The following is a 54,325-nucleotide window of genomic DNA, read 5'->3' as shown; positions in this document are numbered from 1 at the left end:
GGGCGTCACCGAGGAGCAGTTGACGCAGGCCCGCCGCCATCTGTCGACGGCGGCGGCCCAGATCGGAGCGCTGCTGCGGAAGGAGACCGACGGCGCGGGGTAGGGAGCGGCACGGAGCCCGGGGCACTCCCCGGGCTCCGCCGTACCTCCCGCCGCTCCGAGCCCTCCGGCCCCTTCCGCCCCGTCAACCCTCGTTGACAAGCATGCTGCCGAGGCCGGTTCGGCCGTGCGGCGTCCGGGTGACCGTGACAGTGACGCGCACCCCCTCACGGGCCCGGATCCGCACCTCTCCCCCGTGCCTGCGGACCTGGGCCCGGCCGCCCACCGCGACCCGCCAGTTCCCGGCGGTCGGCGGCAGGGAGACCTCCGTGGTGCCGCGGCGGCCCGCCGTGTAGGAGAGCCGGTAGACGCCGGTGGCGGCGTCGTACGTGTCGGAGTGGACGGTTCCGGCGACGGCGGGCGCGTACGGCGTGGCGGTTCGCTCCTTGTTCGCCGCGAAGGCGCCGTTCTTGTCGAGTGCGCAGTACCCACCGCCGTAGCACCACACATAGCCGGCCCAGCCCGAGGTGTAGCGGCTCAGGGAGGCCATCGCGTCCCGGTAGAAGCGGCCCATCCGAGGAAGCGTGTTGTTCAGCGGGCCCCATTCGCCGACGACGACCGGGATGTGCCGCTGCTCCGGGTACGCGGTGACGGCCGCCTCGTACGACTCGATCCAGCCCGCCGACGGGTCGTAGTCGGCGCCCGCCTCCATCGCCGTGTTGTAGAAGTGCGGCGCGTAGACCGTCCGGTGGTCCCTGACCGCCCCCAGTCCGGTGGGGACACCCTCGCCGACGGCGGGGGTGGGTTCGACGAACAGCCAGTTGGCCCGGTCCACCGAGCGGACCGCGCGGGCGATCCGGTTGTACATCGGGGTGAGCTGCCGGGACTCGATGCGACGGGCGGCCGTCGCCAGGTCCTCCCCCTCCTCGATCTCCCCCATCGGCTCGTTGATCAGGTCGTAGCCGAGGACGGCCGGGTGGTGCGCGTAACGGGCGGCGACGACCTTCCACATCCGCGCCTGGGCCCGCTGGAGATCGGGGTCCTCGTAGAGATGGGTGAAGGCCCGCTGCACGGCGGGCTCGAAGTACTCGGCGAACCAGTCGTCGGGGTGCGGGGTGAAGGGCAGACCATCGGTACGGGTCGCCCAGGCCGGGATGCCGCGGTGGCCGAACGCCGGGCCGAAGACGTCCTGGTGGGCGTCGAGCACCACTTGGACGCGGTACTTCCGCGCCCAGCCCAGCACCCGGTCGATCCGGCGCAGATACGCGACGCTGTACTGGCCCCGGCGGGGCTCCAGGTCGTCCCAGAAGATGAGCAGCCGGGCGAATCCGAAGCCCTTGGCGCGCAGATCCCGGAAGTGCTTCTCGGTGATGGCGTCCAGCGCCTGGTCACCGTGGTTCGCCTTGTCCTCGACGTTCCAGCCGCGCAGCGTGAGGGTGCGGCCCTCGTCGTCGGTGAGGCGGGGGATGCCGGTCCGGTCGGGTGGCAGGGGACGCGCGCCGGCGGCGGGGGCGAGCGCCCCCGCCGCGAGCACGAGCGAGGTGACGACCGAGGTGAGTACGCTGCCCATCCGCATCCGCGTCCGCTTTCGCATGGCGCAGATGAGAACAGCTCACCCCACACACCTCAAGAGCAGGTGAGCACAATCTTTCCGAACTGGCCGCCCGCTTGCAGCCGTTCGAAGCCCTCGCGGGCCCGGTCCAGGGGCAGCACCTCGTCGATGACGGGCCGCACGCCGGTGGTCGCGCAGAACGCCAGCAGGTCCTCCAGCTCGTCCTTCGACCCCATGGTCGAGCCGACGACCTTCAGCTCCAGGAAGAAGATCCGGGTCAGCTCGGCGTGCGAGGGCCGGTCGCCGCTGGTCGCACCCGAGATGACGAGCGTGCCGCCGGGCCGCAGCGACTTCACCGAGTGGGACCAAGTGGCGGCGCCGACCGTCTCGATGACCGCGTCGACACGCTCCGGCAGCCGTGCGCCGGGCTCGTACGCCTCGATCGCGCCGAGTTCGACGGCGCGCTTGCGCTTGGCCTCGTCGCGGCTGGTGGCGTGGACCCGCAGCCCGGCCGCCCGGCCGAGCACGATCGCGGCGGTGGCGACGCCGCCGCCCGCACCCTGGACGAGGACGGAATCGCCGGGACGCACCCCCGCGTTGGTGAAGAGCATCCGGTACGCGGTGAGCCAGGCGGTCGGCAGACAGGCGGCCTGCTCGAAGCTGAGTTCCTTCGGCTTGGGCAGTACGTTCCAGCTGGGGACGGTGACCTGCTCGGCGAAGGTGCCCTGGTAGCGCTCGGTGAGGATCGACCGGGGTTCCTTCGGGCCGACGCCGTGCCCCGTCTGCCCGATGACGGAGTGCAGGACGACCTCGTTGCCGTCCTCGTCGATCCCGGCGGCGTCACAGCCGAGGATCATCGGCAGCTTGTCCTCGGCGAGACCGACGCCGCGCAGGGACCAGAGGTCGTGATGGTTGAGGGAGGCGGCCCGGACGTTGACGGTGGTCCAGCCCGGTCGTGCCCCGGGAGCGGGGCGCTCGCCCAGCTCAAGGCCGTTGAGGGGCTGGTCGCGGTCGATGCGGGATGCGTAGGCGGCGAACATGGCCTCGACGATAGGCCGGGGCGCGGGCCGGCGTAACCGGCCACGGGTGTGACGCACACCGCGCGCGGGAGCCGCCGGGTGTTCCCCCGCACCGGGCAGCAACGGGCCGCTGCGGCGGCGGGGGGCGGGGGCCGGGTACGGCCGCCGGTTGTGGGAAGGAGCGGGGCGGGGCGGGGCGTACCCCGCACCCCGCACCCCGCCCCCGGACCTCAGCGCCGGGCCACGCCCTCCGCGCGGGCCGCCGCGGCCACGGCGGCTGTCACGGCCGGTGCCACCCGCTCGTCGAACGGCGACGGAATCACGTAGTCCGCCGCGACCTCGTCGCCCACGACGTCCGCCAGTGCGTTCGCCGCGGCGATCTTCATGCCCTCGGTGATCCGGGAGGCCCGGACCTGGAGGGCGCCCGCGAAGATGCCGGGGAAGGCGAGCACGTTGTTGATCTGGTTCGGGAAGTCCGAACGCCCCGTCGCCACGACGGACGCGTACTTGTGCGCGATGTCGGGGTGGACCTCGGGGTTCGGGTTGGCCATGGCGAAGACGAACGCGCCCGGCGCCATCGACGCCACGGCCGCCTCGGGCACCGTGCCGCCGGAGACGCCGATGAAGACGTCCGCACCGGCCAGCGCGCTCTCCAGCGTCCCGGAGATCCCGGCCCGGTTGGTGAGCTCGGCCAGCTCGCGCTTGACGTCGGTCAGGTCTTCGCGGTCCCGGCTGACGACGCCCTTGCGGTCGGCCACGGCGACATCGCCGAGCCCCGCCTCCAGCAGGAACTTGGCGATGGCCACTCCGGCCGCACCGGCGCCGGAGATGACGGCGCGCAGTTCGCCGAGGTTCCGGCCGGACAGCTTCGCGGCGTTGCGCAGGGCCGCGAGCGTCACGACCGCGGTGCCGTGCTGGTCGTCGTGGAAGACCGGGATGTCGAGCCGCTCCTGCAGCCTGCGCTCGATCTCGAAGCAGCGCGGCGCCGAGATGTCCTCCAGGTTCACCCCGCCGAAGGAGGGCGCGAGGCGGACGACCGTCTCGACGATCTCGTCCGCGTCGGTGGTCGCGAGCGCGATCGGCACCGCGTCGACACCGCCGAACTGCTTGAAGAGAATCGCCTTGCCCTCCATCACCGGGAGGGAGGCCTCGGGGCCGATGTCTCCGAGACCGAGCACCGCGGTGCCGTCCGTCACGACGGCGACGACCTGCGATTTCCAGGTGTAGTCGTGGACCAGCTCGGGATTCTCGGCGATGGCGCTGCACACCTTGGCGACGCCGGGTGTGTACGCGAGGGACAGGTCGTCCTTGTCGCGGACGGGAACGGTGGCCTGCACGGCCATCTTGCCGCCGCGGTGCAGCGCGAAGGCCGGATCGAACGGCTCGTCGGTGGCGCTGTCGGTGGTGCTGTCGCTGCGAGGATTGACGATCTCCGCTGCCATGGTGTTGACCCCTTAAGTCTTCATCGTTTGAGGGTGGCCACTCCTGGTTGAGGAGGGGTGGGCGGGCACCGCGTACGTGCCCCGCGTCGGCGGTTGGCCCGCCCCGGCAGGGAGAGATACATACGCGCGGACGCGCCGCACACGCGTCCTGAGCCCCGGATGAGGGGTGTAAAGGTCTTTTTTACCCGACGGACCACGTGACCGACGAGTCCATCTCGACGCGGTGATGTGACTCATAGTCGAATATCTGGACAAGTCGGCCTACCGGCGAAATGACGTCCACCAGTCGAGACACGCCGCAGATCCTGCGGCATGAAGATGAAATCCCCACAGATGGTCCGACCTTGGTGTACCGGCCGCTTGAGGTTCGGAATCGCCCGTTACCCGATTTTGACATGACTGGCCCACTGTTTGGGCAAATCCGAATGGCAAGATGCCGTAATCGCACAGGGCGGCGACACCCGATGACGCGTGTCATTCACCGCCCGGCAACACAGCCCTCACCTGCCGGAGGAACCTGATCATGACCGCAAGCACCACCCGTCGTACGACCGCGAAGTCCCGGATTGCAGCGGTCTGCGCCATCGCGGTCGCCGGCACCTTGCTGCTGACCGCCTGCGGTGACCAGACCGACAAGGGCTCCAAGAGCCCCGACGCGACAAAGGCCCCGCTCGCCGACCTGCTGCCGAAGGCGATCCGGGACAAGGGCACCATCAAGGTCGGATCGGACATCGCCTATCCGCCGGTCGAGTTCAAGGACAAGTCCGGCAAGACGGTCGGCATCGACCCCGACCTGGGAGCGGCGCTCGGCAAGCAGCTCGGAGTGACCTTCGAATTCGAGAACGGCACCTTCGACACACTGCTCACCGGTCTGCGTTCCAAGCGCTACGACCTCGCCATGTCCTCCATGACGGACACCAAGGACCGCCAGAACGGTGTCGACTCGGCCACCAAGAAGAAGGTCGGCGAGGGGGTCGACTTCGTCGACTACTTCACCGCCGGTGTCTCGATCTACACGAAGAAGGGCGACGACCGGGGCATCAAGACCTGGGCGGACCTCTGCGGCAAGAAGATCGTGGTCCAGCGCGGCACGGTCTCGCACGACCTCGCCAAGTCCGAGTCGAAGAAGTGTACGGGCGGCAAGACGATCGCCATGGAGGCGTTCGACAACGACCTGGAGGCCCAGACCCGGCTGCGCGGCGGCGGCGCCGACGCCGGCTCCTCCGACTTCCCGGTGGCCGCGTACGCGGTGAAGACCTCGGGCGGCGGCAACGACTTCCAGATCGTCGGCGAGCAGGTCGAGGCCGCCCCGTACGGCATCGCCGTGGCCAAGGGCAACGACCAGCTGACCAAGGCCGTCCAGGCGGCACTGGACGCGATCATCAAGAACGGCGAGTACGGAAAGATCGTCGCCAAGTGGGGCGTGGAGGCGGGCGCGGTCACCGAGGCCAAGCTCAACGGCGGATCCTGACCGGCGTCCAGAGCTGAAAGGCATCAGCTGTGACTGAAATCGAGAAGGCGGACCCGGCGGCCACCCCGCCGGCTCCCCCCGTACCCGCGGCAGGACCGCAGACGATCAAGGCCATACCCGTCCGGCACTACGGCCGGTACGTCACCGCGGTCGTCGCGGTGGGCCTGCTCGCCCTGCTGGTCTCCGCGTTCGCCCGCGGCAGGGTCAACTGGGGCGCCATCCCGGACTACTTCTTCGACGACCAGATCCTCACGGGCGTCAAGAACACCGTGATCATCACCGTGCTGGCGATGGTCCTCGGCGTGGTCCTGGGCATCGTCCTCGCGGTGATGCGGCTCTCCAAGAACCCGGTGACCTCCGCCATCGCGTGGTTCTACATCTGGTTCTTCCGCGGCACCCCCGTCTACGTACAGCTCCTGGTCTGGTTCAACCTCGGCATCGTCTTCGAGTACATCAACCTCGGGCCGATCTACAAGGACGAGTGGTCGTCCTTCATGACGCCCTTCCTGTGCGCGTTGCTCGGCCTCGGCCTCAACGAGGCCGCGTACATGGCGGAGATCTGCCGCGCCGGCCTCCAGTCGGTCGACGAGGGGCAGACCGAGGCGGCACACGCGCTGGGCATGAGTCACGCCAGGACGCTGCGCCGGATCGTCGTCCCGCAGGCGATGCGCGTCATCGTGCCGCCGACGGGCAACGAGGTCATCAACATGCTCAAGACCTCGTCCCTGGCGGTGGCCGCCCAGTACACCGAGCTGCTGAGGGCCACCCAGAACGTCTCGCAGACCTCGGGCGCCACGGTGGAGATGCTGTTCCTGGCAGCGGCCTGGTACATCATCCTGACCTCGGTGCTGAGCATCGGCCAGTACTACCTGGAGCGGTACTACGCACGCGGTTCGAGCCGCAGCCTGCCACCGACCCCGATGCAGAAGGTCCGGGCGCAGCTGACGTCCCTGGGCCGCCCGAAGGGAGGCATGGCATGACCGCCGCCATGGTGAAGGCCGAGGGCGTCCACAAGTCCTTCGGCGCCGCGCACATCCTCAAGGGCATCGACCTGGAGGTCGCCCCGCGCGAGGTCTTCTGTCTGATCGGCCCGTCCGGTTCCGGCAAGTCGACCTTCCTGCGGTGCATCAACCACCTGGAGCAGATCAACGCCGGACGGCTCTACGTCGACGGCGATCTGGTGGGCTACCGCCAGAAGGGCACCAAGCTCTACGAGCTCAAGGACAGCGAGGTCGCCCTGAAGCGCCGGGACATCGGCATGGTCTTCCAGCGCTTCAACCTCTTCCCCCACATGACGGCGATCGAGAACGTCATGGAGGCACCGGTCCAGGTCAAGGGCGAGTCCAAGGCCGTCGCGCGGGCGCGGGCCGAGCGGCTGCTGGACCGGGTGGGCCTGGCCGACAAGGCGAAGAACTACCCCTCACAGCTCTCCGGCGGCCAGCAGCAGCGGGTGGCCATCGCCCGCGCCCTGGCCATGGAGCCGAAGCTGATGCTCTTCGACGAGCCGACGTCGGCGCTCGACCCGGAGCTGGTGGGCGACGTGCTGGACGTCATGCGCGGGCTCGCGGAGGACGGCATGACGATGGTCGTCGTGACCCATGAGATGGGCTTCGCCCGTGAGGTCGGCGACGCGCTGGTCTTCATGGACGACGGTGTGGTGGTCGAGTCGGGCCACCCGCGCGATGTGCTGACCAATCCTCAGCACGACCGGACGAAGTCCTTCCTGTCGAAGGTCCTCTAGCGCCGCGACCGGAACGCGCGAGGAAGGCGGTACGGACCCGGTCCGTACCGCCTTCCTCGTGTGCGTCACCCCTTCTTCGGCAGCAGCTCCTGGCTGAGCAGCAGGCTCCGCAGCTGGGCACGGGTCAGTGGCGGATTCTTGAGCAGCGGCCCCTGCGCCCGGTCGCTCGTGAACCCGGTGCTGTCCCGTACGGCCAGCACTCCGCCGTCCTTCAGGGTGAGACGCCCCACGAATTCAGGTCCCCACTTGGGCGTGCCCGAGTAGTTCATGGGGTCTTTCCAGGTCGTCAGCACGCGTCCGCCCGGGAGTTCCTCGCGTACGCAGTCGTCCGGACGCGGCTCCCCGTTGACCGGCCGGCACAGTTCGGCGGCCGGGTCCTGCCCGCCGAACTTCCTGCCGGCCTGCCGGCCGTCCAGGAAGCCGATGACGAGGTAGCCGACGCCGCCGTCCCGTCGTACGGAGTACTGCCCGTCCAGCGGTCCGTCCAGGTGGTCCCTGGCCTGCTCGGGGGTGGCGCCCTTGATGATGACGGCCAGCGAGACCCGTTCGACCTTCCCCACGCCCTCGGGGAGCAGCTCGGCCAGCCGCTGCGTCCGGCCGTCGCTGCCCGTGAGCTCGGCCGGGGCCGCCACCGGGGCGTTCTGTTCGTTCTCGCCCGAGGCCAGTCCCGGTACGGCCGCCGCTCCCGCCGCGACCACGGCGAGTGCCGCGACCGAGACGGTGAGCCGGCGCCGCAGACGTACCCGGGCGGCCCCGGCGTACACCGCCTGGGTGGAGATGACCGGCCGCCCCGCTTCCTCGGCGACCCGCCCCAGCAGCTCACGCACGTCGTTCATACGAATTCCTCCGCCATCTCGGCGCGCAGCGCCGCCAACCCCCGAGCCGCATGGCTCTTGACCGTGTTCTCCCGCATACCGAGCAGTCCGGCCGTGGCCTCGACGCTCAGGTCTTCCCAGTAGCGCAGCACCAGTACGGCCCGCTGCTTGTCCGTGAGCCGGGCGAGGGCCGCCCGCACCGCGAGGCCGGTGTCCGTGTCGGGCGCGTCGCCCGCGCGGTCGGGCAGTTCGCCGTACGCGTGTTCGCGCCGCCAGAACCGGCGGCGGGTCGCGATGAAGGTGTTGACCAGGGTCTTGCGCGCGTACGCCTCGATGTTGTCGAGACGCCCGTGCCGCCGCCCGCCCAGCACCACTTTGACCAGCGTGGCCTGGACCAGGTCCTCGGCCTCGTGCCGGTCTCCGCACAGCAGGTACGCGCTGCGGAACAGTGCGGTCCGCCTGCCCTCGACGAAGGCGTGCAGCGCGGCATCGTCATCGATCCGCATCGTCGGCGCCCCTCTCCGGGTCCGCGGGTGCGGACCGTCTCACCCTTCCAGTGCGGCGGGACGTACGGCGGGTTGCATCAGAGCGGAGAAAAAGAAGGGGTGGTACGGGTCCCGGCCCGTACCACCCCTTCCCGTGCGTGCTGCCGCTACTTCACGGCGAGCACCAGGGAGTCCGACGGGGAGGCCCAGACGGTCCGCGCCTCGCCGAACCCGGCCACGCGCAGGGTGTCGGCGTGCCAGCGCACGGACGGCATGTCGCCGTCCGCGTGCTCGCCGTAGATCCTGTACCGCTCGGCGGTCGGCCCGGCGAGGACGGGGTCCTTGGCCGCGAGAGCCCACCAGTCCGCCCAGTCGAGTGCGCCTTCGGCCTTCGCCCGGTCCATGGCCGCGTGCCGGTGGGCACGTTCGGCCGCATTGATCCTGGGCGTCTGCGTGTCGATCATATGGTCGGCGTTCATGAACACCCCGCCGTCCCTGACGAGCCCGCCGATCCGCCGGTAGAGCGCGGCGAGGGGTTCGGTGTGCAGCCAGTGCAGGGCCGTGGCGGTGAGGACGGCGTCGTACGAGTCGTACGGCAACTTCCCTGCCCAGTCGGGGTCCTTGAGGTCGGCGGTGACGAAGGTGACGCGCTCGTCGCCGTCGAAGTACCCGCGAGCGATGGCGAGCAGGGCCGGGTCGAGGTCGACGCCCGTGCTGGTGGCCTCCGGGAACCGCTTGAGGAGCCGGTCCGTAATACTTCCCGTACCGCATGCGAGATCGAGCACTCTCGGCCGGGGCCCCACCACGGCCTCGACCATGTCCAGCATCACCCGGAACCGTTCTTCGCGGTCGGGCATGTACCACTCCTGCTGGCGGTCCCAGCTCTCCTGCCAGGCCGCCCAGTCAGTACCTGTTGTCGTCTCCGTCACGAGGAACCTCCATGTAATACCCTGGTACCGAGAAAGCCCATTACATCGCTCGCTGCATCGACTCTAGACCGACGCCGTAAGGACTACAAGTGGAACTGGCCTATTACTCGGACTATGCCGTGCGTCTGGTCAACACCGAGGAGCCCGCCCGCAACAAGGACTCCCTCACCTCCGTCGAGGCGGTCCGCGAGCTGTTCGGGGTCAACCGGCAGGCAGCCCGGCGGGCGACGGACGCCGATGTGACCCGCTTCCGGTCCGTACGGGCGCGGCTGCGCGCGGTCTTCGAAGCGGCCGACGGCGGTGACGAGACGCTCGCCGTCGACCTGCTCAATTCGCTACTGCTGGAGTTCCCCGTCAGCCCGCAGATCTCCGGGCACGACCTGCGCGACGAGGACGGCAAGCCGGACTGGCACATGCACCTGGCCGACCACCCGTCGAACGCGACGGCCGGGTATGCCGCCATCGCCGCGATGGGCCTGGCGTTCCATCTCACCTCCTACGGTGTGGACCGGCTCGGCCTGTGCGAGGCGGCGCCCTGCCGCAACGCCTACCTCGACACCTCGACCAACCGCTCCCGCCGCTACTGCTCGGACCGCTGCGCGACCCGCGCCAACGTGGCCGCCTACCGGGCCCGCAAACGCCTGGAGACCGAACGCGCCGCCGACACCGGCCGCAGCGCGGAGACCGCCCAGATCAGCACGGACCAGACCGACCGCTGATCCTTCTTCAACGGCCGGTAGCGCGCCCGGACCCTGGCCAGCACGAACTCGTCGGGCACCGTCCCGTAATCCGTGCTGTCGCCGCCCGCGAAGGTGTTGTCGGCCAGCACCCACCAGCCGCCCCGTCGGCGCTCGGCGGCCCGTTTCACGACCAGCAGGTCCTGCTGGAACGGATGGCGCAGAATCACCACGTCCCCGGGGCGCACCGGCGCCCCGTACTGCACGAGCAGCCAGTCCCCGTGATGCAGCGTGGGCACCATCGACGGCCCGGTCACCTCCACCACCTGGAACGGCACACGCCCGGCCAGCCCTCGTGCGGGCTGCTCCCGCGTCAGCTCCGGCACCTCCGGCACCTCCCGCATCTCTCCGGCACCTTCCCGGTCCATCCAGTACACCGTCCGGTACAGCGTTCCGTACATTCGGCCACTGGGCCCAATCCCACCCTGGACTTTTGGCCTAAGCCCATGGGGGCACCCACGAAAACCCGTCTCTCACGGAGTAATGTCCCACCTGAGAAGACGATCACGAGGAAGGACAGCTCAATGCTTTCCCGCCTGTTTGCCCCCAAGGTGAAGGTCAGCGCCCACTGCGACCTGCCCTGCGGCGTGTACGACCCGGCCCAGGCCCGCATCGAGGCGGAGTCGGTCAAGGCCGTCCAGGAGAAGTACCAGGCCAACGAGGACCCGCACTTCCGGGCCCGCGCGGTGGTCATCAAGGAGCAGCGCGCCGAGCTCGCCAAGCACCACGTCTCGGTGCTGTGGAGCGACTACTTCAAGCCCCCGCACTTCGAGAAGTACCCGGAGCTGCACCAGCTGGTCAACGACGCCCTGAAGGCGCTGTCGGCGGCGAAGGCCTCCACGGACCCGGCCACGGGCCAGAAGGCGCTGGACTACATCGCCCAGATCGACAAGATCTTCTGGGAGACCAAGAAGGCTTGATCCTGGCTCGGGCCGCCCGACCTTCACTTTCGTGGGTCGAATCGCCTACCTGACCGCACCCGGTCCGCAGGCCGCCGAACACGGCGTCCATGACGGACCGGGTGCGGTCTTCTGCGTACGGGCACGGGTGGGCGCGGATCCGCGGCGCGATGACGGCGGACGCATGGCCGAGGACAAGCTGGACCTGCTTGACGCTCGCGCCGCCGGCGATGAGCGCGGAGGCGTAGAAGTGCCGCAGGTCGTGGGTCACCATGTGCGGCGGCTGGACGGGCTTGCGGCCCTCGTGCTTGGCCGCCTCGTTCTCCTCCGCCTGGAGCGCCCTGCGGGCGCAGTTCCACTCTGTCTTCCAACGGCGGTAGTTGAGCGGCTCGCCCTCCTCCATCGTGAACAGCCACTCCTTGGAGGGGCGTGCGGCGAGGTGCGCGAGGAGGGCGTCGGTGACGACCTCTCCGACCGGCACCGTGCGCCGGGACTTCGCGGTCTTCGGCGGGCCGATCTTCCCCGACTGGAGCCGCTGCCGCTCGACGCGGATGATGCCGGCCTTGAAGTCGACGTCCGACACCTTGAGGCCGAGCAACTCGCCTATTCGCAAGCCTGACCCGGCGAGCGTGACGATCGCCGCGCGGATGTACGGCGGCATCACCCGGCCCATGGCCTCGACCTGGGCGACCGTGGGCGGGGTAACCTCCTCGTCCGACGTGGGCGGGAGGGTGATCCGGCGGCACGGACTGGAGGCGATGACCTTGTCCTCCACGGCCGCGGTCATCACGCGCACGAGGACGTCGTAGACGTTGCGCACGCTGCCGGGGCCGAGCAGTTCGGACAGGTTTTTGAACAGCACCTGGATGTCGTTGCGGCGTATCGCCGCCATCGCGCGGGATCCGAGCGCCGGGACGAGGTGCAGCCGCAGCGCGTTGTCGGTGATGCGCTCACCCGCCTCGCTGGCGATGAGGGACTCCTCCCACTTCTTCGCGTACTTCTCGAACGTGATCCGTCCGGCACGCGGATCGACGTACTGGCCGGTCACGATGCTGGCCGTGACCTCGTCGAGCCAACGCTGGGCGTCGAGCTTCCGCTCGAAGTGGCGGGCGCGCTCCTTGCCGTCGAGGTCGCGGTAGCGGGCCCGCCATTTGCCGTTGGGGCGCTTCTGGATGTTGGCCAAGTGGCCTCTCCTTCGTGTCGGTTGTCAGTAGTGACCGCCGTCCTCGATGTCGCTGCTGAGCGTGCGAGCGTCCCGCTCGTCGCCCATGAGGCGGAGGCACTGCTCGTGGATCGCCCGCGAGCTGTCGGGGTGGGCCTTGATGTGGTCGGCGATGGCGACCACGGCGTGGTGTAGACGGTCGCGCGTATCTCGGGCCTCGTAGAACGCTTCGACGGCCTCTTGGACAAGCCGCCGGCTGTCGATGTCGAGCCCTTCCAGGGGCGGGGACATCAGCTCTTCGAGGGGGAGCTCGAAGACGCGGCTGAAGGCGAGGGCCTCGTCGAGATTGATGCGCCGGCGAGGCGTGCCGTTCTCGATACGCCAGACCGCTGTCTGGTTCATCTTGATGCCGGCTCTGGTCACCCGCTCGGCCAGCTCGGTCGTGCTCCACCCTCTGACCTCGCGCTCCAGGGCCACGCGCGCGGCCACGTTCCCTTCGCTGTAGAGCAGCGGCACCTCGCCGCCTTCGGGCCTGTCGCCTGCCATCGAACCTCCATCATGACCGTCACTATCCAAATTGAAACATGGGCTTCCCGATTTGGCTAACCGCCGATCCCGGGGTACAACTTTATGCAGATCGAATCGCCACTTAGCCGAATGGGAATGCATGCGATACCTGACCACCGCCGAGGTCGCCGAGCGCTACCGCACGGCCGAGAGCACCGTCCGCTACTGGCGCCAGATCAAGAAGGGGCCGCGCGGCATCAAGGTCGGCAAGAGGGTGCTGTACCCCGAGGCCGAGTTGCTGCGCTACGAGCGCACGCTGATCGACGGCCGAGACGAGTGGGGCCTGGTCTCATGAGCCGCCGGCAGCCCCGGACACAGCAACGGCCCCCGGCGCGCCAACGCCGAGGGCCGGAGATTCCCCTGCCTGTCGCCCATCCCTGAACGAACGAACCGGTGAGGGGCGGGACCTTGCCCGTCCCGTCCCTCACCTGAGAGGAACGTCGATGGAGGACTCTAGGTCCCCCGCCACCTCGAACGCATCCGAGGTTGTCTGGCCCACCCCCGCGGTCCCCGGCCAAGGCATCCCTTGGCGCAACGGGGACCGAACGGAGTCACGGTCCCCTGCGACGGGTGTTCCGGTCCGGGACCGAAACTCCCCCAGCACGGAACATGTGCAGGTCAGCGCTTTGGGGACCGGTCCCGCCGGAGCGGAAGCCGAGCACCGGGCAGAGCCTTCCGGTCCGCTGGTCCCCGAACCCGGTCCCCGAATCCCGGACGAGCACGCCGTAGTCCCGGCCGGTGGTGAGGGCCACGGTCCCGACGCATCTGCGGGGACCGTGGTCCCCGACGGCGGATCGGGGACCGGGGACCGCGCCGGTGCCAGCGACGAGACGGCCGATGAAGGAGCCCCGCTGCTGGATGACCTACGTGCGGCGATCGGCCGGTACGTGATGCTTCCGAGCGACGAGGCATTGACCGCAGTCACCCTCTGGGTGGCGGCCTCCCACATACAGCCCGCGCTGCAGCACGCGCCACGGCTGGCGGTGGTGGGGCCGACCAAGGGGTGCGGCAAGTCCCGCGTCCTGGACGTGCTCCACGAGACCGTGCACCAGCCGATGATGACGGTGAACACCTCGCCCGCGGTGGTCTTCCGCGTCATCGGCAAGAACCCGCCGACGCTCCTGGTGGACGAGGCCGACACCATCTTCGGCCCAAAGGCCGGCGACAAGGAGGACCTGCGCGGCCTGCTGAACGCCGGGCACCAACGCAACCGCCCCGCCTGGCGGATCTCCGGCCCGGAGCACAAGCCGACGGCGTTTCCCACCTTCGCCATGGCGGCGCTCGCCGGGATCGGCGACCTGCCAGACACGATCATGGACCGGGCGGTCGTGCTCCGCATGCAGAAGCGCAAGCCGGGCGAGCGCATCGCCCCGTTCCGCTCGCGGTACTCCGTTCCGGAACTGAACACGCTGCGCGACCGGCTGACCGCCTGGCTGGCCCCGCTGCGGAGCACCGCAGAGGGCTTGGTTCCGAACATGCCGGTCGAGGACCGGGCCGCGGACACCTGGGAGCCCCTGGTAATCGTCGCCGACCTGGCCGGCGGGCACTGGCCCTCGCGGGTCCGTACCGCCTGCCTGGCGATGACGCGCAACGAGGTGGTCCAGGACGAGCAGACGACGCTGAAGACGCGGCTGCTGCGAGACGTCCGCCGCGTGTTCGAGCAGGAGGGCCATAGGGAGGCGCTGCGCAGCCAGGACCTGCTCGCCGCCCTCCTCCAGGATGCGGAGGCGCCGTGGGCCGAGTACGGGACGAAGGGCCTGAACGCCTACCACCTGGCCAATCTGCTGCGCGACTTCGGCATCAGCCCGGCCAACCACCGTTTCGAGAACGGCAGGCAGGCCAAGGCGTACGCCCGTAACCAGTTCCTCGACGCCTGGGCCCGCTACTGCCCCGACCCTGCCCAACCGGCCCCCGCAGCAGAGGAGACCGTGCCTGCACGTCGAGCCCAGGGCAAGCCGCCCACCTCTCCGTCCGGGACGCTGCCCATCGGCCCGCCTGCCGGGCCTGCAGGCCCCAGGCCCACTCGCTGACACCAGCTCCGTATCAATCCGTCGCATCCGTCCCCGCGCAGGTCAGCGCGGGGACGGAGTTCCTTGCCGATACGGATCACTCCGTACCTGCGACCGTCTCCGTACCTGTCCTGACCAGCTACGGGACGGATGCAACGGACGTGACGAAGCCCCACCCCACACGACCACCGGAGCACCACCATGCCCGAATCGAGCACCGACAACGCCCCCACCCGCCGCCGCAAGGGATTCTTCGGCCTGACCCGCCGATCAGCAGCAAGCTGGAGCGAACGAGCCTCTGACGAGGCTTCGTCCGCGCTTGCCCCCGTCCCAGGGGTGGCGGAGGAGGAAGCCGAGCGCCAGGGGGCGCCCGAGCCGGAGGAGGGTGTAGCCGAGACCAGCTGCCCGCCCGCAGCCGACTCCATCGCCCCACGCACTCAGCCGCCGGCCGATGTCCAACCGCCCGTCGAGCAGCCCTCCTGGCGAGATCTCGACGCCCCAGCCCTGCCCGCACTGATGAACCGCAAGCGCACCTTGGAGAAGCGCGACCAGGAGAAGACCATCCGCTTCACGCGGACTGCGGTCGGTGTGATCAGCGCCGCCGCTCACCAGCGCGGTCAGAAGTTCGCCGGATTCGTCGGTGACGCCGCCCTCGCCGTCGCCCTGGGCAAGGCAGGGCTGGTCGGCAGCCCGGAGGACGATCCCCTCCGCCCACTGATCGAGGCCGTCGAGGCACACACTGTCGCGCTGAACCGCATCGGCAGCAACCTCAATCAAATCACCGCAGCCATCCACCGAGGAACCGTGCCCGAGCGCGCCGAGGCGGTGCTGGACCGCATCGAGCAAGTCGCCGAGAACAGCTACCGACTGATCGACCAGCTCCTGACGGAAGGCACCGCGCATGGTTCCTGACGTCTCCACCGGCTCCGACACCCGCGGACTGATCGTCTACCTCTTCGGCCCCGGCCGCCGCGACGAACACACCGACCCTCACATCGTCGCCGCCTGGGACATGGCCGGCGCCCCTGACCCCGGCCGCGACCCGGCAGCCACCTACTCCCAGCTCGCCAAGAGCCTCGACACCCACGTCGACCTGCGCACCCGCGAGCTGGGCGGCAAGAAGCCACCTCAGCACGTCTGGCACTGCCCGGTCCGCACCGCGCCCGGCGACCGCGACCTCACCGACGCCGAGTGGGCCGAGGTCGCCCGCCGCATCGTTCACGCCACAGGCATCGCCCCCGAAGGCGACGAGAAGGCATGCCGGTGGATCGCGGTACGCCACGCCGATGACCACATCCACATCATGGCCACCACCGTCCGCGCCGACGGGCGCCGCCCACGCACGCACCGCGACGGACAGCGGGCACAAGCGGAGTGCCGCAAGATCGAGGCCGAGTTCGGCCTGCGCCGCCTGAAGTCCGGCGACCTCACCGCGCCCCGCACCCCCACCGGCGCCGAACGTGCCAAGGCGGAGCGACAGGGCCAGACGGTCACGGCACGGCACTGGCTGCGAGAGCAGGCGTACGCGGTCGCCGCTGCCGTACGCAACGAAGCCGACTACTTCACCGTGCTGCAGTCCCTCGGCATCAAGGTCAAGACGCGACTCGGCCCCGAGACCGGCGACGTCATCGGCTACAGCCTCGCCGCACCCGGCGACACCAACGCGGCCGGCGAACCCGTCTGGTACGGCGGCTCCAAACTCGCCCCCGACCTCTCCATCAACCGCCTACGCGAACGCCTCCCCGACCAGGAGATGGCAGACCGCCCCCGGTACGTGGCGGACCCCAGCGCCCCATGGCGGCACACCACCACCGCCATACACACGGCGCACACCCTCCTCGACTCCGGTGACGATGCCGCCGCCCAGGGCTACCTGGCCGCCTTCGGCGACGCCCTGTACAACATCGCCAGCGCCACGACCGGCCCACACCGGGCGGAACTACGAGCGGCAGCAATGGCGTTCAACCGCGCCCGCCGCTCCGCCACGCGTGCCGACCACCAGGCCGCCACTGCCCTGCGCAAGGCCGCCAAGGAACTCGCCTACGCCTCCAACGAGCCGGGCGGGCTCGCCATCGCCCTGCTCTTCGCCACCGTGCATCTGGCCCGCGCCGCCGCCAAGTGGCACGAACAACGCGGCCACGAACAGCAGGCCGCTGCGGCCGAAGAAGCCCTCCGCCACCTCCAGGCGGGATACCAGCAGGCCGCCCCACCCGTCCTGGCGGACCTCGCCCGCCGCGCTCCATGCGCCACAACCGCCAAGCGCTTCGAGCAGGACCTTCGCGCGGCCCTCCCCCATCACGCCGACCGCGTCCTCGCCGACCCTGCGTGGGCCGCCCTGACAACGACCCTCGCCCGCGCCGAGACCGCCGGCCACAATCCCCGGCGCCTCCTCGCCGAGGTCGGAACGCAGCGAGAGCTCGACGGTGCCGAGCGTCCAGCCGAGGTCCTCAACTAGCGCATCACCGCTCAACCGAACCGGCGGGCTCAAGCGGCTCGCAGGCAAAGCACCGTCAGCGGCACATCGTCCATGTCCACCACGCCACACCCACCGGCCACACCAGTGGCCATGAGGCCCGGAGAGCGCAGTCGGCACCGCTGACGCACCAGTCAGATGCCCTCGCCACGCGTCGTGACGGGGGCATCAGGTCAGGTTCAACGGCAAAGCTTCATGATGGTGTCGTCGAAGTCGGGAAACTCTTGTGCGGCCTGCGCGATGATCGCTGCTGCCGACGCTCGACAGTCCGGAGCGAATTGCTCCGCGAGCGCCGCCATGTCGCGATTGACCTGGGGGGCCCAATCGGGCTCGGGCTCGTACGAGGTGGCTGCTTCCCACGGGCCGAAGCCACCAGCCAGTAGCCACAGGAAGGCACCCAGGTCGCGAGCGACGACGCCTGTCTCTCCTTCGGAGCCCAGAAAGACAACGGGCTGCTCTACCAGTTCCCGACCTGGACGAACCAGCCAGAACGCCGCGTTCCCGCCGGTGCCATCCTGGCCAAATACGCGGAAATCGTCGCCGTTCAGCTCGCCGTTGCCTGTCCACGCGCGGAACCACTCGGTGGTCTCATCGGCAGTCAGGAAGGACACGTAGGGTTCGAAGTCGACACCGTCCTCGCCAACGCACGCGAGCCGGACCGCCATGGCAGCGGCGAGCGCGGTGGGGAACTGGCGATCTCCGTTCGCGAGCATGCGAACAGAGTAGCGATCGATTTGAGCTTGGCAGCACCGCCTCCGGCTGCCAGAGCTTCCCCTCCCTGGGCGTCACTTCCTCGCGTTCTTTGCCATCGCCACACCCCTCATCGATATCGCCGTCGCAGCAGATGAGCTGGACGGACCGCGCCCAGATGCTGACCATGCCGGCGTTGTCAGCGGCAGCCCATAGGGTGCGCCCAACATCTCGAAGGAGGAACTGCCGTGGGGTTCTCGGGCCACCTCGTCTTTGCTCGCAGTAACTGCCCTCTGCTGGACGCTCCCGTGTTCGACAGACTCGACGAAGAAGTCAAGGCCACCGTGCACACATGGGAGTCACGGCCGGGCGGCTGGCAGACGCTCCAGTTCGATTACGGGACATGGGATGACGCGGACCTGCCCGCCCTGACCGAGTGGAGCAGGGCACCGGCCTGCGTCGCCGACGTCTCCGACAGTTCCCTCGCCCTCGTGACCGGGCTGGACACCATCGGACAGCGCTGGCAGGCATGGCTCAACCTGGACATCGCCGCCAGGCTCCTGGTCAACGAGCCCGAAGACCTCGATGATCAACTCCTTTGGCTGGACACGCCAGAGTTCCACGACGCCGTCAGACATAAGCGCGCCGAGCTCGAAGCGGATATCCCCACCGACGCCGCGGGCGCCGTTGCCTGGGCCGCAACCGCCGGCATCCCGGTCACGCCACAGACGGCCAGAATCGAAGAACTGCTGCGCTCACACAAGACCTTCGCAGAAGACCTCTTCGGCACGCTACTCGACCAGCTGGGCTTCCCCCCGGCCGTTCAGCCCTCACCTGGGCCATAAAAGCGACGCCCAAGCACACTGAGCGTACTCAGCCGCGCGACCAGGCGCGCTGCCATCCCGTTCAGAAACTGAACGGCGCCCATGCAGGCAGGGCCCACAGCCACTCTGATGCCCTCGCTGCTCGTGGCAGCGAGGGCATCAGTCGTCAGGCGGCGCGGGCTGCGGGCAACTGCGAGACCCACGTCGTGAGCTCAGTCAGGTGCTCGGGCTGCAGCCCGTCGTGTGGGTCGGGCTGAACGAGGAGGGTCGCCGTTCCGCGGGCGGTGCGCTCCGCCGCCCAGGCGTGGTCGAGGCCGGTGAAGTCGTCGTCGATCCAGACGGCGGGGGCGTCGCCGAGCCAGGCGTCGACGTGGTCGCGTTTCCACAGGTAGCCGTTGGGGTGGCTGGTGGGGATCTGGGGGCGCGGCAGATCGATGTACGGCAGGGTCGGAAGGCCGAGGAGCGGGCCGATGAGGGTGGTGGCGTCCTGCCGCCAGCTGGTGCACCAGACCGGGGTGACCAGGCCGGTATGGATCACGTCCATGAGCAGGCGGCCGTGGTCGGGGTGGAGCCAGACGGTAACGGGGTTATCGGCGCTGCGACCGGTGGGGACGACGTCGTGGCAAGCGTGCGTGGACGGGGCCGAGCCGTGCTCGTCGGGGAAGGGTATGAAGACGCCGTCGATGTCGAGAAGCAGGTAGGGCGGGCACATCGGTCCTCCAGAGGCCGGATGAACGCGGCTGTCAGAGCTTGCGGGCGAGGATCAGCAGGGTGGTGGGCCAGTGGCCCATGCGGGGGTCGTGGAACTCCTGGGCCGAGGTGAGCCAGAAACCCGCCTGGCTGAGGTGCTGCTCCCACCGGTCCGTGGAGAACTCCCAGCGGGCGATGGGTAGGCGGGTGCGATCGGGAAGAGTGACGTGGTCGCGACGAGGCCGGTCGTCGCCCGAGGGGCTTCGGCCGCCACGCTGCGGGTGCGGGACGGAGAAGGCGAGCACCCGGCCGGGCGTGAGGCGCTGGGCAATGGCCGGGAGTTGGAGCTCGGGGGCAACGAGGCCGACGGCGCCGAAGACGGAGTAGACCGCGTCGAACTGCTCGTCGGAGGCGTGCAGGTAGTGCAGGGCGTGACCGGCGACGAAGGTGAGGTTGTTCAGCCGTCCGTAGTGGGAGCGGGCGCGGCGGACCTGCAGGCCGACCAGGTCGACGCCGGTGACGTGGGCGCCGTGGCGGGTGGCGAGGTGGGCGGCGTTGTGGCCGGGGCCGCAGCCGAGTTCCAGGAGTCGCTTGCCGCGCAGGTCGGGGCCGAGGATCTCGGCTCCGGGACCTTGGCCGGGTCTCGTGGTCCATTCCATCCGGGCGGGTACGGAGAGGGGTTCGGCGAGTCCAGCGGCGGTGCGCTGGAGTGCGTGGGCGTGCCATGGGGATGCCTGGGCGAGCACGTCAGATCTCCAGGAGGTGGAGGACGTCGGTGAGGTGGCGGCGGACGGCCTTGATGTAGGCGGGGTCGGTGGCCGGGTCGTTGATCCATCGGATGGACTGCTCCATGAACCACTCGACGGCCCACATGCGGTGCCAGCCCAGGGCCCAGTTCTCGGCGGTGAGCGCGCCGCGCGGGGCGAGGGCGTCGGGGGTGCCGCCGGCGGTGACGTACTGCTCAAGGAAGACGCGCAGGCGCACGGGGTGCGGGGGCTCGATGGTGCCGTGCCAGCTGGCGAGGTCGAGCAGGCCGGGACCGGTGAAGGCGCGGGCGAAGTCGAGCAGTCGCCATCCGCGCTCGCCGATGTGGAGGCTGGTGGGGTGGAACTCGGAGTGCACCCAGCCGAAGGGCGCCAGCGTCGCTCCGGCCGAACGGGCCTCGGCGGCCTGGGCGATCCGGTCGAGCGCATCCTCGACGTCGTCGGCGTCCTGCCACCGGTCGGCCTTACGCAGCCGTTCGAGATGCTCAAGCGCCCGGGCCGGGAGCGTCCGCAGCCGCTCGCGGTCCAGGACGGGCAAGGGCGGGGCCGTGCGGGTGCCGTGCAGGATCACGGCCGCGGCGACGCCGTCGAGGTCGTCGGCCTCGCGTACGGAGGGTCCGAGGTCTTCCATGAGCATGCCGAGCCAGCCGTCCAGGACGGCGGAGGCGTGGACCTGGGGGACGGGGACGCCGAGGGTGTGGGCCAGGCGGAGGGCCTGGTCCTCGCAGTCGAAGGGCTTCTTGGCGTACTTGAAGATGGCCGTGGAGCCGTCGGGGAAGGTCACGCGCTCGACTCCGGACATGGACCACACGCGTACCTCCTCCCGTACGGCGGTGGTCTGGCCGGTCGCGGTGAGCAGGTTGTCGAGGAGTTCGGCGCTGGGGTTCGTGGTCACGTGGGGCTCCGGGGGATGGTGGCGTCCGGGGCGGGCGAGGGATGCCGGCCCGCCCCGGAGCCTGATCGGGTGGGTTACGCGGCGGGGTTCACGCGGTGGGCGTAGACCTGCTCGATCCAGCCCGCCTTGAACGCGGCGAGGTCGTCGCGGAAGTTCGCCATCGAGGCACCGTAGGGCGCGACCACGCCGCCGGACTGGTCCGGCACGGACTGGCAGCCGTGCACGAGCCGGCCGCCTAGCGCGGCGTGGGCCTTGATGGACTCGATCCGGCGGTGCTCGTTGAACCAGCCGCCGTGGTACACCTCGTCAAGCGTCCCGCCCATCTCGTCGTCCAAGTCGAAGACGACGGAGGTGGCGGCGGGGAAGAACCAGCACGGACCGACGTTGGAGATGTGCCCGTCCAGCTCGACCTTGTTCAGCGCCATCAGGGTGGCCGCCTCGCGCAGCATCCGCAGGTGCTCCGCGGTGATCTGCGGGAGGCCGAGTCCGTCGAGGTGCTCGTCGCGGAAGAGGTACGCGTATACCTCGTAGGCGGTGGCCAGTACGCGGGTGGCATCCGAGGTGGACTCGCCGTGCTGCTTGATGAAGTCGAGCGCGAGCTGCTCGACCGCGCTCTCGGTCGTCTCGTCCACGTTCAGGAGCTGGGACTTGACCAGCTCCCAGTCGGCGACGAGCCACGTGCTCGACTCGAAGCGGAAGAAGTACTCGGCCGGGTCGATCGTGATGCGTCGGCCGTCGACCTGGATGCCGGGCAGGCGGCTCCAGCGCGGGTCGAACGCCTCGGGCAGCTCGACCGTGATGGCCGTGGTGTCGATGGTGGTCACCGTGTCTCCGTCTCTGATCGGCCGGGTCCGGGCACAGGAATGCCCGAGCCTGGTGTGGGTGTACGGAACTTCGGGGTGCCGCCCGGACCAAGGGGGAGCCTGGATCACGGTCGCGCCGTTCCGGGCGGCTGCTGATAAGTGAACCGGTGGTCACGCTCAGTGGGTACGGTGGAGGGCAGTTGAAGCGGTATACGCGGTTTACAGCTCCGGAGTGGAGGCGATCGTGGCGGCGCAGAGAGACCCCAATTCCCGTCTGCGCGAAGTCATCGCGGCGGCCGGCTGCACCTACGAGGGCCTCGCCAGAGACGTGCGGCGCATCGCCGTCGAGAACGGCGAGATCCTCCAGACCAACAAGTCGGCCATCTCGCACTGGGTGAACGGCACCCGCGCCCCGTCGGGCCGGGTAGGCCAGTACCTCGCCGAAGCTCTGTCCCGCCGAGCGGGGCGCACGGTCACCCAGACCGAGATCGGCCTCCAGGCCGGTGATGACGAAGAGCCGGCGGAATCCGACCCCGTCCTCGCGGTCACCGACCTGGGCCGGGCCGACGTCGAGCGCCGCCGCTTCCTCGCCATCGCAGCCTTCACCACCGCCGGCGTCGCCATGCCCCTCGGCTACAACCACGAAGCCACCGCCCGCATGCTCCGCGCCCGCACGGGCACGTCCCAGGTCGGCACGGAGGACGTGGACGTCGTACGGCAGATCACGGCAGCCTTCAGCGCGGCCGACGAGCGCCTCGGCGGCGGGCACGGCCTGACCACGGTCACCGCGTACCTCGCTGACACCGCCGCTCCCATGCTGCGCGGACGCTTCCCCAGCGAAGCCTTACGCCGGGCCGCCTTCGGCGCCGTCGCCGAACTTGCCTACCTCGCAGGATGGAAACACCACGACCTCGGCCAGGAAGGCGCCGCCCAGCGCTACTACCAGGTCGGCTACAAGCTCGCCTGCGAAGCCGACCCCCACGGCCACGCCGCCTGGATGATGCGCGCCCTCGCCCACCAGGCCCTGAGCCTCAAGCAGCCTCACCACTGCGTCGACCTCGTCGAAGGCGCCCTCCGCACAGGTCTCGGCCACGTCGACGGTCAGACCGAGGCCCTCCTCCACATCACCCACGCCCGCGCCTACGCAGCCACTGACGAGAACCCCTCGGCCGCACGCGCCCTGCTCGCCGCCGAGGACGCCCTCCTACGGGACGACGGCCCCCAGCCGAGCTATTCCCGTGTGAGCGGCCCGGCCGCCGGCACCGTGGCCAGCCACACCGCCCGCACCCTGACCGACCTCGCCGACCACGTCGGCACCGAACAGCAGCACCGGGACGCCCTCACCCGCTGGGACCCCGCGAAGTACAAGCGGGTCCACGCTCTCACCCACGCAGACCTCGGCGACAGCCTCGCCGCCCAGACCCGTGCTGACGAGGCCGTCGCCGCCTGGACCCAGGCCCTGGTCCTCATGGAGGGCATGACCTCCGACCGCACCCGCAAGGCGATCACCTCGATCCGCTCCACGCTCGCGGTTTACCAGCGCCGCCGCGTTCCCGGCGCCGCGGATCTCGCGCGCCGCGCCCGCGAGGCCCTCGCCTAACATGCCCAACAACCCGCCCGACGAAGGGAACACCGTGGCCCAGCAGACCGACGACCAGCCCAAGGCCCTCAAGCCGGCGCTTGAATCGATGACCCTGCTGGTCGCGGCCGTCATCGTCCACGACAAGGCCACCAACCGCGTCGTCCTCCTCCAACGCAGCGAGAAAGCCAAGTTCGCCCAGGGAATGTGGGACCTCCCTGTCGGCAAGAGCGAACCGGGCGAACCCATCACCGAGACCGCAGTCCGCGAGCTCTACGAGGAGACCGGCCTCACGGTGAAGCCGGAGGCTCTCCAGGTCGCCCACATCATCCACGGAGCCTGGGGCGTCGAGTCCCCCAATGGCTTCCTCACGGTCGTCTTCGCCACCCACGAATGGACCGGCGAACCCGAAAACCGCGAACCCCGCAAGCACTCCGAGGTCCGCTGGGTGGACGCCGATGCACTACCCGAAAATTTCGTCGACACCACTTCAAGCGCCCTTCATCGATACCTCACGGGAGGCCCGGAGGTCTCCCTCGACGGCTGGCATTAGCCTCGATCGTGCATGAGGGCCCGTCAGCTTGCTCGCGAAACCTTTGTGGTGAGTGTTGACGGGGGTTTACGGAGTCTGGGCAGGCTGACGGGCCGGTTGTCGCGTCGGGTTCCACGGATCCGGTGGGCTGGTGCTGCTCGCAGAGCAAGCCGGATTCGAAGATCCACCTGATCACCGACCGCAACGGACTGCCCCTGTCGCTGGGCATCTCCGGCGCCAACACGCACGACAGCCTCGGCCTGCAGTCGCTCGTGCGCGGGATCCCGCCTATCCGTTCCCGCCGCGGACCGCGCCGCCGGCGCCCGGCCAAGCTCCACGCAGACAAGGGCTACGAATACGACCACCTGCGGAAATGGCTTCGCGAGCGTCGCATCCGCCACCGCATCGCCCGCAAAGGCATCGAGTCCTCCACGCGGCTCGGCCGACACCGCTGGGCCGTCGAGAGCACGGTCTCCTGGCTGGCCGGATGCCGACGCCTGCACCGCCGCTACGAGCGCACGGCCGAGCACTTCCTGGGCTTCGTCGGCATAGCCGCAGCCCTCATCATCTACCGCCGACTCACCAACTGACACAACGTCACAGGCACGCCACGACGAACTCGGTGAAACGTCCGGTGTCTGCGAAGTAGTTCCTCTGTCCGACCGCGATGCTCCTGCTGCCCGTGCCCTGCGGGACGGCGCCCCGCCAGCCTCGAACTCCCGCTCAGGGAGTGGGTCCGCACCACGACCGAGAGGTATACCGGTGCCGCCGAGCGGGCCGCCGTCCGGATCGACGTCGCTCTGTACACCGAGGAGAGCGGGCACGAGGACGTCGCCACCGGCGAGCGCATCGCCTACTGGACTCCGACCGAGAAGCTGCTGGATGTTACTGACGCACTGCTCGACCTGGTGCCCACCCGCGGATGGCAGAACACTCCGCTGACCGCAGGACTCCCGGCGTGGCAGGCTGCCCTCATCACGGCGAACTCCCTGCCCGACACGCAGTACCGCGTCCCGCTGCAGCGGCTCCTCGACGACGCTCGGTCTCTCTACACGATCCGGGCTGACGGGCGGGCCCTGGTGCGGCGCGTCGACTCGGCGGTGGCGGCGGTCACCGGCGAGGCCGCCAAGGCAGCGGACCAACCCGAGCGCGGTTCGGCCACCCGTCACCTACGGCAGGCCCTCGACGCCGTGTACGCCCTGCAGCCCGATCCGCTGAAGGCGTACAGCGAGGCAATCAAGGCGGTCGAGTCAGCCGCGCACGCCACCCTGCAGCCGAAGCACGCCAAGGCGACGCTAGGCACGATGCTCGGGGAGTTCCGCCAGGTGCAGGCAAAGCTCAGCGTGCCGATCATCGGGACGTCCGGGACAGAGGGCCTGGCGGTAGTGGAGAGCATGATGGACCTGCTGTGGACGGGACAGACTAGCCGTCACGGCAACCTGCAAGAGACCCGGGACGAGACCGTGCAGGAGGCGGTCATGGCGGTGCATATCGCCTCGACCCTGGTCCAGCTGTTCGCGTCGGGAGCCATACAGCGCTCCTGACCGTGGCGGTCTCAGCCGCCGAAGGAAGCCGCTGCATCCGGTGCAAGGTGGCCGAGGAGACAATGCATCGGACGACGTACTGGACCTCCGCAAGCCGGTGTACGAGCACTACGAGGTACCTCAACGACTCACACCCGGTGGCTCCACGCTCGCGCGGTCCCGCGCCAGTCCGCACACAGTCCGCAGGACACCCGATCAAGACCGTCGCACCCCATCGCCAGCCATCAACAAAAGGCCAGGTCAGCGACCCACAGGGAACAACCCCGCAGGTCACCGACCCGCCCCATTACTAGGAGACCAAGAAGGCCTGATCCTGGCTCGGGCCGCCCGACCTTCACTTTCGTGGGTCGAATCGCCTACCCGACCGCACCCGGTCCGCAGGCCGCCGAACACGGCGTCCATGACGGACCGGGTGCGGTCTTCTGCGTACGGGCACGGGTGGGCGCGGATCCGCGGCGCGATGACGGCGGACGCATGGCCGAGGACGAGCCGGATCCGCTTGATGTGCGCACACCGGTGAGAAACGCACTGGCCGACTCGGACCCTCGCGGACCAACATGGCACGCATGAGCGACACACCCGCACGCTGGAGCCCGGCAACCATCTACCCCGACATGTGGGTCGACCCGGACGACGACCCCCGCAACAGCGAAGGACCCAGTCCGGACGGCGAGTTGGCGACACTGCAGGACTTCCTGACGAACTACCGCATGACCCTGCGGATGAAGTGCCAGGGCCTGGACGCGGAGCAACTGGCCCGTCGGTCGGTTCCGCCGTCGACGATGTCGCTGCTCGGCCTGGTTCGGCACCTCGCCGAGGTGGAACGGGACTGGCGCAACTGGATCAGCAACGGTGATCCGCTGCCGAAGCTGTACGGCAAGCGCGACGCGGACTTCGAGGGCGCCGTCGCAGAGCAGGCCGAGGTCGACACCGCGTACTTGGACCTGGAGCGCGAGCAGGCCGCGACCGATGCCGCGCTGGCCGAGCACCCGGATCTGGGTGAGCGTCTGGGGACGGACCGAATTGCGGTGCGGGAGCTGATGGTTCACAGGATCGACGAGTATGCCCGTCACTGCGGGCACGCCGACCTGCTGCGCGAGTGCGTCGACGGCAGAGTGGGCCAGTGAGGTTCTCTCGGCGAGGACCGTTTCCGAGGCTTGCCGAGGACGAGGGCGGTGCTCCTGCACCTGCTCCGTGACGACGCGACCGGACTGCCCAGCGGCTGGTAGAAGGAGCCGACCTTCGTGGACGGCGGCGTGCTCACCAGCCGAATCGGCTGACGCCGCTGGGGCGTTCGGCATGCAGACGGGCGTGGTGCGTGCCTGGCAGTCGTCGACCGGGTGGAGTTTCGTATTCAGGCCGCCGCGGGAGCGACCAAGGGCCTGATCGTCCCGCTCCGAACTCCGGGAGCCTTCTTGTCCCGGCATCGGCGTCGGGCCGTCCGGACCGACCGCACAGGATCGGCCGAACGGCTGCGGGGCCGACGGGATTCGAACCCGCGGACGGGGAGGGCAGGTCCGCCCGAACCCCCTCAGTCGGCATGCGGAGGACCTCCCGCACGCCGATTGCAATGGGCCGCTCTGCCACGGCTCCCGCAACCTGCGGGACTGCGCGGTCCCGTTCCCAGAAGCGTAGGGTCAACTCCCTCCGGAGCGAGCCGTTTGTCCGCGGCGAGGGCCGGGCGACCGCCCCGGCCTTCACCGTCACCAGAGGTCTGCCGCCCCTCGTCCGATCCGGGGGGCGATCGTTCCGGTCCGTTTGCCTGCTGCGATGCTGTCCGTCGCCGTCCATGCGGCCGCCGATCGTCGCGTTCGTCGCCGGTCACTCTCGCCGCACCCACCGGGACCATATGGAGCCGGACGGGGCCGATTCCCCTCTTCGTACGTGGAGGACGGGTTCGATCCCGGCCCGGACCGGACGCGCACCGATCCGTGGCTGTCGGCCGTCGACCGGGGTGTCACCGATACCCCAAATGTGACCGATGAGTTTCCGGGGCGGGATCAGTCGGTATGGGTGGACATGCGCGCAGCAGGGACAGACATGCGCTCACGACAGGAGACAGCGATGACCACCGAGGGCTTCACCACATGCCTGTGGTTCGACGGACAGGCAGAGGAGGCGGCGGAGTACTACCTCTCGGTCTTCAAGAACTCCCGCCTCGGCAGGATCGGCCGCTACACCGAAGCGGGCCCCGGGCCCGCCGGGTCGGCGATGGCGGTCGAGTTCGAGATCAACGGCCAGAAGTTCGTGGGGCTGAACGGCGGACCGCAGTTCACCTTCAACGAGTCCATCTCGTTCCAGATCCATTGCGCGGACCAGGACGAGGTGGACTACTACTGGAGCAGTCTCACCGACGGGGGCGAAGAGGGGCCCTGCGGCTGGCTGAAGGACAGGTACGGCGTCTCCTGGCAGGTCGTCCCCGAGGCGCTGATCGATCTGATCGGCGACCGGGACGCGGCGAAGGCCGCCCGCACCACCGCGGCGATGATGACGATGAAGAAGCTGAACATCGCCGCGCTGCGGAAAGCGCACGACGAGGGCTGACAGGGCCAGGATGCCGGACGGATCGGCCTCCGTCCGGCATCCTCGCGTCACCGCGGGCCCCACGAAGGAGGTTCGCGCCGCCGCGGAGGCGTCTCGTGTCACCGCCGTGAGCCGGCCCTCGCCCGACGCGGGCCGAGGAAGGCGCCCGCCAGCAGCGCGCCGACCAACACCAGGGCCGAGTCGACCAGGATCGCGGCCGAGACACCCGACAGGACGCCTTCGGGTCCGGTGTCGCCGAGAGCGGACATCCGGGCGGTGGCGACGGCACTCATCACCGGGATGCCCATCGTGATGCCGACCTGCTGGGTCATGGTGGCGAGGCCGGTCGCCAGGCCCTGTTCCTCGTCAGGGAGTCCGGAGGTCGCGGTGACCATGAAGCCGACGATCATCAGCATGTTGCCGATGCCGCCGATGAACGTGGCCACCAGCAGGAGCCAGATCCATGCCCCCGACGTTCCGAGCGCCACCAGGGAAAGAGTGGCGACGGCCTGGACGACGCCACCCGTGACGATGGTCGCCCGGCTGCCGAACCGACCGACCGTGCGACCGCCGGACGCGCCGCCGATCACGGTGCCGATGCCCAGGACGCCGAAGGCGAGACCGGTGGCGAGCGGCGAGTAGCCGAGAACCTCCTGCAGATAGAGGGTGAGCAGGAAGACCAGTGAGGTCTCGGTGACGAAGGCGATCAGGCCGGCGGTGTTGCCCCAGATGACACTGCTCCGCTTCAGGATGCGCACGGGAACCAGCGGCGCAGCGGCCCTCTTCTCCACGTGCCAGAAGCCCACGAGGAGCACGAGACCCGCGAGGAGTGCGACCAGGGTGGTGGGCGTGGTCCAGCCGGACTCACCCGCCTGGGTCAGTCCGTAGACGAGCAGGAGCAGTCCGCCGGTGACGGTCACGGCTCCGGGGACGTCGAGCCGGGGACGGTTCGCGGGACGCGATTCGGTGATGAAGGCGGGGGCAAGAGCCACCACCAGAGCGGCCACCGGCACGTTGACGAAGAAGGCCCAGCGCCAGGAGAGCAGATCGGTGAGCAGACCACCGAGGATGGCCCCGGCGGTGAATCCGGCCGACATCAGAGCGCCGTTGAGGCCCAGCGCGCGTTCCCGTAGCGGGCCCTCCTTGAAGGCGGTGGTCAGCAGGGCGAGTCCGGCCGGGGTGACCGCAGCCGTGGCGAGGCCCTGCAACACCCGTGCGGTGAGCAGGACTTCGGGTGAGGTGGCGAGTCCGCCCAGGGCGGAGGAGAGACCGAGGACGACCATGCCGCCCAGGAACAGCCCCTTGCGGCCGACGAGGTCGGCGACGCGACCGAACAACAGGGTGAATCCGGCAGCGGCGAGCGCGAACGCGGTGGCGATCCACTGCAGTTGGGAGAGGGAAAAGCCGAGGCCCTCGCCGACGACGGGCAGCGCGACGTTAAGGATCGAGAAGTCCACGGCGATCATGAACTGGGCGCCGAGAAGGAGAACCAGGACGAGCTTCTGCCGTCCGGTCATGCGGATCTTCGAGTACGGGGCGACGACCGGAGCGGCGATGTCGGTGACGTCGCCGATGCCTGCGGCGTCGGTGGCGTCGGTGGCGTCGGTGGCGTCGGTGGCGTCGGTGGCGTCGGTGGCGTCGGGTGATGGTGCGTGACTGGGGGCGGACATGATGGCCCTTCCTCGACGAGAGGTGTAATGGGACTTTGGTTCCGTTAGGATGAGAGTCACGTTAACAGAGTCGGACCAACTAATGGAACTGGAGAACCGTTATGACACCCGAGGATGCGGAACCCGGCACCGTCCGACCCGGCGGCCGTACCGCCCGGGTACGCGAATCCGTGCTGCGGGCCGCGGGCGACGCCCTGGCCGAGCACGGCTTCGACGGTCTGGACCTCGCCGATGTCGCGCGCCGCGCGGAAGTCGGCAAGACCACCGTCTACCGGCGCTGGTCCACCCCCACCGGCCTGATCGCGGACCTGCTCCACGACATGGCCGAGCAGTCCTCACCCCGTACGGACACGGGTTCCCTGGCCGGGGACCTCAGGGCCAACGCCCGGCTGGTGGTCACCACCCTCACCGATCCGCGACAGGGCGCCCTGTTCAAGTCCGTGATCGCGGCGGCGACCTGCGATCCGCGCACCGCGGAGGCGCTGCACCGCTTCTACGCGCTCCGCGTCAAGGAGTGGTCCGGTTGTGTCACCGACGCCGTCGGCCGCGGCGAACTGCCCGCGGGCACGGACCCGGACGAGGTGATCCGCGCCGTGTCGGCCCCCCTCTACTACCGGCTGCTGGCCAGCGGCGACCCGCTCGACGAGGCGGCGGCGGACCGCGCCGCCGAAGCCGCGGTCGCGGCGGCGCGGGCGGGCGTGTACGTGAGGTGAGGAGGGGTCAGCCGGCCGCGTGGGCGCGCAGACGTGCCGCCCAGGAGTGGTCGGCGCCCTGGGCCAGAGCGATCGCCCCGGTCAGCCAGGAGATCTGGTCCGCGGTGAGGACCGGCAGCACCGCCGCGAAGTCCTGCTCGTCCTTGGGGCGTGGGGACCCGGCCTTGTACAGGAGCTGCACCTCGGGAGACAGGTACGGGACGCCGTCCTTCGAGGTCCGGCCGAGCCGGTCCAGCGGGAGGCGGATGCGGTGGTCACGGCGGAACAGCCAGTCGGCCCCCACCGCGTCGTCGAGCATGAGCTGGACGCGCCAGGGCTCGGCGGGTCCGGGGCGGCACCAGATGTCGTGGACGTACGGCGGCAGGACCTCGCCCGGGAGCCAGGGGCGCAGGGTGCCGGGCGGATCGGCGGCCCACCACTCCCAGCCCGCCAGGATTCGCTGGGCGGTGAGCTGGTCGCGGCGCAGCAGGAGTACGTCGATGTCGCCGTGGTCCCGGAAGGCGTGGCCCACGGCGAGTTCGATCGCGTAGCCGCCCGCGATCCACCAGGGGACGGACACCGGGGCGAACAGGCGGGCGGCCTCGTCGAGCGAAGGTGGGTCCCAGGGGCCCCACGGGGTCTCCGTACGCATGCCCGCCTGTCCTCCCTCCTGCGGTGACGCCTACCGTGACGCCCGCGTGCGCCCGGCCCGACCGACTCAGTCCGTCTTCAGCAGATGCCGGTAGCTTTCCGGATTCTCGCTGAGATACGTGGCCAAGCTCGTCGCCGGATGCCCGGTGAGGTGCGGTACAGCGTCCGAGACCGTGGACATCTCGCCGGCGGCGATGGCCTCGTACGACGTCACCCAGCCGGCCACCTCCCAGTCCTCGGCCCCGTACCGGGCCCGTGAGGCATAGGCCTCCTCGCGGGTCTCCGGTACATAGGTGACGGTGCGTCCGGCGGCCCGGCCGATCTCCTCGGCCGCTTCGGCGAGGGTGAACGCCTCGGGGCCCGTGAGGTCGTACGTGACCCCGTCGTGGCGGGTGTCGTCGCTCTCGGTGTCGGCCAGCAGCACGGCGGTCGCGGCGTCCGCGATGTCCTCGTGCCCCACCGCAGCCACCCGGCCGTCGCCGCCCGGACCGCGCAGCACCCCGTCGGCGCCGGTCATCGCCGGGAGCCCCGCGAGGTACAGATTGTCGCGCAGGAAGGTGTAACGGACCTCGGCGACCCGGATGTGCGCCTCGGTGTGCCAGTGGTCCCGGGCGAAGGTGAACGTCGCTTCCGGCGCGGCGCCGACGAAGGAGACGTACACGATGCGTTCGACGCCCACGGCGACCGCCGCGTCCACGGCCGTCGTGTGCTGGCGCACCCGGTCGGGGCTCTCGTGCGCCGAGACGAGGAACAGGGTGTGCGCCCCGGCGAGGGCGCGGCGCATGGCCTCCCCGTCGCCGTAGGGGGCGGGCGACGCGGCGACGGCGCCGGACAGCTCCGGCAGCCGGGACGGGTCGCGGCCGAGGAGTCTCACGGGCACCCCGGCCTGCGCGAGGCGCCGTGCGACACGGCCGCCGACCGCACCGCTCGCGCCGGTGACGGCGACGATGGGAGCGCCGATGCTCTCCGGCCCGGTGCGCCCCGTGGGGCCGGTGGGGGGTGCGGGGTTCATGCGGGGTCGCCTTCCTTGCGGAGCCAGGGGCGCACCTCCACGACCGCGTCCACCGGGACGGCGCCGTAGATGTGCGGGAACTCCTCGCCGCCGGGCGCGACGGACTCGTACCGTACGGGTGCCGGGAGACGGGCGGGGTCGATGACGAGGACCACCAGATCCTGGTCCCCGGCCCCGGCCCGGCTCCCGGCGCCGTAGAGCATCTCGGCCACGCCGTCGAGCTGGTGCGGCAGCGAGCAGTGGATGAAGCCCTCTTCGTGCAGGGTGCGGCCGCGGGTGGACATCTCGTACGTCCCGATCCCGCGGGCCGCCTCCCACAAGGGGCGTTCGGTGAGGTGCAGCAGCAGTTCGGCCATGGGCCAAAGCTAGCCGCGTCGACGCGCCCTGCGGGCCATCGGCGTGGCCGCCGATCCGGCCACGTGCAGAACCACCGCGATGCCGCCGGGAAACCATGCGCGTCGGGGCAGGCCGCGCGCACGGAGGCGCATCGGCGCAAGCCATGTGTGCGGGCGCGCGTCAGGCCCTGCCCGCGAGCAGTTCGGCCTCCACCCGCGGGTCCAGGCCGACCGAGGGGCGGTCCGGCCGTTGCGGGGCCGCACCGCCCAGCTCCCCCAGCCACTTCCAGGTGTCGGCGACCGTCTCCTCGACCGGCCTGCAGCGCAGACCGGCCGCATGCGCCTTGCTGACATCGCCCCGGTGCATGGTGTCGTACGACTCGCCCGGCGGCAGCCAGACCGGCAGATCGCTCCAGGGCTCCACCCCTGCCGCCAGAATGGCCTCCGCGGGGGTCCAGCGGAGTTCCGCACCGGAGCCGGTGGCGCGTACACAGGCTTCCAGGAGCTGCCCCATGGTCGCGTGACCGGGCCGGCTGACCAGGTTGTACGGCCCGTGCAGACCGGCGCGGGCGGCGTCCAGGAGCCAGTCGGCGAGGTCGCGGGCGTCGATGTACTGGAGCATCAGATCGGCCGTTCCCGGGGCCAGTACGGGTCCGCCACGGGCGATTCGCAGCAGCCACCAGGGCAGCCTGCCGATGTTCTCCCCCGGCCCCAGGATCAGCCCCGCGCGGGCCAGGAGGGCGCGGTCCCCGAAGGCGTCGAGCGCGGCCAGTTCCCCGCCGCGTTTGGCGAGCGGGTACGGGACGTCCCCACCGGCGTCGGGCGAGGCACCGGACACCAGCGGGCCGTCCTCGGACAGACCGGCCGGGGCCGGGTAGTCGTACACGGAACGGCTGGAGACGTACGCGTACCGGGCGGCCCGGCCGGCCAGCAGACGGGCCGCGTCCCGTACGGCCGCGGGGGCACCGCTCCAGGTGTCGACGACCAGGTCCCAGACGTCCGCGCCCGCGCCGCGACCAGCGGCCCCGGCCAGCGCGGCGAGGCCGCCTTCGACGGTGCGGTCGCCGAGGAGTTCCGTCACGCCCGGCGGAGGCGCGTGACGGCCTCGGTGGAACACCGTCACCTCCCAGCCGCGCGCGAGCGCCGCCTCGGTGACGGCCCGGCCGACGAATTCCGTACCACCCAGCATCAGAAGCCTCATGGGACCCGACTCTGCCCGCCGGACGCCGGGACCGGAACCGTTCCTCGCTCTCAGCGGAATCGGACAGCGGTCGGTCACGGCGTGCGGGCGAGCGGACTGCGGTTGCGCAGCAGCCACTGGTGGTACCCGGCCGCGCGCTGGGCCGCCTCCCGGTAGGCCGCCTCCAGCTCCGCGTACACCGCCGCCGTGTCGGCGCCCGGCCGGGACACCAACAACAGCCGTACCGCGAGGGGGTCGTCGCGCAGCGGCCTGATCGCCATGTCGTCGCGCGGTCCGGAGGTGGGCTGGCAGGGGGCGACCGCTTCGCCGAGCACGACCAGGGACGCGGCGGTGAGGTAGTCGCCGTGCAGAACGGTGGGCGCGAGGCCGGCCTCTCCGAACACCCGGCGCAGACCGTCCCATTCGCCGTCGACAGTGGGGTCGACCATCCATCGGTCGGCGGCCAGGTCCCCGAGGTCGACCACGGGCCGGGCGGCGGCCGGATGGTCCCGGGCCATGCAGATGAACTGCGGTTCACGGTCCAGGAGTACGCGCTGCACCAAACCCTCCGGGACGGTGAGCGGGCAGCCCTCGACCTCGTGCACGAAGGCGACGTCGAGCCCGCCCGCCTCGACCGTGCGCAGCAGCGCGCTGGCCGATACGTCGACCCGCAGCGAGATGTCCGTGTCGGGCAGCCGGAGCCGCAGCCTGCGCAGCCAGCCGCCGATGACCCGGCTGGCGGTGCAGCCGATACGCAGCCGCGGGCCGGAGACGCGCACCGCGTCGGCCTCCGCCTTCGCGTCGCTGACCAGAGCCGTCATCCCGTCGACCAGAGGGCGGGCCCGGCTGAGGACGGCGCGGCCGAGCAACGTCGGTCGGCAGCCGGTCCGTTCCCGGCGGAACAGCTCGGCGCCCAGAGCGTTCTCGATCCGGCGCAGCTGGGTGGTCAGGGAGGGCTGGCTCACGCCCAGCGTGCGGGCCGCTCGGTGCAGGCTGCCCGTGTCGGCGATGGCGCACAGCGCCCTGAGGTGTCTCACCTCAAGCTCCATGCCGTCGAGCGTAGGGCGGCGGGCGGCTGACGCACCAGACGCCGCAATCCCATCAAAGCCCTTTAATTCAGCGGGAGTTGTCAGATGATTCGTCGACAGGACCGGAGGTGGCGATAGGCCGGTGCTATCGCCGGTTGACATCATCCGCCACCGCTTCCGCTCCCCGACACTCTCTCCGTACCACCTCCCGTCCGAGTCCGATCATCGGACGGGTTCATCGGATCGGTAATCGGTAGGAGACCCCCCATGAGACACCCCAGGACCGTCCTGTCGGCCGTGGTCGGCCTCGGCTTCGGGCTCGCGGCCGCGCTGGGCACCGCACCCGCCATCGCCTCCTCTCCCACACCCGCCGCACCGCCCGCCGCCACGTCGGCGGAACACGCGGGCTACACCGCCCACTCCGGGTCGCACGAGAGCGCCGCCGCCAACAAGGCGTTCTTCGAGGCGGTCGCCAAGTCCGTCGCCGAGAAGCGGGCGGCCAACCCCGGCACCCAGTCGGTCACCATCGTCTACAGCACGGCCAACGCGCCGAGCTTCCGCACGCAGATAGCCAACAGCGCGCAGATCTGGAACAGCTCGGTCTCCAACGTCCGGCTGCAGGAAGGCTCGAACGCCGACTTCGCCTACTACGAGGGCAACGACCCGAGCGGCTCGTACGCCAGCACCGACGGGCACGGCAACGGCTACATCTTCCTCGACTACGCGCAGAACCAGCAGTACAACTCGACCCGCGTCGCCGCTCACGAGACCGGCCATGTGCTCGGCCTGCCGGATCACTACTCCGGTCCGTGCAGCGAGCTGATGTCGGGCGGCGGCCCCGGCACGTCCTGCACGAATCCCTACCCCAACGCGAACGAGCGCAGCCAGGTGAACTACCTGTGGCAGAACGGCTTCGCGGCCGCGCTCGCGCGCAGCTCCTCCTGACACCGCCCGGCAGCTCAGCGGCCCGGGCGGCCACCTCGTAGGACGGGGTGGCCGCCCGGACCCGCGGACGAAGACCGAAAGGGAGCACTCCGGCGACGTGCCGCCACGCCGGACCGGCCGTCGCAACCCGCCCCCGTCTACGGGCTGTTGAGCGCGGTACGGACCAGGGCCAGCAGCTCGTCTTCCGTCATCCCCAACTCACGTGCGTCCGCGACCACTTCGCGTACCCGCCCGAGCAGTCGGGCCCGATGCGGGGACGCGCCGCCGGTGACGACCGCACCGCGCCCCCGACGCAGTTCGATCAGTCCCTCCTCGCGGAGCTGCTGATAACCCCGCAGCACCGTGTGGACGTTGACCCCGAGGGACTCGGCGAGCACCCGCGCGGCGGGCAGCCGCTCGCCGGGTGCCACCGTCCCGTCGGCGACGGCGCGGCGCACGGATGCCGCGATCTGATCGCCGAGCGGCACGGTGGAGGTGGGATCGACCCGGAACAGCATGGTCAGCGCTCCGCCCGTCGCTGGTCGATCAGGGTGTTGAGGAGTGCGGCCGCGGTCGCCGAGTCGTCGACGGTCACCGCGAAGTCCCGGCCGCCTGCCAGCGTCGCCACGATGCCCTCACCGGAGCGGATCATGACACCGGTCCGCCCCGGGCGGATGCGGTAGCCCCAGCCGCCGTACTCCGTGAGGGGGTTGATGTGCCGGCTGGTGACCGTCTCGATCCGGTCGAGCGGCACTTTCAGGCGCGGCCAGGGAAGCATGCCCGAGACGGTGATGCCGCGCCGGTCCACCACCACGTACGGGCGGGCGAAGCCGGCCATCAGCACCCCGAGGAGCAGCGGCGGGATCGCGGCGGCCCAGCCCGAGACGAACAACAGCACCACTGCGCCGACCACGAGCGCGAGCGCGATCAGTGGCAGCCACCAGCTCCCGGTGCCGCGCGCCCATCCGGCGACCTCCCCGTCGGCGAGCGTGATCCGCGCTTCGTCCATGGCCGGCCCGGTCGCGGCCGACGGCTCCGGTACGGGAGCGAGCGCGGCCATCGCCAGCCCCAGCCCCCCGGCGAGCACGGCGACCCCCAGGGCGACGGCGAGCTGCCACATCGGGAGCGACACCCCCTGGGCGTCGCCCCGTGCGTTCTCGGCGGCATCCACGTTGGCGATCAGTACGGCGGCCATCACCCAGCCGAGGAATCCGGCGAAGGCATAGCCACCGGCGGTCAGCCGGCGGTGGGCGCGCCCGTAGAACTTTCCCCGCACCACCATGAGGGTCCACAGCCCTCCGATCACGACGAACAACAGGACGTCGAGCGCGGCATATCCCGCCTGCCCCATGTGCCCGTCCCCCCGGCCGTCGGCCCGGAAATGACTGGCCAGCCGGCCGGGCATCCGGTCACGGAAGGCGGCGAACAGGACCAGGTCGGCGACGAGCGCCAGCAGGAACGGCAGGGCGACGAGTAGCGCGCGGCCCAGGTTCTTACGCATCATGAAAACCTCCATTGTTCGCATGCTAGTAGAACAATAGAGGGTCGACAAGGTTCCGGCGAGTGCCGGGCAGGTCTTCGCGCCATCGCATCGGGCAGCCCCACGGGAGCCCCATGTGCAGCAACGTCCGGAGCAACGACGGCGGGCGGGGACTCCCGGGGCTCGGAACAACGAAGCCGTCCCGTACCGGATCGGTTCCGGTACGGGACGGGTCGGATCAGGTCGGGTCGGGTCGGGTCGGTTTCAGCGGAGGGACAAAGAGGATCAGGCCAGCTCCAGCGGGAACGCACCCCGGTGGCCGGTGCCGGCACCCCGGTCCGGGCGGGGCTCGTACTCGCGGCAGCTCCAGATCTCCTGGACGAATCCGGTGCGCCGGTCCCACAGGTCCACGACATCGCCCTCACCGGCTGCTCCGCGGTAGGCGTCCTTGGCACCCCGGAAGCACGCGAGACCGCCGGAAAGGCCCCGGCCGGGGGCCGGGAAGTAGTCGGAGAAGGCGCAGGCGATGCAGGTCTGGAGGCGCACCCCGGGCGGCAGGGTGCGCTGGATCGTGGCGAGGGCGGACGCGAAGTCGCTCTCCGCGCGGTGGGATCCGTAGGCGGCCCCGCCGAACTGCAGCTCCAGGTGGAGGTACGGATCGGGGCGGCGCAGCGACAACAGGCAGCTGAGCGTGGCCTGGTGGACGGCTTCGTCCCAGAGGACCGGGAGCGGCAGGTCCCACTCCAGGACGCAGTCGCCCAGCGCGCCGTCCACCAGGGCGAACAGGCCGTCGGCCGGTGGAGTGCCGGCCACCGGGGCGAGGCCGTCGAAGCTCTCGCCCTCGAAGTCGATGCCCCTGATCCGGAGGCGGAGTTGCTGTCCGTCGGTGGTGAGGATGACCGCGTCGGAACCCTGCCGGTCCCGGTACCACCCTGCCCATGACTCATCTGTCATGGGCACGGACTGTAGCCCGTGCCCATGACAGTCGCCCGGTCGCCCTCCTCTTCACCTCACGGGCCTGTGACCTCGGCTCCTTGCTCCGTTCTCCCTTCCACCGTCCCCTTTCTCGCTCCGCGCCCTCCGCTCCCCTTCGGAGTACCGCCTCCGCTGTCGCCGCGTGTGCCGCCTCCTCCTCTCCGCCCCCCGGCTCGGTGCGTCCGGCTCAGTGCGTCCGGCTCAGTGCGTCCGGCTCGGTGCGTCCGGCTCAGTGCGTCCGGCGGGTGACGAACTCCGCCAGGGTCAGGAGGTCGCCCGCCGGGGCCAGGTCGGGTACCGCCCGGGACAGGTGGTGGACCGCGCGGGCCATCCGGTCCGCAGCGCTGATCTGTGCCCAGTCCCGGCCGCCGGCCCGGTCGACGGCGTCGGCGGCACGGCCGACCTCGCCGGGTGTGTTCATGGATCCCCGGTAGAGCTCGGCGAGTTCGGCCGCCGCGGGGGTGGCGGAGGTCAGTGCGGCGACCACGGGCAGGGATTTCTTGTGGGCGACGAGATCCGCCCCGACCGGTTTCCCGGTCTGTGCCGGATCCCCCCAGATGCCGATCAGATCGTCGATGAGCTGGAAGGCGAGGCCGGCCTCCCGGCCGAAGCCGTCCAGCGCGCCGACCGCCCGCTCCTCCGCGCCGGCGTACAGGGCTCCCAGCGCACAGGCGCAGCCGAGCAGCGCGCCCGTCTTGGCTGTGGCCATGGTCAGGCACTCGTCGAGCGACACCTCGTCCGGACCTCGGTCCTCGAAGGCGCAGTCGGCCTGCTGGCCCGCGCACAGCTCGATGACACAGGCCGAAAGCCTTGCCGAGGCACGGGCCGAGGCCGGGTCGGTGTCCTCGGCCAGCAGCCGCTGGGCGAGGGCGAGCATGGCGTCGCCGGCGATGACCGCGTCCGGGATGCCGAAGACCGCCCAGGCGGTGGGCCGGTGCCGACGGGTCCGGTCCTCGTCGATGATGTCGTCGTGCAGCAGGGTGAAGTTGTGCGCCAGCTCCACTGCGACGGCGGCCCGTACCGCCCGTTGCGGATCGCCGCCCAGTGCGCGGGCTGCGGCGAGGACGAGCGCGGGTCTGATCGCCTTGCCCGCCCGCGCCGCGGACGGGGTGCCGTTGGCCTCCTGCCAGCCGAAGTGGTACATCGCCACCCGCCGCAGCGATCCGGGCAAGGACTCGACGGCGACGCGCAGTTGGGGATCGACGAGGACCCGGGCCTGTTCGAGAAGGGCCGTTGCCTCCTGCCCCTGCGCGACCGGGAGGGGTGCCAGGGCCTCCGGGCCCCGGAGGCCCTGGGCGGCCGGATCGTCGTCCCCCGGGGCCCGGGGGGTGGGTGAGGGGGGTGCGTGATGGGTCTTCACTGGGACGTCCTCCCGACGCCGCCCCGGGCACGGCTGCCCGGTGGCGGAGGTTGACGGGGCCCGGACACCGGCGTCCGGGCCCCGAGGGTCTACCGCCGACGGCTGACCTCGACGTTTTCCAGCACGCCGAGAGCGTCCGGTACGAGGATGGCCGCGGAGTAGTAGGCCGTCACCAGGTAGGAGATGATCGCCTGCTCGTCGATGCCCATGAAGCGGACGGACAGACTGGGCTCGATCTCGTCCGGGATGCCGGTCTGCTGGAGACCGATCACGCCCTGCTGGTCCTCGCCCGTCCTCATGCAGATGATCGACGTGGTCCGGGCGTCGCTGACCGGGATCTTGTTGGACGGGAAGATCGGTACGCCCCGCCAGGCCGGCACACGGTGTCCGCCGACGTCCACGGTCTCCGGCACCAGACCGCGCTTGTTGCACTCGTGGCCGAATGCGGCGATGGCCTTCGGGTGGGCGAGAAAGAGCTTCGAGCCGCGGCGGCGTGAGAGCAGCTCGTCCATGTCGTCGGGGCCGGGCACACCGTCGTGCGGCTGGAGGCGCTGCCCGTAGTCGCAGTTGTTGAGCAGACCGAACTCCCGGTTGTTGATCAGCTCGTGCTCCTGGCGCTCACGCAGCGCCTCGACCGTGAGCCGCAACTGCTGCTCGGTCTGGTTCATCGGCTGGTTGTAGAGGTCGGCGACCCGGCTGTGGACCTTCAGCACGGTCTGGGCGACGCTCAGTTCGTACTCGCGCGGCGCCGCCTCGTAGTCGACGTACGTGTGCGGGACGACGGCCTCGCCGACATGGCCGGCCAAGAGGCCGATCTCCGCCTCGCCGTACTTGTTGGTGCGCTGCCGCGGGACGCTGAGCAGTCCGGCGAGATGGGCGTGGAGCGAGCCCGCGCGCTCGGCGAGGTTGAGCACATCCGCCCGCCGGAGCGTCAGCACCTTGCAGTCGGTGACGGCGCGGGCGGTGTACTCCCACACGGCGTCGCCGTCGATCAGGGCGTGGTCGCCGAAGTAGGCCCCGTCGGCGTGGACCCCGAGCACCGTCTCGTCCCCGTACGGGCCGGTGCCGACCTTCTCGACCTTGCCGTGCGCCAGCAGGAAGACGCGGTCCGCCGCGTCCCCGGTGGTGGCCAGCACCTGGCCGGCGGCGATGTCGCGCTGCTCACACCGCCGGGCGAGCTCGCCGAGCACGTCTTCGTCACCGAAGTCCCGCAGAGCCGGAAGCTCTCCGAGCTCGGCGGGGATGACCGCGACCCGGTCACCGGTCTGCACAAAGGTCACCCGGCCGTCCCCCACCGAGTAGCTCAGCCTCCGGTTCACCCGGTACGTGCCGCCCTGCACCTGGACCCACGGCAGCATCTTCAGCAGCCACCGTGAGCTGATCTCCTGCATCTGCGGAGCGGACTTGGTGGTCGTCGCGAGGTTCCGCGCCGCCGCCGTGCCCAGACTCTGCTGCGGCGGCACCGGCGCGTTCTGAACCTCTTCACCAACGGACATGTGACGCCCTTTCGATCATTGGTCGACCTGCGCGAAGAAGCCTTTCAGCACGGAGAGTCGGCACGCCATTACACAAATGAGTGCGACTAATCGGCTTTGGGCTGGGCACGACGCTCAGCGATGCCCGCGGGCGGCATTAACTTGCATCCTCGATGCAAGTTATCTAGCGTGACCGTCATGCGGCTGACGAGATTCACCGACGTGGCGCTGCGCGTGCTGATGCGCCTCGCCGTCGTGGAGAACGAGGATCCGCCGACCACGCGAGAGGTGGCGGCCACCATGGAGGTGCCGTACACCCACAGCGCGAAGGTCGTCGCCAAGCTCCAGCATCTCGGCCTCATCGAGGCACGCCGGGGCCGCGGCGGCGGACTCAGCCTCACCGGAGCGGGCCGGTCCGCCTCCATCGGCGCGCTCGTCCGGGAGCTCGAAGGACCCGGCGACGTCGTCGACTGCGAGGGCTCCGTCCCCTGCCCCCTGCGCGCGGCCTGCAGACTGCGCGGCGCGCTGCGCCTGGCCGAGGAGGCCTTCTACGCCTCGCTCGACCCGATCACCGTCACCGAACTCGTCGCCTCCCCCACCGGACCGCTGCTGATCGGCATCAGCAGCCGCCGCCCGGCCCCCGGCTGACCCGGGGCCGGACCACCGCACACCACTCCACAGGCGCCACCACCTGGTTCCGCGCTGCCCAAAAATAAGAATCTCAAATACCAATTCCAGATTCAGGAGTCCACAGATGCTCTCCGAGACGTCGACCGCCACTGTCCGTGCCACCCTCCCCGCCGTGGGGGCGGCCATCGGGGACATCGCCGATCTCTTCTACCGCAAGCTCTTCGACGCCCACCCCGAGTTGCTCCGCGACCTCTTCAACCGCGGCAACCAGGCGTCCGGCGCCCAGCGCCAGGCTCTCGCGGGCTCCATCGCCGCCTTCGCGACCCTGCTGGTCGAGCAGCCGGACACCCGACCCGACGTGATGCTCGGCCGGATCGCCCACAAGCACGCCTCGCTCGGCATCACCCCCGCGCAGTACGACATCGTGCACACGCATCTGTTCGCAGCCATCGCCGAGGTGCTCGGCGACGCGGTCACCCCGGAGGTCGCCGCCGCCTGGGACGAGGTCTACTGGCTGATGGCGGGCGCCCTGATCTCGATCGAGGAGCGGCTGTACGCGCAGCGGGGCATCGTCGCCGGGGACGTGTGGCGCGAGTGGGAGGTGATCGCCCGGGTCGAGGAGACCGCGGACGTCGCCACCTTCCAGCTCCGGCCGGCCGACGGCTCCCCCGCCCCCGCCTTCCACCCCGGTCAGTACGTCTCCGTGCAGGTGGAACTCCCCGACGGCGCCCGCCAGATCCGCCAGTACAGCCTTTCCAGCGCCCCGGGTTCGCCACTGCGCTCGATCACCGTCAAGCGGGTGCACGGCGGTGGATCGCCCGACGGCGAGGTCTCCCGTCATCTCCACGCCGAGGTCGGAGCCGGTGACCGACTGCGGGTCTCCGCCCCGTACGGCGACCTCGTACTCGACTCCACGGACGCCCCGCTGCTGCTCGCCTCCGCGGGCATCGGCTGCACCCCGATGCTCTCGATGCTGGAGCACCTCGCGGCGACCGGCCACCGCGCCCCGGTCACCGTCGTGCACGGCGACCGCTCCCCCGCCGACCACGCGCTGCGCACGGACCACGCCCTGCTGACCGGCAAACTCGCCGACGCCGCCGCCCACTTCTGGTACGAGAACCCGGAGCCCGGCCACCGCGCCGACCGCACCGGACTGGTCGACCTGAGCGACCTCGCGATCGCCCCGGGCACCCACGCCTACCTCTGCGGTCCGCTGCCCTTCATGCGCACCGTGCGCGGTCAGTTGCTGGCCAAGGGGGTCCCGGCAGCCGACATCCACTACGAGGTCTTCGGCCCCGACCTGTGGCTCGCGCAGGACTGAACCCCGCCCGTTCTCACGAGGTCTGACCGGATCGACTCGCTCACGATCCGAACCGCCGGTCCGGAGACAGCCCGGAGAGCGACACGGCGTGATCGCCAAGGACGGCCGGGTCCATCTCGCCGCCACGGCAGGACCGATCCACGCGGCTTCACGACGGACTCCGTGCGGGACCGGATCCGGGACCGCCTGAGATGCCCCGTACCCGCCCCTGTCCGGCCCGGCCCGGTGCGGCACGACGACAATGGCGTCATGCCTTCCGAAGCGCTCGACCTGTCCCGCCTGCGGCCGGTGCTCCCGTCACCTCTGCAACCGGCCGAGGACGAACGCTTCGCGCGCCACGGCGTGCGGCTGCTGCTCAAGCGGGACGATCTGATCCACCCCGATCTCCCGGGCAACAAATGGCGCAAACTCTCCCCCAATCTGCGGGCCGCCGCCGGGCGCACCGTGCTGACTTTCGGGGGCGCGTACTCCAACCATCTGCGGGCCACCGCCGCCGCCGGGCGGCTGCTCGGCTTCCCCACCGTCGGGGTCGTACGCGGCGACGAACTCGCCGGCCGCCCCCTCAACCCCTCGCTGGCCCGGTGCGCCGCCGACGGGATGACCCTGCATTTCATGGACCGCGGGACGTACCGCGCGAAGGCCGATCCGGAGGTCCTGGCGGGGCTGCTGAGCACCTACGGGGAGTGCTGCGTCATCCCGGAGGGCGGGAGCAACGCCGCGGCCGCACAGGGCTGCGCGGAGCTGGGCCATGAGCTGCGTGGCAGGGCCGATCTGGTCGCGGTGGCCTGCGGTACCGGCGGCACCCTCGCCGGTCTCGCCGCCGGTCTCGCGCCGGGGCAGCGCGCCCTCGGCGTCCCGGTGCTGCGCGGCGGATTCCTCGGCGACGCGGTACGGGAACTGCAGCAGGAGGCATTTGGCGGGGCGGCCGGGTCGTGGTCCCTGGACGAACGCTTCCACTTCGGCGGATACGCCCGTACGCCCCCGCCGCTGCACGCCTTCGCGGACGACTTCGAGCAGCGGCACGGGCTGCCCGTCGAGCGGCTCTACGTCGCCAAGCTGCTGTACGCACTCACCACGCTCGCCGAAGAGGGCGCGTTCCCCGCGGGAACCACGGTCGCGGCCGTCGTCACGGGCCGGCCGTAGACGCCCCCGTCAGGGCGCGCTCGATTCCTCCCGGTAGGCCGCCGCCTCCTCCAGGTCGAGCCGTCTGAGCAACGTGCGGAGCATCTCGTCGTCGATCCGCCGCTCGTCCCGCAGCCGTACGAAGACCGCGCGCTCGGCGTCGATCATCTCCCCGGCCAGACGCCGGTACGTGTCGTCCGCCGACTCCCCGGTCACCGGGTTGGCGGCGCCGAGGCGCTCCCACACGGCGTTGCGGCGGCGCTCCAGGACGGCGCGCAGCCGGTCGGTGAGCGGTCCGGGCAGGGCGTTGCGCCGGTCGGTGAGGAGTTCCTCCAGGCGTGCCTCGGCGGCTGTGGACGCCTCGCTCTGCGCCTGCGCCTCCGCCAGCGTCTGCGCCGTCGCGTCGCGCCCCGGAAGCCTGAGGACACGCACCAGCAGCGGCAGGCTGAGCCCCTGGATGACGAGGGTGCCGATGACGGTGGTGAAGGTCAGGAACAGCACGAGGTTGCGGGCCGGGAAGGCCTGCCCGCCGGTCGTGACCATCGGGATGGAGAAGGCGATGGCGAGCGAGACGACCCCGCGCATCCCGGCCCAGCCGACGATCAGCGGTGCCGACCAGTCCGTGCCGGGCTCGCGCTCCCTGATCCGTTTCGACAGCCATCTGGGCAGATACGTCGCCGGGTAGACCCAGACGAAGCGGACCACGACGACGGCGAGGAACACGGCGAGCGCGTACCAGAGGGCGTCCGCCACGGCGTACGTACCGAGCCCCTTCAGTACGAAGGGCAGTTGGAGCCCGATCAGCGCGAAGACCGCGGACTCCAGGATGAACGCGACCATCTTCCAGACGGCCGCCTCCTGGAGCCGGGTCGCGAAGTCGACCTGCCAGGCCCGGTGACCCAGATAGAGCGCGACGACGACCACGGCGAGCACCCCGGAGGCGTGCACGCGTTCCGCCGCCGCGTACGCCACGAAGGGGATCAGCAGGGACAGCGTGTTCTGCAGCAGCGCTTCCTTGAGGTGCGTACGGAGCCAGTGCAGCGGCACCATCAGCGCCAGGCCGACCACGACACCCCCGACGGCCGCGAGGAGGAATTCACCGATCCCGGCGCCCCAGCTCATGCCCTCGCCGATGGCGGCGGCGAGGGCCACCTTGTACGCGGTGATCGCCGTGGCGTCGTTCACCAGGGACTCGCCCTGCAGGATCGTCGTGACCCGGGCGGGCAGCCCGACCCGACGGGCGATCGCGGCGGCCGTGACGGCGTCCGGCGGGGCGACCACCGCGCCGAGCACCAGCGCGGCGGTGGGCGGCAGGTCGGGCACGAGGCGGTACGCGAGCCAGCCGACCGCCGCGGTCGCGAACAGCACGTAACCGACGGAGAGCAGCGCGACCGGCCGGATATTGGCCCGCAGATCGAGGTACGAGCTGTCGACCGCCGCCGTGTAGAGCAGCGGCGGCAGCAGCAGCGGCAGCACGACGTGTGCGTCCAGCGTGTACGTCGGCACCCCGGGCAGATACGAGGCGATCAGCCCCACCGTGACCAGCAGGAGAGGGGCCGGCACGGGGGTGCGGCGCGCGGCCCCCGCGACAGCCGCACTGGCTGCGACCAGTGCCACCAGAGGCAATGCGTCCATCTCACGGTCCTCACATCCGTCGTAACCTGACAATCATGAGTGACTGCCCGCACCTGTCCGAACTGCCGCGCCCCGAGCCGGCCCCGCTCAGTGAGACGTGTACCGGCTGTCTCGCGGCGGGCACCCACCCGGTGCAGCTGCGACTCTGCCTCGTCTGCGGCCATGTCGGCTGCTGCGATTCGTCACCGCTGCAGCACGCCACCGCCCACTTCAAGGAGACCGGTCATCCGCTGATGCGGAGCTTCGAGCCCGGCGAAAGCTGGCGCTGGTGCTTCGTGGACGGTTCGATCGTCTGACGTCCGGGTACGTCAATCCGGCGCTGGTTGTTCGTAATTGACCTCCGCAGGCCCCTAGCCACCGTGTGTACTCGTGGGTTTACCATGAGTGACACTCATGGGCTGGAGCCGTCCGTTCACGATCCGCGGGCAGGCCCCGGGGCCCGGCGACACGGCATCATGGATCGCGATAGCGTCGCCGGACCAGAACCGAAGACGTACCGCATGGCTCCGGGGCGCCCTTCCCGGACCCTCGAAAGAGTTTGTGCCACCTTGGAGGTGAGGGTGTCCCAGATCGCAGGCGAGCCCGGGAATCAGGACTTCGTAGAGGTCCGGCTGCCCGCTGCGGGTGCCTACCTGTCAGTGCTGCGTACGGCCACGGCCGGTCTCGCAGCGCGCTTGGACTTCACACTCGACGAGATCGAGGATCTCCGCATCGCCGTCGACGAGGCCTGCGCGATCCTGCTCCAGCAGGCCGTGCCGGGCTCCGTCCTCAGCTGCGTCTTCCGGCTCATCGAGGATTCTCTTGAGGTGACGGTGTCGGCGCCGACGACGGACGGCCGGGCGCCGGAGCGCGACACTTTCGCCTGGACGGTGCTCTCCGCGCTGGCCGGCAAGGTCGACTCCTCGGTCGCCGACGACCGCACGGTCAGCATCAGCCTGTACAAACAGCGCGGCGCGGGACCCGGGCCGGCGTGAGCAACGGGAACGGGGACGGTCCTGTGCGGGACGAGACGATCCGACCAGGGGTGGTGCGCGCAGCAGGCATCCCGGAGCAGCAGGCCCTGCCCCATCCGGAGGACGGGGCGGACGGGCCTGCGGGCCCCACGGTCGCGTGGGAGCAGTCGCAGGCGGAGCGGGCAGGCCAGATGAGCGAGCACGGGCACCACGATCCACACGACCGCAGCGGGGCGCGGGCGCTGTTCGTCGAACTGCGCGGGCTTCCCGACGGATCGGCCGAGAAGGCGGAGCTGCGCAACCGGCTGGTGCGGATGCATCTGCCGCTCGTGGAGCACCTGGCCCGCCGGTTCCGCAATCGCGGCGAGCCGCTGGACGACCTGACCCAGGTCGCCACGATCGGGCTGATCAAGTCGGTCGACCGGTTCGACCCGGACCGAGGCGTCGAGTTCTCGACGTACGCGACACCCACGGTCGTCGGCGAGATCAAGCGCCACTTCCGTGACAAGGGCTGGGCGGTCCGGGTGCCGCGCCGGCTCCAGGAGCTGCGGCTCTCGCTCACCACGGCCACCGCCGAACTCTCCCAGCAGCACGGCCGCTCGCCGACGGTGCACGAGCTGGCGGAGCGACTGGGCATCTCCGAGGAAGAGGTCCTGGAGGGGCTGGAGTCGGCCAATGCGTACAGCACGCTCTCGCTGGACGTGCCGGACACGGACGACGAGTCCCCCGCGGTGGCGGACACTCTTGGCTCCGAGGACGAGGCGCTGGAGGGCGTCGAGTACCGGGAGTCGCTCAAACCGCTGCTGGAGGACCTGCCGCCGCGCGAGAAGCGGATCCTGCTGCTGCGATTCTTCGGCAACATGACCCAGTCGCAGATCGCCCAGGAGGTCGGCATCTCGCAGATGCACGTCTCGCGACTGCTGGCCCGCACCCTGGCGCAGCTGCGTGAGCGGCTGCTCGTCGAGGAGTAGGGCCGGAGAGGCGGGGCGAGGGTCCGACGCCTGTGCGCGGAGCCGACGCGAACGCCGACTCCGTGCGCCGAGCGGTCGCTGCGGGACAGTCGGCTCGGGCGGCGGCCGGGCACGGGCAGCGGCTCGTGCCCGCCCGGCAGGCCGTGGCCGGCAGTCGGGTGCGGCGGTCGGGTCGCGCGCGTGAGCGCCGTGGCGAAACGGCCCGCTCATGCGTCCCGGCGGCCGACGGCTCCCGTGGCTCAGGCGTCCGGTGTGGTGCCCGGCCGGCGAATGCCCAGTTCGTCGATCGTCGTCGGCCTGACCAGCTGATAGAGCGCTGTCAGGACCACCGCCGCGAGGACGATCCCGGCCGGGATCAGCACGCCGTGGGACCTCAGCAGGGTCCAGGCCACCGGAAGCCCGATGATCTGCGTGATGAGCGCGGGGCCGCGGCTCCAGCTGCGCCGCAGCAGCAGGCCACGTGCGGCGATCAGCGGGATCAGGCCGAGCGCGATCAGCGTGAGGCCGCCCATCTCCGCCTGCTGTGGGGTCTCGGGGTGCCCCAGCAGCCCCATCACCAGCATGTAGATCCCGCCGACGACGAGCGCCGCCCCTTCCAGGGCGTTGAGTCCGGCCACGAGCGTGATCCTGCTCGGCTTCGCCGGTCCGACCGAGGGTGCGGGCGACTCCGAAACCGACTCGGAGGGCGGCTCGGAGGGCGTGTTCTGCTGAGTACTCACCCTTGCAGGTTGGCATCCCGGCACCGCGAAAGCGAAGCCGGGGGTCGGAAAGGTATGGGACCGGACGACCGCCCCTCGCCCCACCGCACCCGATCCGTCACCGAGGGTGAAGGACATGGGGCAGGACTTCAGAGCGATACCACTCGGTAGGTAGTCTGGCCGTCATGCGCGCACTCCTTGTGGTCAATCCAGCTGCTACCACCACCAGTGCGCGGACGCGTGATGTGCTCATCCACGCACTGGCCAGCGAGATGAAGCTGGAGGCCGTGACCACCGAGTACCGGGGCCACGCCCGGGACCTGGGCCGTCGGGCCGCGGACTCCGGGGAGATCGACCTGGTGGTCGCCCTGGGCGGCGACGGCACGGTCAACGAGGTCGTCAACGGCCTGCTCCACAGCGGCCCCGACCTGGACAATCTGCCGAGCCTCGCGGTGGTCCCCGGCGGCTCCACCAATGTCTTCGCGCGCGCCCTCGGCCTGCCCAACGACGCCGTGGAGGCGACCGGCGCGATCCTGGACGCGCTCGCCAACCGGACCGAACGCACGGTCGGCCTGGGACTGGCGGCCGGCACCCCCGGCACCGCGGACGAGTCGGTCCCGGAACGCTGGTTCACTTTCTGCGCCGGGCTCGGATTCGACGCGGGCGTGGTCGGCCGGGTCGAACAGAAACGCGAATCGGGTAAGCGCTCCACGCACGCGCTGTATGTCCGCCAGTTCGTCCGGCAATTCCTGGAGGAACCGCGCCGCAGACACGGGGCAATCACGCTGGAGACCCCCGGACAACCGCCTGTGACCGATCTTGCACTGTCGATAATCTCCAATACGGCCCCCTGGACCTACCTGGGGAATCGCCCCATGTACGCGTCCCCCAAGGCCACGTTCGACACCGGCCTGGACGTGCTCGGACTCAAGCGGCTCTCCACCGCGGCCGTGGCCCGGTACGGCACCCAGCTGCTGACTTCGAGCCCCGAGAAGGGCCCGTCCGGGAAGCATGCCGTTTCACTCCATGACCTCACGGACTTCACCTTGCATTCAAAGGCGCCGCTGCCCTTTCAGATGGACGGCGACCATCTGGGAGTGCGCACCAGTGTGACGTTCACAGGCGTACGCCGTGCACTGCGTGTGATTGTGTGAGTGGAAGAGACCAAAGTCCTTTAACTCGAACGTTTGGGCTGGACTCCACCCCATAGAAGTACGGCTGTGACCTAGTCGACACCGAGGAATCAAAAAAAAGTTTCCGGAAGGGGTTGTATCCGCCGCCGAGGTTTGCGAATCTCTACATGGCGATCGGGACGGCCCGCAACAACGGCCTCCACTGAGAGCCAGAACCCCTCCTCAATCCACAGGACCACAACCAGTTCATCTGGGCGTCGGCCCGTTGACTGCGGGGGGATTCGTGAAAGCGTTCACATTCACAAGCAACAGTATGTAATACCAAGGAGAGGTAGCAGCCATGGACTGGCGTCACAACGCCGTTTGTCGTGAGGAAGACCCCGAGCTGTTCTTCCCCATCGGCAACACCGGTCCTGCGCTGCTGCAGATCGAGGAAGCCAAGGCCGTCTGCCGTCGCTGCCCCGTCATGGAGCAGTGCCTGCAGTGGGCGCTCGAGTCCGGCCAGGACTCCGGCGTCTGGGGTGGCCTCAGCGAGGACGAGCGCCGCGCCATGAAGCGCCGTGCCGCTCGCAACCGGGCGCGTAACGCCAGCGCCTGATCCGACGCCACCGCTACGAGCCTCAGCCAGGCGGCGCGTACAGCGCGTACGCACAACCCCGCCCCCGAGTCGCAGCGCGCAGTACCCCCCGAAGCGCATGCATGAACAGTGAGCCCGGACCGTGATCAACGGTCCGGGCTCACTGCTGTGTTCGCGTCGGTCGCGGCCGGGGCTACTTCTCGGCCCGGACCGGGATGTCGAGGACGACCCTGGTGCCGCGCACGGGGGCCGGGATCATTCCGAAGGTCCCGCTCAACTCGCCCTCCACCAGCGTCCGCACGATCTGCAGTCCCAGGTTGCCGGCACGCTGCGGGTCGAAGCCTTCGGGCAGACCGCAGCCGTCGTCCTGAACCGTGATCAGCAACCGTGTCCCGGCGGAGGAACCGCCGCGTACCGCCGATACATCGACCGTGCCGGACTCGGCGAGGGTGAAGGCGTGTTCCAGCGCGTTCTGCAGGACCTCGGTGAGCACCATCGCCAGCGGGGTGGCCACTTCGGCGTCGAGGATGCCGAAGCGTCCCGTCCGACGGCAGGTGACCTTGCCCGGCGAGATCTCGGCGACCATCGCGATGACCCGGTCGGCGATCTCGTCGAACTCCACTCGCTCGTCCAGATTCTGGGACAGCGTCTCATGCACGATGGCGATCGAACCGACGCGCCGTACCGCCTCGTTGAGAGCCTCACGGCCTCGCACCGAGTCCATCCTGCGGGCCTGGAGCCGCAACAGGGCGGCAACGGTCTGGAGGTTGTTCTTCACCCGGTGGTGGATTTCCCGGATGGTGGCGTCCTTGGTGATCAACTCCCGCTCTCGGCGGCGCAGTTCGGTGACGTCCCGGAGCAGGACCAGGGAGCCGATCCGGACGCCCTTGGGCTTGAGCGGAATCGCCCGGAGCTGGATCACCCCGCCCGCGCACTCGACCTCGAACTCCCGGGGCGCGTAGCCGCTGGCGAGTTTGACCAGGGCCTCGTCCACCGGGCCCCGGGAGGGGGCGAGCTCGGCAGTGATCCCGCCCAGATGCTGGCCGACCAGGTCGGAGGCGAGGCCGAGGCGGTGGTAGGCGGAGAGGCCGTTGGGGCTGGCGTACTGGACGACCCCGTCGGCGTCGAGCCTGATCAGCCCGTCGCCGACGCGCGGCGAGGCGTCCATGTCGACCTGCTGGCCGGGGAACGGGAAGGCCCCGGCGGCGATCATCTGAGCCAGGTCGGAGGCCGACTGGAGGTAGGTGAGTTCCAGCCGGGAGGGGGTACGGACGGTCAGGAGGTTGGTGTTGCGGGCGATGACGCCGAGGACCCGGCCCTCGCGCCGCACCGGGATCGACTCGACCCGTACCGGCACCTCCTCGCGCCACTCCGGGTCGCCCTCGCGCACGATCCGGCCCTCGTCCAGCGCCGCGTCGAGCAGGGGACGGCGGCCGCGTGGCACCAAGTGGCCGACCATGTCGTCCTGGTAGGAGGTGGGGCCGGTGTTGGGCCGCATCTGGGCCACGGACACATAGCGGGTGCCGTCCCGGGTGGGGACCCACAGCACGAGGTCGGCGAAGGACAGGTCGGAGAGCAGCTGCCACTCCGAGACCAGCAGGTGCAGCCACTCCAGGTCGGTGTCGCTGAGGGCTGTGTGCTGGCGGACGAGGTCGTTCATGGAGGGCACGTGTGCGAGCGTACCCGCGGATGGGCAATGGCTCCGAACCGTACGCCCCGGGCCTACGTGTCAGGGAAGGAGGCCCGGAAAATTGCGGTGCTCCGACGGATGGACACGGGCGAATGGTCTAGTCCACAATGCTCAAGACAGAGCTTCCGCTCTCCCCGCACAGGAGAGTGGATCGAGGTACCCGCGCTCTCTGCCCTGACCGCGCGAGCACCTCTCCCCGGCCGGGGGCACCGCACACCGCCGGCCGAGCAGACCGTCCGGCGCCTGCAGGGCGAAGCCCCCAGGCGGTGGTCGGTCTTACTCCGGGCTGCGGTGCCGGACGGGCCGAGGGTCCCGCTCCGGCGCCGTGGCCCGCGGGTGTTCCACGGGCCCGTCGCGCGATCAGTGGGTCTCGGTGACCTTGGCCAGCGCGCGGGGCGCGTCCGGGTCCTGGCCACGGGCGATCGTCACCTCGTACGCCAGCAGCTGCAGCGGCAGGATCTCCAGGATCGGCTGGACCTCTTCGGCGACCCCGGCCGTCGGCAGCGCGAAGCCCGCGGACGCCGCCGCCACCTGGGCCTCGGGGCCGACCACGAACAGATCCGCGCCACGGCCGCGCAGCCGGTCCAGGACCGGCTGCAGCGCCTCGCCGCCCCGGCCGTCGGTGACGACCGCGATCACCGGGGAGATGTTGTCGACCATGGCGAGCGGCCCGTGCAGCAGATCGGCGCCGGAATAGGAGAGAGCGGGGATGTAGCTGGTCTCCATCAGCTTCAGCGCGGCCTCCTTGGCCGTGGGGTAGCCGTAGCCGCGCGAGGTGATGACCATGCGCTCGGCGAAGCGGTAGCGCGCGGCCAGCGCCCTCACCTCGTCCTTACGGGCCAGGATCGACTCGGCCCGCTCCGGCAGGATCGCGGCGGCCGCACCGTCGCCGCCGCTCAACCCTTCCACGAAGAGGTAGAGGGACAGCAGCGACGCCGTGTAGGTCTTGGTGGCGGGGAGGGCCTTCTCCGGGCCCGCAAGAATGTCGATGTGGTACTCGGAGACGGCGGCCAGCGGCGAATCCGGGTTGTTGGTGACGGCCAGGGTGATCGCGCCGGCCTCGCGGGCGGCCCGGGTGGAGGCCACCAGGTCGGGCGAGCCGCCGGACTGGCTGACGGTGACGACCAGCACGTCCCTGAGGTCAGGCTTCGCGCCGTACGCGGTCGTGGTGGACATGGAGGCGAGTCCGCAGGGCAGGCCGAGCCGGATCTCCAACAGGTACTTGGCGTAGAGCGCGGCGTTGTCCGACGTACCGCGGGCGGTGAGGAGGACGAAGCGCGGCTTCCTCGCCGCGATCCCGGCGGCCACCTCGCGGATCGCGGGGGCTCCCTCATCGAGGATCCGGCGCAGCACTCCGGGCTGTTCGGCCATCTCACCGGACATGATCCGGCCCGGTTTCTCGCGCTCCTCGGACGATGACGTGGCGGGCATGTCGAGCCTCCCAGAAGTGTTCCGGTGCGTCAGGAACGCCGTTCGCCCCAGTCGACCACGGGGAGCCGGACGCCCGCCATCGGTGTGCGGCCGGGACGGGTACGGACCATCGTGTCCGCGCCGTCGGGTTCTGCTAGATTGGATCCCGATTGGTCTATACCACATGATTCAATTCTTCAGATCGGCAGGCCCCGCGTGGAAGTTGTCATCGTCCCGGACGCCAAGGCAGGCGGCGAACTCATCGCAGAAGCCATCGGCGCGCTGCTGAGCCGCAAGCCCGACGCCCTTCTCGGCGTTGCCACCGGCTCTACCCCGCTGCCCGTCTACCAGGCTCTGGCGGCCAAGGTCCGTTCCGGCGCCGTGGACGCCTCGCGCGCCCGGATCTGCCAGCTGGACGAGTACGTCGGGCTGCCGGCGGGCCACCCCGAGTCCTACCGCTCCGTGGTGCTGCGCGAGGTCGTCGAACCGCTCGGTCTGCCGGAGGCGTCCTTCATGGGCCCCGACGGCTCCGCCGAGGACATCCCGGCGGCCTGCCAGGCGTACGACCGGGCGCTGGCCGAGGCCGGCGGGGTGGACCTGCAGCTCCTCGGTATCGGCACGGACGGGCACATCGGCTTCAACGAGCCGTGCTCCTCGCTCGCCTCCCGTACCCGGATCAAGACGCTCACCGAGCAGACCCGGATCGACAACGCGCGCTTCTTCGACAACGACATCACGCAGGTGCCGCACCACGTGATCACCCAGGGCATCGGCACCATCCTGGAGTCCCGGCACCCGATCCTGCTCGCCACCGGCGAGGGCAAGGCCGAGGCCGTGGCGCAGACGGTCGAGGGTCCGGTCGCCTCGATCGTGCCCGCGTCCGCGCTGCAACTGCACCCGCACGCGACGGTGGTGGTGGACGAGGCCGCGGCGTCGAAGCTGAAGCTGGCGGACTACTTCCGCGCCACGTACGCGTCGAAGCCGCTGTGGCAGGGCATTTAGGGCCTCTCGTTCGGATCATGCCGGGCTCGCGGGTTTCTGCATGATCCGGACGGAGGACCCTGACCGCAGCTGACGTACGAGAGGGCCGGGGGGGCCCCCAGGCCGGGGGGGCCCCCCCCCCCCCCCCCCCCACCCCCCCCCGGGGGCCCCCCCCCCCCGGGGGTTTGACCGCCCGCGCCCCCCCCCCCCCCCGGGGCGCCCCCCGGGGGGGGCGGGG

Annotated in this window: 55 protein-coding genes, 1 tRNA gene and 2 pseudogenes (1 of these 58 cut by a window edge); 28 read left to right on the top strand and 30 right to left on the bottom strand. The window is 70.4% G+C overall.

What is annotated here, in order from left to right; translation table 11 throughout:
- On the top strand, positions 1-103 hold the end of the coding sequence (locus ACF1B9_RS17695; RefSeq protein ID WP_391741734.1) for a helix-turn-helix transcriptional regulator. The gene continues 893 nt to the left of window position 1, outside the view; the window shows 103 of its 996 coding nt (coding positions 894-996); the start codon falls outside the window, past its left edge; the stop codon is at positions 101-103.
- A gap of 81 nt (positions 104-184) precedes the next feature.
- On the opposite strand, the gene ACF1B9_RS17690 is transcribed toward ACF1B9_RS17695, so the two are convergent.
- The 3 genes from ACF1B9_RS17690 to ACF1B9_RS17680 all read right to left on the bottom strand — a co-directional run bounded on the left by ACF1B9_RS17690 (position 185) and on the right by ACF1B9_RS17680 (position 4,052).
- Positions 185-1,633 (bottom strand): cellulase family glycosylhydrolase, encoded by a 1,449-nt coding sequence (locus ACF1B9_RS17690; RefSeq protein WP_391741732.1) that lies wholly within the window; start codon positions 1,631-1,633, stop codon positions 185-187.
- 32 nt (positions 1,634-1,665) lie between these two features.
- Positions 1,666-2,631: a zinc-binding dehydrogenase gene (locus ACF1B9_RS17685; RefSeq protein WP_391741730.1), complete on the bottom strand. Its 966-nt coding sequence runs from the start codon at positions 2,629-2,631 to the stop codon at positions 1,666-1,668.
- Between the two features lie 209 nt (positions 2,632-2,840).
- Positions 2,841-4,052 (bottom strand): NADP-dependent malic enzyme, encoded by a 1,212-nt coding sequence (locus ACF1B9_RS17680; RefSeq protein WP_391741729.1) that lies wholly within the window; start codon positions 4,050-4,052, stop codon positions 2,841-2,843.
- 523 nt (positions 4,053-4,575) lie between these two features.
- On the opposite strand from ACF1B9_RS17680, the gene ACF1B9_RS17675 reads away from it, so the two are divergent.
- From ACF1B9_RS17675 to ACF1B9_RS17665, 3 genes are read left to right on the top strand one after another with little or no spacing between them, the layout of a single operon-like run.
- Positions 4,576-5,523, top strand: coding sequence for an ABC transporter substrate-binding protein (locus ACF1B9_RS17675; RefSeq protein ID WP_391741727.1), 948 nt, complete (start codon positions 4,576-4,578; stop codon positions 5,521-5,523).
- Positions 5,524-5,552: 29 nt separating this feature from the next.
- Complete coding sequence (locus tag ACF1B9_RS17670) at positions 5,553-6,503, top strand: amino acid ABC transporter permease (RefSeq protein WP_391741725.1); 951 nt, start codon at positions 5,553-5,555, stop codon at positions 6,501-6,503.
- Positions 6,500-7,264 (top strand): amino acid ABC transporter ATP-binding protein, encoded by a 765-nt coding sequence (locus tag ACF1B9_RS17665; RefSeq protein ID WP_391741723.1) that lies wholly within the window; start codon positions 6,500-6,502, stop codon positions 7,262-7,264. Before ACF1B9_RS17670 ends, ACF1B9_RS17665 begins: the two co-directional genes overlap by 4 nt.
- A 65-nt stretch (positions 7,265-7,329) precedes the next feature.
- Here the strand turns inward: ACF1B9_RS17665 and ACF1B9_RS17660 are convergent, their stop codons facing one another.
- The 3 genes from ACF1B9_RS17660 to ACF1B9_RS17650 form a co-directional block, all read right to left on the bottom strand.
- Positions 7,330-8,100, bottom strand: coding sequence for a hypothetical protein (locus tag ACF1B9_RS17660; protein ID WP_391741722.1), 771 nt, complete (start codon positions 8,098-8,100; stop codon positions 7,330-7,332).
- Complete coding sequence (locus tag ACF1B9_RS17655; RefSeq protein WP_391741720.1) at positions 8,097-8,585, bottom strand: SigE family RNA polymerase sigma factor; 489 nt, start codon at positions 8,583-8,585, stop codon at positions 8,097-8,099. Before ACF1B9_RS17655 ends, ACF1B9_RS17660 begins: the two co-directional genes overlap by 4 nt.
- A gap of 146 nt (positions 8,586-8,731) precedes the next feature.
- Complete coding sequence (locus tag ACF1B9_RS17650; RefSeq protein ID WP_391741719.1) at positions 8,732-9,493, bottom strand: class I SAM-dependent methyltransferase; 762 nt, start codon at positions 9,491-9,493, stop codon at positions 8,732-8,734.
- 89 nt (positions 9,494-9,582) lie between these two features.
- On the opposite strand from ACF1B9_RS17650, the gene ACF1B9_RS17645 reads away from it, so the two are divergent.
- Positions 9,583-10,212, top strand: coding sequence for a CGNR zinc finger domain-containing protein (locus ACF1B9_RS17645; RefSeq protein ID WP_391741717.1), 630 nt, complete (start codon positions 9,583-9,585; stop codon positions 10,210-10,212).
- Here ACF1B9_RS17645 and sodX read toward each other — a convergent pair.
- Positions 10,116-10,631, bottom strand: coding sequence for a nickel-type superoxide dismutase maturation protease (sodX, locus tag ACF1B9_RS17640; RefSeq protein WP_391741716.1), 516 nt, complete (start codon positions 10,629-10,631; stop codon positions 10,116-10,118). The two genes, ACF1B9_RS17645 and sodX, sit on opposite strands and share 97 nt — an antisense overlap.
- A gap of 123 nt (positions 10,632-10,754) precedes the next feature.
- On the opposite strand from sodX, the gene sodN reads away from it, so the two are divergent.
- Positions 10,755-11,150: a superoxide dismutase, Ni gene (gene sodN, locus ACF1B9_RS17635; RefSeq protein ID WP_093899557.1), complete on the top strand. Its 396-nt coding sequence runs from the start codon at positions 10,755-10,757 to the stop codon at positions 11,148-11,150.
- 10 nt (positions 11,151-11,160) lie between these two features.
- Here sodN and ACF1B9_RS17630 read toward each other — a convergent pair.
- Positions 11,161-12,312 (bottom strand): annotated as a pseudogene (locus tag ACF1B9_RS17630) (tyrosine-type recombinase/integrase); the annotation flags it as partial.
- A gap of 24 nt (positions 12,313-12,336) precedes the next feature.
- Entirely contained in the window at positions 12,337-12,837 is a 501-nt protein-coding gene (locus ACF1B9_RS17625; protein ID WP_391741714.1) for a helix-turn-helix transcriptional regulator, read from the bottom strand.
- A gap of 121 nt (positions 12,838-12,958) precedes the next feature.
- Between ACF1B9_RS17625 and ACF1B9_RS17620 the strand changes: the two genes are divergently transcribed.
- The 4 genes and pseudogenes from ACF1B9_RS17620 (at position 12,959) to ACF1B9_RS17605 (ending at position 17,466) form a co-directional block, all read left to right on the top strand.
- Positions 12,959-13,153: a helix-turn-helix transcriptional regulator gene (locus ACF1B9_RS17620; protein ID WP_391741713.1), complete on the top strand. Its 195-nt coding sequence runs from the start codon at positions 12,959-12,961 to the stop codon at positions 13,151-13,153.
- 481 nt (positions 13,154-13,634) lie between these two features.
- Positions 13,635-14,888 (top strand): DUF3631 domain-containing protein, encoded by a 1,254-nt coding sequence (locus ACF1B9_RS17615; RefSeq protein WP_391741712.1) that lies wholly within the window; start codon positions 13,635-13,637, stop codon positions 14,886-14,888.
- Positions 14,889-15,203: 315 nt separating this feature from the next.
- Positions 15,204-15,779: a hypothetical protein gene (locus ACF1B9_RS17610; protein ID WP_391741906.1), complete on the top strand. Its 576-nt coding sequence runs from the start codon at positions 15,204-15,206 to the stop codon at positions 15,777-15,779.
- Positions 15,769-17,466 (top strand): annotated as a pseudogene (locus ACF1B9_RS17605) (relaxase/mobilization nuclease domain-containing protein). The gene ACF1B9_RS17610 and the pseudogene ACF1B9_RS17605 overlap by 11 nt, the downstream one beginning before the upstream one ends.
- 53 nt (positions 17,467-17,519) lie before the next feature.
- Here the strand turns inward: ACF1B9_RS17605 and ACF1B9_RS17600 are convergent.
- Positions 17,520-18,053 carry an SMI1/KNR4 family protein gene (locus ACF1B9_RS17600; protein WP_391741711.1) on the bottom strand — a complete coding sequence of 178 codons (534 nt, stop codon included), beginning with the start codon at positions 18,051-18,053 and terminating at the stop codon, positions 17,520-17,522.
- 225 nt (positions 18,054-18,278) lie between these two features.
- On the opposite strand from ACF1B9_RS17600, the gene ACF1B9_RS17595 reads away from it, so the two are divergent.
- On the top strand, positions 18,279-18,875 hold the full coding sequence (locus ACF1B9_RS17595; protein ID WP_391741710.1) for a hypothetical protein: 597 nt from the start codon (positions 18,279-18,281) through the stop codon (positions 18,873-18,875).
- 145 nt (positions 18,876-19,020) lie between these two features.
- On the opposite strand, the gene ACF1B9_RS17590 is transcribed toward ACF1B9_RS17595, so the two are convergent.
- The 4 genes from ACF1B9_RS17590 to ACF1B9_RS17575 all read right to left on the bottom strand — a co-directional run bounded on the left by ACF1B9_RS17590 (position 19,021) and on the right by ACF1B9_RS17575 (position 22,027).
- Entirely contained in the window at positions 19,021-19,566 is a 546-nt protein-coding gene (locus ACF1B9_RS17590; protein WP_391741709.1) for an HAD domain-containing protein, read from the bottom strand.
- Positions 19,567-19,597: 31 nt separating this feature from the next.
- Positions 19,598-20,290: a class I SAM-dependent methyltransferase gene (locus ACF1B9_RS17585; protein ID WP_391741708.1), complete on the bottom strand. Its 693-nt coding sequence runs from the start codon at positions 20,288-20,290 to the stop codon at positions 19,598-19,600.
- 1 nt (position 20,291) lies between these two features.
- Positions 20,292-21,203, bottom strand: coding sequence for a phosphotransferase family protein (locus tag ACF1B9_RS17580; RefSeq protein ID WP_391741707.1), 912 nt, complete (start codon positions 21,201-21,203; stop codon positions 20,292-20,294).
- A 74-nt stretch (positions 21,204-21,277) separates the two neighbouring features.
- On the bottom strand, positions 21,278-22,027 hold the full coding sequence (locus ACF1B9_RS17575) for a hypothetical protein (RefSeq protein ID WP_391741705.1): 750 nt from the start codon (positions 22,025-22,027) through the stop codon (positions 21,278-21,280).
- A gap of 223 nt (positions 22,028-22,250) precedes the next feature.
- Here ACF1B9_RS17575 and ACF1B9_RS17570 point away from each other — a divergent pair, with 223 nt between their 5' ends.
- The 5 genes from ACF1B9_RS17570 (at position 22,251) to ACF1B9_RS17550 (ending at position 26,788) form a co-directional block, all read left to right on the top strand.
- Positions 22,251-23,606 carry a tetratricopeptide repeat protein gene (locus ACF1B9_RS17570; RefSeq protein WP_391741704.1) on the top strand — a complete coding sequence of 452 codons (1,356 nt, stop codon included), beginning with the start codon at positions 22,251-22,253 and terminating at the stop codon, positions 23,604-23,606.
- Position 23,607: 1 nt separating this feature from the next.
- On the top strand, positions 23,608-24,138 hold the full coding sequence (locus tag ACF1B9_RS17565; RefSeq protein ID WP_391741702.1) for an NUDIX domain-containing protein: 531 nt from the start codon (positions 23,608-23,610) through the stop codon (positions 24,136-24,138).
- Positions 24,139-24,260: 122 nt separating this feature from the next.
- Complete coding sequence (locus ACF1B9_RS17560) at positions 24,261-24,707, top strand: IS5 family transposase (protein WP_391741700.1); 447 nt, start codon at positions 24,261-24,263, stop codon at positions 24,705-24,707.
- A gap of 318 nt (positions 24,708-25,025) precedes the next feature.
- Positions 25,026-25,661 carry a hypothetical protein gene (locus tag ACF1B9_RS17555; RefSeq protein ID WP_391741699.1) on the top strand — a complete coding sequence of 212 codons (636 nt, stop codon included), beginning with the start codon at positions 25,026-25,028 and terminating at the stop codon, positions 25,659-25,661.
- A 566-nt stretch (positions 25,662-26,227) separates the two neighbouring features.
- Complete coding sequence (locus ACF1B9_RS17550) at positions 26,228-26,788, top strand: DinB family protein (RefSeq protein WP_391741697.1); 561 nt, start codon at positions 26,228-26,230, stop codon at positions 26,786-26,788.
- Positions 26,789-27,136: 348 nt separating this feature from the next.
- Here the strand turns inward: ACF1B9_RS17550 and ACF1B9_RS17545 are convergent.
- Positions 27,137-27,255: transfer RNA gene (locus ACF1B9_RS17545), tRNA-OTHER, on the bottom strand.
- A 470-nt stretch (positions 27,256-27,725) separates the two neighbouring features.
- Here ACF1B9_RS17545 and ACF1B9_RS17540 point away from each other — a divergent pair.
- Entirely contained in the window at positions 27,726-28,205 is a 480-nt protein-coding gene (locus ACF1B9_RS17540) for a VOC family protein (protein WP_391741696.1), read from the top strand.
- Positions 28,206-28,303: 98 nt separating this feature from the next.
- Here the strand turns inward: ACF1B9_RS17540 and ACF1B9_RS17535 are convergent, their stop codons facing one another.
- Positions 28,304-29,854 carry an MFS transporter gene (locus ACF1B9_RS17535; RefSeq protein ID WP_391741694.1) on the bottom strand — a complete coding sequence of 517 codons (1,551 nt, stop codon included), beginning with the start codon at positions 29,852-29,854 and terminating at the stop codon, positions 28,304-28,306.
- Between the two features lie 101 nt (positions 29,855-29,955).
- On the opposite strand from ACF1B9_RS17535, the gene ACF1B9_RS17530 reads away from it, so the two are divergent.
- Positions 29,956-30,567 carry a TetR/AcrR family transcriptional regulator gene (locus tag ACF1B9_RS17530; RefSeq protein WP_391741693.1) on the top strand — a complete coding sequence of 204 codons (612 nt, stop codon included), beginning with the start codon at positions 29,956-29,958 and terminating at the stop codon, positions 30,565-30,567.
- Positions 30,568-30,574: 7 nt separating this feature from the next.
- Here ACF1B9_RS17530 and ACF1B9_RS17525 read toward each other — a convergent pair whose 3' ends face one another.
- From ACF1B9_RS17525 to ACF1B9_RS17505, 5 genes are all read right to left on the bottom strand, one after another.
- Positions 30,575-31,198 (bottom strand): nucleotidyltransferase domain-containing protein, encoded by a 624-nt coding sequence (locus ACF1B9_RS17525; RefSeq protein WP_391741692.1) that lies wholly within the window; start codon positions 31,196-31,198, stop codon positions 30,575-30,577.
- A 66-nt stretch (positions 31,199-31,264) separates the two neighbouring features.
- Positions 31,265-32,209, bottom strand: coding sequence for an NmrA family NAD(P)-binding protein (locus ACF1B9_RS17520; protein WP_391741691.1), 945 nt, complete (start codon positions 32,207-32,209; stop codon positions 31,265-31,267).
- Positions 32,206-32,565 (bottom strand): DUF952 domain-containing protein, encoded by a 360-nt coding sequence (locus ACF1B9_RS17515; RefSeq protein ID WP_391741690.1) that lies wholly within the window; start codon positions 32,563-32,565, stop codon positions 32,206-32,208. The genes ACF1B9_RS17520 and ACF1B9_RS17515 overlap by 4 nt, the downstream gene beginning before the upstream one ends.
- Before the next feature lie 160 nt (positions 32,566-32,725).
- Positions 32,726-33,733, bottom strand: a complete 1,008-nt coding sequence (locus ACF1B9_RS17510; RefSeq protein ID WP_391741904.1) for an NAD-dependent epimerase/dehydratase family protein — start codon at positions 33,731-33,733, stop codon at positions 32,726-32,728.
- Positions 33,734-33,819: 86 nt separating this feature from the next.
- Complete coding sequence (locus ACF1B9_RS17505; protein WP_391741688.1) at positions 33,820-34,773, bottom strand: LysR family transcriptional regulator; 954 nt, start codon at positions 34,771-34,773, stop codon at positions 33,820-33,822.
- 246 nt (positions 34,774-35,019) lie between these two features.
- Between ACF1B9_RS17505 and snpA the strand changes: the two genes are divergently transcribed.
- Positions 35,020-35,697 carry a snapalysin gene (gene snpA / locus ACF1B9_RS17500; protein ID WP_391741687.1) on the top strand — a complete coding sequence of 226 codons (678 nt, stop codon included), beginning with the start codon at positions 35,020-35,022 and terminating at the stop codon, positions 35,695-35,697.
- Positions 35,698-35,834: 137 nt separating this feature from the next.
- Here snpA and ACF1B9_RS17495 read toward each other — a convergent pair whose 3' ends face one another.
- The 5 genes from ACF1B9_RS17495 to ACF1B9_RS17475 all read right to left on the bottom strand — a co-directional run bounded on the left by ACF1B9_RS17495 (position 35,835) and on the right by ACF1B9_RS17475 (position 40,987).
- Complete coding sequence (locus ACF1B9_RS17495; protein WP_376219193.1) at positions 35,835-36,194, bottom strand: GntR family transcriptional regulator; 360 nt, start codon at positions 36,192-36,194, stop codon at positions 35,835-35,837.
- A 2-nt stretch (positions 36,195-36,196) separates the two neighbouring features.
- A complete protein-coding gene (locus ACF1B9_RS17490; protein WP_391741686.1) occupies positions 36,197-37,180 on the bottom strand; it encodes a DUF1648 domain-containing protein in 984 nt (327 codons plus the stop codon).
- A gap of 261 nt (positions 37,181-37,441) precedes the next feature.
- Positions 37,442-38,110, bottom strand: coding sequence for a DUF6304 family protein (locus ACF1B9_RS17485; RefSeq protein ID WP_391741685.1), 669 nt, complete (start codon positions 38,108-38,110; stop codon positions 37,442-37,444).
- Between the two features lie 250 nt (positions 38,111-38,360).
- Positions 38,361-39,401, bottom strand: coding sequence for a family 2 encapsulin nanocompartment cargo protein polyprenyl transferase (locus ACF1B9_RS17480; protein WP_391741903.1), 1,041 nt, complete (start codon positions 39,399-39,401; stop codon positions 38,361-38,363).
- Positions 39,402-39,580: 179 nt separating this feature from the next.
- On the bottom strand, positions 39,581-40,987 hold the full coding sequence (locus ACF1B9_RS17475) for a family 2B encapsulin nanocompartment shell protein (protein ID WP_391741684.1): 1,407 nt from the start codon (positions 40,985-40,987) through the stop codon (positions 39,581-39,583).
- Positions 40,988-41,164: 177 nt separating this feature from the next.
- Between ACF1B9_RS17475 and ACF1B9_RS17470 the strand changes: the two genes are divergently transcribed.
- The 3 genes from ACF1B9_RS17470 (at position 41,165) to ACF1B9_RS17460 (ending at position 44,060) form a co-directional block, all read left to right on the top strand.
- Positions 41,165-41,614 (top strand): RrF2 family transcriptional regulator, encoded by a 450-nt coding sequence (locus tag ACF1B9_RS17470; protein WP_391741683.1) that lies wholly within the window; start codon positions 41,165-41,167, stop codon positions 41,612-41,614.
- 106 nt (positions 41,615-41,720) lie between these two features.
- Positions 41,721-42,917, top strand: coding sequence for a globin domain-containing protein (locus tag ACF1B9_RS17465; RefSeq protein ID WP_391741682.1), 1,197 nt, complete (start codon positions 41,721-41,723; stop codon positions 42,915-42,917).
- 249 nt (positions 42,918-43,166) lie between these two features.
- Positions 43,167-44,060, top strand: a complete 894-nt coding sequence (locus tag ACF1B9_RS17460) for a 1-aminocyclopropane-1-carboxylate deaminase/D-cysteine desulfhydrase (RefSeq protein WP_391741681.1) — start codon at positions 43,167-43,169, stop codon at positions 44,058-44,060.
- A gap of 9 nt (positions 44,061-44,069) precedes the next feature.
- Here the strand turns inward: ACF1B9_RS17460 and ACF1B9_RS17455 are convergent, their stop codons facing one another.
- Complete coding sequence (locus tag ACF1B9_RS17455) at positions 44,070-45,674, bottom strand: Na+/H+ antiporter (RefSeq protein WP_391741680.1); 1,605 nt, start codon at positions 45,672-45,674, stop codon at positions 44,070-44,072.
- Positions 45,675-45,709: 35 nt separating this feature from the next.
- Here ACF1B9_RS17455 and ACF1B9_RS17450 point away from each other — a divergent pair, with 35 nt between their 5' ends.
- The 3 genes from ACF1B9_RS17450 (at position 45,710) to ACF1B9_RS17440 (ending at position 47,598) form a co-directional block, all read left to right on the top strand.
- The gene (locus ACF1B9_RS17450; RefSeq protein ID WP_391741679.1) at positions 45,710-45,970 is read left to right on the top strand and encodes a UBP-type zinc finger domain-containing protein; all 261 of its coding nucleotides are present in this window, start codon (positions 45,710-45,712) and stop codon (positions 45,968-45,970) included.
- A gap of 264 nt (positions 45,971-46,234) precedes the next feature.
- Positions 46,235-46,648, top strand: coding sequence for an anti-sigma regulatory factor (locus ACF1B9_RS17445; RefSeq protein WP_073781878.1), 414 nt, complete (start codon positions 46,235-46,237; stop codon positions 46,646-46,648).
- A complete protein-coding gene (locus tag ACF1B9_RS17440) occupies positions 46,645-47,598 on the top strand; it encodes an RNA polymerase sigma factor SigF (protein WP_391741677.1) in 954 nt (317 codons plus the stop codon). The genes ACF1B9_RS17445 and ACF1B9_RS17440 overlap by 4 nt, the downstream gene beginning before the upstream one ends.
- Before the next feature lie 239 nt (positions 47,599-47,837).
- Here the strand turns inward: ACF1B9_RS17440 and ACF1B9_RS17435 are convergent, their stop codons facing one another.
- On the bottom strand, positions 47,838-48,215 hold the full coding sequence (locus tag ACF1B9_RS17435; protein WP_391741902.1) for a hypothetical protein: 378 nt from the start codon (positions 48,213-48,215) through the stop codon (positions 47,838-47,840).
- A gap of 266 nt (positions 48,216-48,481) precedes the next feature.
- On the opposite strand from ACF1B9_RS17435, the gene ACF1B9_RS17430 reads away from it, so the two are divergent.
- Both ACF1B9_RS17430 and ACF1B9_RS17425 read left to right on the top strand, forming a co-directional pair.
- Positions 48,482-49,450, top strand: coding sequence for a diacylglycerol/lipid kinase family protein (locus ACF1B9_RS17430; protein ID WP_391741676.1), 969 nt, complete (start codon positions 48,482-48,484; stop codon positions 49,448-49,450).
- 319 nt (positions 49,451-49,769) lie between these two features.
- On the top strand, positions 49,770-50,027 hold the full coding sequence (locus ACF1B9_RS17425; protein WP_003953983.1) for a WhiB family transcriptional regulator: 258 nt from the start codon (positions 49,770-49,772) through the stop codon (positions 50,025-50,027).
- Between the two features lie 172 nt (positions 50,028-50,199).
- Here ACF1B9_RS17425 and ACF1B9_RS17420 read toward each other — a convergent pair whose 3' ends face one another.
- Together ACF1B9_RS17420 and ACF1B9_RS17415 are read right to left on the bottom strand one after the other, a co-directional pair.
- Entirely contained in the window at positions 50,200-51,666 is a 1,467-nt protein-coding gene (locus tag ACF1B9_RS17420; RefSeq protein ID WP_391741901.1) for a histidine kinase N-terminal domain-containing protein, read from the bottom strand.
- A 390-nt stretch (positions 51,667-52,056) separates the two neighbouring features.
- Complete coding sequence (locus tag ACF1B9_RS17415) at positions 52,057-53,127, bottom strand: SIS domain-containing protein (RefSeq protein WP_351078488.1); 1,071 nt, start codon at positions 53,125-53,127, stop codon at positions 52,057-52,059.
- 195 nt (positions 53,128-53,322) lie between these two features.
- Between ACF1B9_RS17415 and nagB the strand changes: the two genes are divergently transcribed.
- Positions 53,323-54,108, top strand: a complete 786-nt coding sequence (gene nagB, locus ACF1B9_RS17410; protein WP_391741674.1) for a glucosamine-6-phosphate deaminase — start codon at positions 53,323-53,325, stop codon at positions 54,106-54,108.
- Positions 54,109-54,325 lie beyond the last annotated feature (217 nt).

The sequence above is a fragment of the Streptomyces sp. NPDC014727 genome (assembly GCF_043083485.1).
GTDB lineage: Bacteria > Actinomycetota > Actinomycetes > Streptomycetales > Streptomycetaceae > Streptomyces.
Note: the sequence above shows the minus strand (reverse complement) of the source record. Positions and strands in the feature narration are given on the sequence as shown.

Excerpts from the sequence above, each read along its gene's own strand:
- ACF1B9_RS17690 (WP_391741732.1), bottom strand. The coding sequence starts at position 1,633 with ATGCGAAAGCGGACGCGGATGCGGATGGGCAGCGTACTCACCTCGGTC.
- ACF1B9_RS17685 (WP_391741730.1), bottom strand. The coding sequence starts at position 2,631 with ATGTTCGCCGCCTACGCATCCCGCATCGACCGCGACCAGCCCCTCAAC.
- ACF1B9_RS17680 (WP_391741729.1), bottom strand. The coding sequence starts at position 4,052 with ATGGCAGCGGAGATCGTCAATCCTCGCAGCGACAGCACCACCGACAGC.
- ACF1B9_RS17675 (WP_391741727.1), top strand. The coding sequence starts at position 4,576 with ATGACCGCAAGCACCACCCGTCGTACGACCGCGAAGTCCCGGATTGCA.
- ACF1B9_RS17665 (WP_391741723.1), top strand. The coding sequence starts at position 6,500 with ATGACCGCCGCCATGGTGAAGGCCGAGGGCGTCCACAAGTCCTTCGGC.
- ACF1B9_RS17660 (WP_391741722.1), bottom strand. The coding sequence starts at position 8,100 with ATGAACGACGTGCGTGAGCTGCTGGGGCGGGTCGCCGAGGAAGCGGGG.
- ACF1B9_RS17655 (WP_391741720.1), bottom strand. The coding sequence starts at position 8,585 with ATGCGGATCGATGACGATGCCGCGCTGCACGCCTTCGTCGAGGGCAGG.
- sodX (WP_391741716.1), bottom strand. The coding sequence starts at position 10,631 with ATGTACGGAACGCTGTACCGGACGGTGTACTGGATGGACCGGGAAGGT.
- sodN (WP_093899557.1), top strand. The coding sequence starts at position 10,755 with ATGCTTTCCCGCCTGTTTGCCCCCAAGGTGAAGGTCAGCGCCCACTGC.
- ACF1B9_RS17625 (WP_391741714.1), bottom strand. The coding sequence starts at position 12,837 with ATGGCAGGCGACAGGCCCGAAGGCGGCGAGGTGCCGCTGCTCTACAGC.
- ACF1B9_RS17620 (WP_391741713.1), top strand. The coding sequence starts at position 12,959 with ATGCGATACCTGACCACCGCCGAGGTCGCCGAGCGCTACCGCACGGCC.
- ACF1B9_RS17600 (WP_391741711.1), bottom strand. The coding sequence starts at position 18,053 with ATGCTCGCGAACGGAGATCGCCAGTTCCCCACCGCGCTCGCCGCTGCC.
- ACF1B9_RS17590 (WP_391741709.1), bottom strand. The coding sequence starts at position 19,566 with ATGTGCCCGCCCTACCTGCTTCTCGACATCGACGGCGTCTTCATACCC.
- ACF1B9_RS17565 (WP_391741702.1), top strand. The coding sequence starts at position 23,608 with ATGCCCAACAACCCGCCCGACGAAGGGAACACCGTGGCCCAGCAGACC.
- ACF1B9_RS17550 (WP_391741697.1), top strand. The coding sequence starts at position 26,228 with ATGAGCGACACACCCGCACGCTGGAGCCCGGCAACCATCTACCCCGAC.
- ACF1B9_RS17540 (WP_391741696.1), top strand. The coding sequence starts at position 27,726 with ATGACCACCGAGGGCTTCACCACATGCCTGTGGTTCGACGGACAGGCA.
- ACF1B9_RS17535 (WP_391741694.1), bottom strand. The coding sequence starts at position 29,854 with ATGTCCGCCCCCAGTCACGCACCATCACCCGACGCCACCGACGCCACC.
- ACF1B9_RS17530 (WP_391741693.1), top strand. The coding sequence starts at position 29,956 with ATGACACCCGAGGATGCGGAACCCGGCACCGTCCGACCCGGCGGCCGT.
- ACF1B9_RS17525 (WP_391741692.1), bottom strand. The coding sequence starts at position 31,198 with ATGCGTACGGAGACCCCGTGGGGCCCCTGGGACCCACCTTCGCTCGAC.
- ACF1B9_RS17520 (WP_391741691.1), bottom strand. The coding sequence starts at position 32,209 with ATGAACCCCGCACCCCCCACCGGCCCCACGGGGCGCACCGGGCCGGAG.
- ACF1B9_RS17515 (WP_391741690.1), bottom strand. The coding sequence starts at position 32,565 with ATGGCCGAACTGCTGCTGCACCTCACCGAACGCCCCTTGTGGGAGGCG.
- ACF1B9_RS17510 (WP_391741904.1), bottom strand. The coding sequence starts at position 33,733 with ATGCTGGGTGGTACGGAATTCGTCGGCCGGGCCGTCACCGAGGCGGCG.
- ACF1B9_RS17505 (WP_391741688.1), bottom strand. The coding sequence starts at position 34,773 with ATGGAGCTTGAGGTGAGACACCTCAGGGCGCTGTGCGCCATCGCCGAC.
- snpA (WP_391741687.1), top strand. The coding sequence starts at position 35,020 with ATGAGACACCCCAGGACCGTCCTGTCGGCCGTGGTCGGCCTCGGCTTC.
- ACF1B9_RS17495 (WP_376219193.1), bottom strand. The coding sequence starts at position 36,194 with ATGCTGTTCCGGGTCGATCCCACCTCCACCGTGCCGCTCGGCGATCAG.
- ACF1B9_RS17490 (WP_391741686.1), bottom strand. The coding sequence starts at position 37,180 with ATGATGCGTAAGAACCTGGGCCGCGCGCTACTCGTCGCCCTGCCGTTC.
- ACF1B9_RS17485 (WP_391741685.1), bottom strand. The coding sequence starts at position 38,110 with ATGACAGATGAGTCATGGGCAGGGTGGTACCGGGACCGGCAGGGTTCC.
- ACF1B9_RS17475 (WP_391741684.1), bottom strand. The coding sequence starts at position 40,987 with ATGTCCGTTGGTGAAGAGGTTCAGAACGCGCCGGTGCCGCCGCAGCAG.
- ACF1B9_RS17470 (WP_391741683.1), top strand. The coding sequence starts at position 41,165 with ATGCGGCTGACGAGATTCACCGACGTGGCGCTGCGCGTGCTGATGCGC.
- ACF1B9_RS17465 (WP_391741682.1), top strand. The coding sequence starts at position 41,721 with ATGCTCTCCGAGACGTCGACCGCCACTGTCCGTGCCACCCTCCCCGCC.
- ACF1B9_RS17460 (WP_391741681.1), top strand. The coding sequence starts at position 43,167 with ATGCCTTCCGAAGCGCTCGACCTGTCCCGCCTGCGGCCGGTGCTCCCG.
- ACF1B9_RS17455 (WP_391741680.1), bottom strand. The coding sequence starts at position 45,674 with ATGGACGCATTGCCTCTGGTGGCACTGGTCGCAGCCAGTGCGGCTGTC.
- ACF1B9_RS17450 (WP_391741679.1), top strand. The coding sequence starts at position 45,710 with ATGAGTGACTGCCCGCACCTGTCCGAACTGCCGCGCCCCGAGCCGGCC.
- ACF1B9_RS17430 (WP_391741676.1), top strand. The coding sequence starts at position 48,482 with ATGCGCGCACTCCTTGTGGTCAATCCAGCTGCTACCACCACCAGTGCG.
- ACF1B9_RS17425 (WP_003953983.1), top strand. The coding sequence starts at position 49,770 with ATGGACTGGCGTCACAACGCCGTTTGTCGTGAGGAAGACCCCGAGCTG.
- ACF1B9_RS17420 (WP_391741901.1), bottom strand. The coding sequence starts at position 51,666 with ATGAACGACCTCGTCCGCCAGCACACAGCCCTCAGCGACACCGACCTG.
- ACF1B9_RS17415 (WP_351078488.1), bottom strand. The coding sequence starts at position 53,127 with ATGCCCGCCACGTCATCGTCCGAGGAGCGCGAGAAACCGGGCCGGATC.